Origin of the sequence: Marinicella litoralis (genome assembly GCF_002591915.1) — a bacterium.
Lineage (GTDB): Bacteria > Pseudomonadota > Gammaproteobacteria > Xanthomonadales > Marinicellaceae > Marinicella > Marinicella litoralis.
In genome coordinates this window covers 137,709-195,379 of record NZ_NIHB01000004.1, presented here as the reverse complement: position 1 = coordinate 195,379, position 57,671 = coordinate 137,709, and the positions used below count along the sequence as shown (strand labels likewise).

Annotated in this window: 53 protein-coding genes and 1 pseudogene (2 of these 54 cut by a window edge); 12 read left to right on the top strand and 42 right to left on the bottom strand. The window is 41.0% G+C overall.

Annotated elements, in window-relative coordinates; translation table 11 throughout:
- Nucleotides 1–181 carry the beginning of an acyl carrier protein phosphodiesterase gene (locus tag CCS90_RS12515; protein WP_099019910.1) on the bottom strand. The gene continues 434 nt to the left of window position 1, outside the view, so the window shows 181 of its 615 coding nt (coding positions 1–181); it begins with the start codon at nucleotides 179–181; its stop codon lies beyond the left edge, outside the window.
- Nucleotides 182–377: 196 nt separating this feature from the next.
- Between CCS90_RS12515 and CCS90_RS12510 the strand changes: the two genes are divergently transcribed.
- Both CCS90_RS12510 and CCS90_RS12505 read left to right on the top strand, forming a co-directional pair.
- A complete protein-coding gene (locus tag CCS90_RS12510) occupies nucleotides 378–1,154 on the top strand; it encodes a class I SAM-dependent methyltransferase (protein WP_099019909.1) in 777 nt (258 codons plus the stop codon).
- A 166-nt stretch (nucleotides 1,155–1,320) separates the two neighbouring features.
- Nucleotides 1,321–1,869, top strand: coding sequence for a Pycsar system effector family protein (locus tag CCS90_RS12505; RefSeq protein ID WP_133566508.1), 549 nt, complete (start codon nucleotides 1,321–1,323; stop codon nucleotides 1,867–1,869).
- A 13-nt stretch (nucleotides 1,870–1,882) separates the two neighbouring features.
- Here CCS90_RS12505 and CCS90_RS12500 read toward each other — a convergent pair whose 3' ends face one another.
- Together CCS90_RS12500 and CCS90_RS12495 are read right to left on the bottom strand one after the other, a co-directional pair.
- The gene (locus tag CCS90_RS12500; protein WP_211337043.1) at nucleotides 1,883–2,737 is read right to left on the bottom strand and encodes a cation diffusion facilitator family transporter; all 855 of its coding nucleotides are present in this window, start codon (nucleotides 2,735–2,737) and stop codon (nucleotides 1,883–1,885) included.
- Nucleotides 2,738–2,863: 126 nt separating this feature from the next.
- Entirely contained in the window at nucleotides 2,864–4,489 is a 1,626-nt protein-coding gene (locus CCS90_RS12495) for a metallopeptidase domain-containing protein (protein WP_099019906.1), read from the bottom strand.
- Nucleotides 4,490–4,742: 253 nt separating this feature from the next.
- Between CCS90_RS12495 and CCS90_RS12490 the strand changes: the two genes are divergently transcribed.
- From CCS90_RS12490 to CCS90_RS12475, 4 genes are all read left to right on the top strand, one after another.
- Nucleotides 4,743–5,996, top strand: coding sequence for an MFS transporter (locus CCS90_RS12490; protein ID WP_099019905.1), 1,254 nt, complete (start codon nucleotides 4,743–4,745; stop codon nucleotides 5,994–5,996).
- 291 nt (nucleotides 5,997–6,287) lie between these two features.
- The gene (locus CCS90_RS12485) at nucleotides 6,288–6,671 is read left to right on the top strand and encodes a GntR family transcriptional regulator (RefSeq protein ID WP_099019904.1); all 384 of its coding nucleotides are present in this window, start codon (nucleotides 6,288–6,290) and stop codon (nucleotides 6,669–6,671) included.
- Between the two features lies 1 nt (nucleotide 6,672).
- A complete protein-coding gene (locus CCS90_RS12480) occupies nucleotides 6,673–7,536 on the top strand; it encodes a hypothetical protein (RefSeq protein ID WP_133566509.1) in 864 nt (287 codons plus the stop codon).
- 34 nt (nucleotides 7,537–7,570) lie between these two features.
- Nucleotides 7,571–9,964, top strand: a complete 2,394-nt coding sequence (locus tag CCS90_RS12475; RefSeq protein WP_162846861.1) for a serine hydrolase domain-containing protein — start codon at nucleotides 7,571–7,573, stop codon at nucleotides 9,962–9,964.
- Between the two features lie 18 nt (nucleotides 9,965–9,982).
- Here CCS90_RS12475 and CCS90_RS12470 read toward each other — a convergent pair whose 3' ends face one another.
- The 4 genes from CCS90_RS12470 to CCS90_RS12455 form a co-directional block, all read right to left on the bottom strand.
- On the bottom strand, nucleotides 9,983–12,217 hold the full coding sequence (locus CCS90_RS12470; RefSeq protein WP_099019901.1) for a DUF1631 family protein: 2,235 nt from the start codon (nucleotides 12,215–12,217) through the stop codon (nucleotides 9,983–9,985).
- Nucleotides 12,218–12,374: 157 nt separating this feature from the next.
- The gene (locus CCS90_RS12465) at nucleotides 12,375–14,891 is read right to left on the bottom strand and encodes an ABC transporter permease (RefSeq protein WP_099019900.1); all 2,517 of its coding nucleotides are present in this window, start codon (nucleotides 14,889–14,891) and stop codon (nucleotides 12,375–12,377) included.
- 5 nt (nucleotides 14,892–14,896) lie between these two features.
- Nucleotides 14,897–15,562, bottom strand: coding sequence for an ABC transporter ATP-binding protein (locus CCS90_RS12460; RefSeq protein ID WP_099019940.1), 666 nt, complete (start codon nucleotides 15,560–15,562; stop codon nucleotides 14,897–14,899).
- Between the two features lie 34 nt (nucleotides 15,563–15,596).
- Complete coding sequence (locus tag CCS90_RS12455; protein WP_099019899.1) at nucleotides 15,597–16,310, bottom strand: arylesterase; 714 nt, start codon at nucleotides 16,308–16,310, stop codon at nucleotides 15,597–15,599.
- Between the two features lie 264 nt (nucleotides 16,311–16,574).
- On the opposite strand from CCS90_RS12455, the gene hemH reads away from it, so the two are divergent.
- On the top strand, nucleotides 16,575–17,660 hold the full coding sequence (gene hemH / locus CCS90_RS12450) for a ferrochelatase (RefSeq protein ID WP_099019898.1): 1,086 nt from the start codon (nucleotides 16,575–16,577) through the stop codon (nucleotides 17,658–17,660).
- A gap of 7 nt (nucleotides 17,661–17,667) precedes the next feature.
- On the opposite strand, the gene CCS90_RS12445 is transcribed toward hemH, so the two are convergent.
- A complete protein-coding gene (locus tag CCS90_RS12445) occupies nucleotides 17,668–18,180 on the bottom strand; it encodes a SixA phosphatase family protein (protein ID WP_099019897.1) in 513 nt (170 codons plus the stop codon).
- A 156-nt stretch (nucleotides 18,181–18,336) separates the two neighbouring features.
- On the opposite strand from CCS90_RS12445, the gene CCS90_RS12440 reads away from it, so the two are divergent.
- Both CCS90_RS12440 and CCS90_RS12435 read left to right on the top strand, forming a co-directional pair.
- Nucleotides 18,337–19,599 (top strand): IPT/TIG domain-containing protein, encoded by a 1,263-nt coding sequence (locus CCS90_RS12440; protein ID WP_099019896.1) that lies wholly within the window; start codon nucleotides 18,337–18,339, stop codon nucleotides 19,597–19,599.
- 61 nt (nucleotides 19,600–19,660) lie between these two features.
- Entirely contained in the window at nucleotides 19,661–20,212 is a 552-nt protein-coding gene (locus tag CCS90_RS12435; protein ID WP_133566512.1) for a hypothetical protein, read from the top strand.
- 9 nt (nucleotides 20,213–20,221) lie between these two features.
- Here CCS90_RS12435 and dnaE read toward each other — a convergent pair whose 3' ends face one another.
- The 23 genes and pseudogenes from dnaE to CCS90_RS12320 form a co-directional block, all read right to left on the bottom strand.
- On the bottom strand, nucleotides 20,222–23,677 hold the full coding sequence (dnaE, locus tag CCS90_RS12430) for a DNA polymerase III subunit alpha (RefSeq protein WP_099019894.1): 3,456 nt from the start codon (nucleotides 23,675–23,677) through the stop codon (nucleotides 20,222–20,224).
- Entirely contained in the window at nucleotides 23,677–24,246 is a 570-nt protein-coding gene (gene rnhB, locus CCS90_RS12425; RefSeq protein WP_099019893.1) for a ribonuclease HII, read from the bottom strand. The genes dnaE and rnhB overlap by 1 nt, the downstream gene beginning before the upstream one ends.
- Nucleotides 24,240–25,382 carry a lipid-A-disaccharide synthase gene (lpxB, locus tag CCS90_RS12420; protein WP_099019892.1) on the bottom strand — a complete coding sequence of 381 codons (1,143 nt, stop codon included), beginning with the start codon at nucleotides 25,380–25,382 and terminating at the stop codon, nucleotides 24,240–24,242. The genes rnhB and lpxB overlap by 7 nt, the downstream gene beginning before the upstream one ends.
- Entirely contained in the window at nucleotides 25,382–26,152 is a 771-nt protein-coding gene (gene lpxA, locus CCS90_RS12415; protein WP_099019891.1) for an acyl-ACP--UDP-N-acetylglucosamine O-acyltransferase, read from the bottom strand. Before lpxA ends, lpxB begins: the two co-directional genes overlap by 1 nt.
- Nucleotides 26,149–26,601 (bottom strand): 3-hydroxyacyl-ACP dehydratase FabZ, encoded by a 453-nt coding sequence (gene fabZ, locus CCS90_RS12410; RefSeq protein WP_099019890.1) that lies wholly within the window; start codon nucleotides 26,599–26,601, stop codon nucleotides 26,149–26,151. Before fabZ ends, lpxA begins: the two co-directional genes overlap by 4 nt.
- Nucleotides 26,594–27,607 carry a UDP-3-O-(3-hydroxymyristoyl)glucosamine N-acyltransferase gene (gene lpxD, locus CCS90_RS12405; protein WP_099019889.1) on the bottom strand — a complete coding sequence of 338 codons (1,014 nt, stop codon included), beginning with the start codon at nucleotides 27,605–27,607 and terminating at the stop codon, nucleotides 26,594–26,596. Before lpxD ends, fabZ begins: the two co-directional genes overlap by 8 nt.
- Before the next feature lie 12 nt (nucleotides 27,608–27,619).
- Nucleotides 27,620–28,129, bottom strand: coding sequence for an OmpH/Skp family outer membrane protein (locus CCS90_RS12400; protein WP_162846862.1), 510 nt, complete (start codon nucleotides 28,127–28,129; stop codon nucleotides 27,620–27,622).
- Nucleotides 28,130–28,141: 12 nt separating this feature from the next.
- Complete coding sequence (gene bamA / locus CCS90_RS12395; protein WP_099019887.1) at nucleotides 28,142–30,616, bottom strand: outer membrane protein assembly factor BamA; 2,475 nt, start codon at nucleotides 30,614–30,616, stop codon at nucleotides 28,142–28,144.
- 29 nt (nucleotides 30,617–30,645) lie between these two features.
- Nucleotides 30,646–32,013 carry an RIP metalloprotease RseP gene (gene rseP / locus CCS90_RS12390; protein WP_099019886.1) on the bottom strand — a complete coding sequence of 456 codons (1,368 nt, stop codon included), beginning with the start codon at nucleotides 32,011–32,013 and terminating at the stop codon, nucleotides 30,646–30,648.
- Nucleotides 32,010–33,194 (bottom strand): 1-deoxy-D-xylulose-5-phosphate reductoisomerase, encoded by a 1,185-nt coding sequence (gene dxr / locus CCS90_RS12385; protein ID WP_099019885.1) that lies wholly within the window; start codon nucleotides 33,192–33,194, stop codon nucleotides 32,010–32,012. The genes rseP and dxr overlap by 4 nt, the downstream gene beginning before the upstream one ends.
- Nucleotides 33,191–33,997 carry a phosphatidate cytidylyltransferase gene (locus CCS90_RS12380; protein WP_143751559.1) on the bottom strand — a complete coding sequence of 269 codons (807 nt, stop codon included), beginning with the start codon at nucleotides 33,995–33,997 and terminating at the stop codon, nucleotides 33,191–33,193. Before CCS90_RS12380 ends, dxr begins: the two co-directional genes overlap by 4 nt.
- The gene (uppS, locus tag CCS90_RS12375; protein ID WP_099019883.1) at nucleotides 33,978–34,691 is read right to left on the bottom strand and encodes a polyprenyl diphosphate synthase; all 714 of its coding nucleotides are present in this window, start codon (nucleotides 34,689–34,691) and stop codon (nucleotides 33,978–33,980) included. The genes CCS90_RS12380 and uppS overlap by 20 nt, the downstream gene beginning before the upstream one ends.
- 29 nt (nucleotides 34,692–34,720) lie before the next feature.
- Entirely contained in the window at nucleotides 34,721–35,278 is a 558-nt protein-coding gene (frr, locus tag CCS90_RS12370) for a ribosome recycling factor (RefSeq protein WP_099019882.1), read from the bottom strand.
- Nucleotides 35,279–35,295: 17 nt separating this feature from the next.
- Nucleotides 35,296–36,018 carry a UMP kinase gene (gene pyrH / locus CCS90_RS12365; protein WP_099019881.1) on the bottom strand — a complete coding sequence of 241 codons (723 nt, stop codon included), beginning with the start codon at nucleotides 36,016–36,018 and terminating at the stop codon, nucleotides 35,296–35,298.
- Nucleotides 36,008–36,889: a translation elongation factor Ts gene (gene tsf, locus CCS90_RS12360; protein ID WP_099019880.1), complete on the bottom strand. Its 882-nt coding sequence runs from the start codon at nucleotides 36,887–36,889 to the stop codon at nucleotides 36,008–36,010. Before tsf ends, pyrH begins: the two co-directional genes overlap by 11 nt.
- A 296-nt stretch (nucleotides 36,890–37,185) precedes the next feature.
- Nucleotides 37,186–37,965 (bottom strand): annotated as a pseudogene (gene rpsB / locus CCS90_RS12355) (30S ribosomal protein S2); the annotation flags it as partial.
- A gap of 147 nt (nucleotides 37,966–38,112) precedes the next feature.
- Nucleotides 38,113–38,274 carry a 50S ribosomal protein L33 gene (gene rpmG / locus CCS90_RS12350; protein WP_099019878.1) on the bottom strand — a complete coding sequence of 54 codons (162 nt, stop codon included), beginning with the start codon at nucleotides 38,272–38,274 and terminating at the stop codon, nucleotides 38,113–38,115.
- Between the two features lie 2 nt (nucleotides 38,275–38,276).
- On the bottom strand, nucleotides 38,277–38,513 hold the full coding sequence (gene rpmB, locus CCS90_RS12345; protein WP_099019877.1) for a 50S ribosomal protein L28: 237 nt from the start codon (nucleotides 38,511–38,513) through the stop codon (nucleotides 38,277–38,279).
- A 22-nt stretch (nucleotides 38,514–38,535) separates the two neighbouring features.
- A complete protein-coding gene (gene rplS, locus CCS90_RS12340) occupies nucleotides 38,536–38,892 on the bottom strand; it encodes a 50S ribosomal protein L19 (protein ID WP_099019876.1) in 357 nt (118 codons plus the stop codon).
- 51 nt (nucleotides 38,893–38,943) lie between these two features.
- Complete coding sequence (gene trmD, locus CCS90_RS12335; RefSeq protein WP_099019875.1) at nucleotides 38,944–39,636, bottom strand: tRNA (guanosine(37)-N1)-methyltransferase TrmD; 693 nt, start codon at nucleotides 39,634–39,636, stop codon at nucleotides 38,944–38,946.
- Nucleotides 39,637–40,137, bottom strand: a complete 501-nt coding sequence (gene rimM, locus CCS90_RS12330; protein ID WP_162846863.1) for a ribosome maturation factor RimM — start codon at nucleotides 40,135–40,137, stop codon at nucleotides 39,637–39,639.
- A 5-nt stretch (nucleotides 40,138–40,142) separates the two neighbouring features.
- Nucleotides 40,143–40,391 carry a 30S ribosomal protein S16 gene (gene rpsP / locus CCS90_RS12325; RefSeq protein WP_099019873.1) on the bottom strand — a complete coding sequence of 83 codons (249 nt, stop codon included), beginning with the start codon at nucleotides 40,389–40,391 and terminating at the stop codon, nucleotides 40,143–40,145.
- Nucleotides 40,392–40,670: 279 nt separating this feature from the next.
- Nucleotides 40,671–41,330 carry a response regulator gene (locus CCS90_RS12320; RefSeq protein ID WP_099019872.1) on the bottom strand — a complete coding sequence of 220 codons (660 nt, stop codon included), beginning with the start codon at nucleotides 41,328–41,330 and terminating at the stop codon, nucleotides 40,671–40,673.
- Between the two features lie 224 nt (nucleotides 41,331–41,554).
- Between CCS90_RS12320 and CCS90_RS12315 the strand changes: the two genes are divergently transcribed.
- The gene (locus CCS90_RS12315) at nucleotides 41,555–42,766 is read left to right on the top strand and encodes a patatin-like phospholipase family protein (protein ID WP_162846864.1); all 1,212 of its coding nucleotides are present in this window, start codon (nucleotides 41,555–41,557) and stop codon (nucleotides 42,764–42,766) included.
- Between the two features lie 59 nt (nucleotides 42,767–42,825).
- On the opposite strand, the gene CCS90_RS12310 is transcribed toward CCS90_RS12315, so the two are convergent.
- Nucleotides 42,826–43,404: a phasin family protein gene (locus CCS90_RS12310; RefSeq protein WP_099019870.1), complete on the bottom strand. Its 579-nt coding sequence runs from the start codon at nucleotides 43,402–43,404 to the stop codon at nucleotides 42,826–42,828.
- 215 nt (nucleotides 43,405–43,619) lie between these two features.
- On the opposite strand from CCS90_RS12310, the gene tkt reads away from it, so the two are divergent.
- Nucleotides 43,620–45,614: a transketolase gene (tkt, locus tag CCS90_RS12305; protein ID WP_099019939.1), complete on the top strand. Its 1,995-nt coding sequence runs from the start codon at nucleotides 43,620–43,622 to the stop codon at nucleotides 45,612–45,614.
- Nucleotides 45,615–45,687: 73 nt separating this feature from the next.
- Here tkt and CCS90_RS12300 read toward each other — a convergent pair whose 3' ends face one another.
- From CCS90_RS12300 to CCS90_RS12280, 5 genes are all read right to left on the bottom strand, one after another.
- Nucleotides 45,688–45,966 carry a hypothetical protein gene (locus tag CCS90_RS12300; protein ID WP_099019869.1) on the bottom strand — a complete coding sequence of 93 codons (279 nt, stop codon included), beginning with the start codon at nucleotides 45,964–45,966 and terminating at the stop codon, nucleotides 45,688–45,690.
- Entirely contained in the window at nucleotides 45,959–46,894 is a 936-nt protein-coding gene (ppk2, locus tag CCS90_RS12295; RefSeq protein ID WP_099019868.1) for a polyphosphate kinase 2, read from the bottom strand. The genes CCS90_RS12300 and ppk2 overlap by 8 nt, the downstream gene beginning before the upstream one ends.
- 272 nt (nucleotides 46,895–47,166) lie before the next feature.
- Entirely contained in the window at nucleotides 47,167–47,661 is a 495-nt protein-coding gene (locus tag CCS90_RS12290; RefSeq protein ID WP_162846865.1) for a glycine zipper 2TM domain-containing protein, read from the bottom strand.
- Nucleotides 47,662–47,952: 291 nt separating this feature from the next.
- Complete coding sequence (locus tag CCS90_RS12285) at nucleotides 47,953–49,101, bottom strand: EAL domain-containing protein (RefSeq protein ID WP_099019866.1); 1,149 nt, start codon at nucleotides 49,099–49,101, stop codon at nucleotides 47,953–47,955.
- Nucleotides 49,102–49,205: 104 nt separating this feature from the next.
- Entirely contained in the window at nucleotides 49,206–51,251 is a 2,046-nt protein-coding gene (locus CCS90_RS12280; RefSeq protein ID WP_099019865.1) for a sodium-translocating pyrophosphatase, read from the bottom strand.
- Nucleotides 51,252–51,448: 197 nt separating this feature from the next.
- On the opposite strand from CCS90_RS12280, the gene lgt reads away from it, so the two are divergent.
- Nucleotides 51,449–52,369 (top strand): prolipoprotein diacylglyceryl transferase, encoded by a 921-nt coding sequence (gene lgt / locus CCS90_RS12275; RefSeq protein ID WP_246027029.1) that lies wholly within the window; start codon nucleotides 51,449–51,451, stop codon nucleotides 52,367–52,369.
- On the opposite strand, the gene gspN is transcribed toward lgt, so the two are convergent.
- The 5 genes in view from gspN to CCS90_RS12250 are tightly spaced (at most 26 nt apart) and all read right to left on the bottom strand, a layout consistent with a single transcriptional unit that may run on beyond the window.
- Nucleotides 52,352–53,113, bottom strand: a complete 762-nt coding sequence (gene gspN / locus CCS90_RS12270; RefSeq protein ID WP_099019864.1) for a type II secretion system protein N — start codon at nucleotides 53,111–53,113, stop codon at nucleotides 52,352–52,354. The genes lgt and gspN overlap by 18 nt on opposite strands.
- Nucleotides 53,110–53,589 (bottom strand): type II secretion system protein M, encoded by a 480-nt coding sequence (locus tag CCS90_RS12265; protein WP_099019863.1) that lies wholly within the window; start codon nucleotides 53,587–53,589, stop codon nucleotides 53,110–53,112. Before CCS90_RS12265 ends, gspN begins: the two co-directional genes overlap by 4 nt.
- Entirely contained in the window at nucleotides 53,586–54,758 is a 1,173-nt protein-coding gene (gene gspL, locus CCS90_RS12260; RefSeq protein WP_099019862.1) for a type II secretion system protein GspL, read from the bottom strand. Before gspL ends, CCS90_RS12265 begins: the two co-directional genes overlap by 4 nt.
- Nucleotides 54,759–54,784: 26 nt before the next feature.
- Nucleotides 54,785–57,166: an efflux RND transporter permease subunit gene (locus CCS90_RS12255; RefSeq protein WP_099019861.1), complete on the bottom strand. Its 2,382-nt coding sequence runs from the start codon at nucleotides 57,164–57,166 to the stop codon at nucleotides 54,785–54,787.
- An 11-nt stretch (nucleotides 57,167–57,177) separates the two neighbouring features.
- Nucleotides 57,178–57,671, bottom strand: partial view of a WD40/YVTN/BNR-like repeat-containing protein gene (locus CCS90_RS12250; RefSeq protein WP_099019860.1) — the 3' portion only. Its footprint extends 439 nt past the window's final position; 494 of the gene's 933 nt are visible here — the last part of the coding sequence; its start codon lies off the right edge, out of view; it ends in the stop codon at nucleotides 57,178–57,180.

Below are 57,671 nucleotides of genomic sequence, written 5' to 3'. Positions count from 1 at the left end.
TCAATGTCAAAACCGGATGTTTATCAGTGAATTTATCAATTGCTTTGTGCATTTTCATGCCTTCAATCAATGATTGGCTGGCACCCTTCCATGCAGCACCTCTTAAAGGATCAGCCAGGACATTCCCCAGCTGGTATTCAATGTTGTTTTTAGAAAGTAATGTGTGGGCCAACCAATTCATTATTGCGGTGTCTGTTTCTTTTGTCTCAGCAATTATAATTCAATGTCTGCCATGATGCCTGGTTTTTACTGAGTCGTTCCAATGATCATTCATTCAAGCCAAATGTAATATCACAGTCGATGACTATCTGCACATTACCCACCATACAGAACTGTTATAATAACTACAGAGTTGAAAGCCTAAAACGAGGTTTAAAATGTATAAATCATGGATCCTGATTTCATTGATATTAATATTATCACCTGTTCAAGCACACAAGCCAGAAAACCACGCAAGTGACATCATCACACAAGCCCTGTCTGCCCCAGATCGCAGTGAAGCCGACAGACAACGCGACACAAGAAGCCGTCCAGATGTCACTTTGGCCTTGTTAAACATCGGTCATGGTGATGTCGTGTTTGACGTATTCGGTGGCGGTGGGTATTACTCAGAATTGATCGCACGAGTGGTTGGTGAAGGCGGCAAGGTCTATTTGCACAACAACCAAGCCTATCGAAATTTTGTCAATGACGCCTTGAGTCAACGCATGAGCCAAAACAACATGACTCAAATGATTCAACATGATCGTGAAGTCGATGACCTGGGTATCCAGGAAAATACGCTCAATGCGGCGCTCATCATCATGTCTTACCATGATTTATTTTATGACGATAAGGTCAATAATTGGCCACAAATTGATCATAACAACTTCATTCAACAAATACACCGCGGCTTAAAACCAGGAGGACGCTTTCTGATAGTTGACCACCAAGCCAACTCAGCACGTCAAGCCCAAGATACACATTCATTGCATCGCATTGAAAAAGACTTTGCGATTGATCAAATGGAAGCATTGGGCTTTAAACGGGTGGCTGAATCTGTTGCATTGGCCAACCCAGATGATGACAAAAGCCAGTCTGTTTTTGATCCTGAAGTACGTGGCAAAACCGATCGATTCATTGTGGTCTTTGAAAAACTGACTGACAAAAAATAAGGCTGTGATCAAGGGTTATTTTTTATAACCCTTAAATGCTCAATTGACTGATCGACCTCACCTTAAGAATATAAACAAAAAAACCTATATTTAGCACAAAAAGGCATAGCCTGTCTGAATAAACTCGGATAGAATGCGAACTTTTACGGCTTCAAAAATTACCGCCATGTCCGTCACCAAAATGACCCAGAAGGTGCAACAACACCCCTTGTTCAGTGAACAGAAAACCCAATTCATCTATGCGGCCTTGAAAGAAGCTCAAGACAACATACGCACCTATGACACCAAAGCACAAATTGTCGGTATTGGGTTTATTTTCACCATCGGAATGGTGATAAAGTTCAACACATGGTCGGGGATTTCAACGCAGTGGTATCACTTGGCGACCATCGCCACTTGGATATTGATTATATTACCGGCTACATTTTTTGGCTCAGTTCTGTACCCCACTCGACGAGTCGCACCTGAAGTATTGAAAGACCAAGATCAAGTCAAAGGTCTGTTTTACTTAAGCAATGGTAAAAGCATGTCTGAATTCATGAACCAATTAAATGGTATGAACATTGAACAAGAGTTGTCCTATGAATTACTCAAAGTCTCATACCTCAGAGACATGAAACGACGACGATTTTTACAAGCCATGTCTGTTGCTTCCGTCAGTTTGGTCACTTTATTTGTGTTGCAATTGATACCTTTTATGGGTTGGGTGGCATAAGCTTCTCATCAATTCAATCCACCTCATAAGGTTCTACATGTATGGAAACATCGGCCACTTTAAACGCGGCCACCAATATGTCTTCAACTTCATGTGCAATGTCATGCGACTCAGTGATGTTCAGGTGTGCATCAACCGCAATGATTAAGTCGACGGCCTTGATGTCACCAATCCAGCGAGAACGCACCTGTCGCACTTCCCTGACCCCAGCCACTTTCATTGACGCTTTACTTAACAACTCTGGGTCAATGGCAAATCCATCGACCAAAATGGGCACCACTTTTTGATAAAGACCAAACGCAAAATACAACACCAAACAAGCCACACCCACCGCACACAACTTGTCCAACCACAGGTAGCCCATGACTGAGAGTTGCCAACTGACAATCACCAAGATTGTGGTGATCACATCAACCAGGGTATGTTGTGCATCGGCAAGTAAAATATCGGAGTCCAGTTTCTTGGCCCAATGACGTTCCCATAAGGAAACGGATATATTCAGTAACAGCACCACCATCATCAATCCCAGACCCCAAGGTTCACTGATGATTTCCTGACTTTCGGCTCTGATGGTTTGAAGTATTAACTCCACCGCCAAAACAACCAACAAAGAGGCCAAGGCAAACACCCCCATGGTCTCAAATTTTCTGTGGCCATAAGGATGATCATCATCAGCAGGTTTAACCGCCACGCGCATCACCATCCAAATCACCACATTATTCAAAACATCAGTCAATGAATGAATCGCATCACCTAAAATTGCCAATGAATGGGTTGCCAAGCCCACAATCACTTTCAACACCAGAACCACAACGTTGTACAAACCTTCGATCAGGATGATCTGCTGTACTTTCTTATCTTTGTCCATATTCATTTTCACTTTGAATGGCTTAAAAGGTTTTGCTATGTCAAATAAGCACCCTATTCCAGTTCAGTTCAACATTAAGCAGAGATTCCATGCATTACTGGGATAACTATTTAAACGCGGGATATACTACAAATCGAATCCATTGCCAAAAATGATATCCAGAATATTGAAATCAACACTGATTTCAACATCAGCATACATCAAACCATTGACGTCTGTACTGATATCGTTCACGGTGATGATTAAATCCGTACCACTCAGCCAATAATTTGCAAAAGTATGCGATTCACCAATTCCAAGGTCAGCCTCTAATAAAGTGGTGTTGTAGCCAGTTGGCGAGTTGGTTGATACCACCATCAACCGATCTTTTCCAATACGCGTCCCACTGTTGATTCCGGCGTCTCGATTAAAATTGATGTTCAGACTGGAGGAATTCACATTACCATTTTCTGTATGAATTTTGAGTAATACATATTGATCTGCTGCCACTTGATCATAATCAGCCAAACCGATGACTTTACCTGACCAAGTACCCTGCCCAATTAGCCAATCATCCTCAAAGAAGGTCAGTTCTTTGTTATTGTACCAACCAAATTTTGAACTTTTTGCCGAGTTAAAACACATCAAGGGACCATCATCATTGGAATATGAATAACCCATCATGCCAGAAGTGTCGGCATACTCATTGCCACCAATGCCTGAATGTCCCATACCCAAGTTGTGCCCCAATTCATGCATTTGAGCACTGACATAGGTGGCCCAATTGTCGTTGTATACCGAAGATGAACCATTCACTGAAGCATAAGCAATCCAACTGCCATCTGTATTTGGTGGCAAAGCAAACATGATGTGATCGGCCTGGGAAAACAAGCTACCAAATAATTCATTGCCCGCAGTAACCACTGCGTTCCTCACAGTCCCACTGGAAATGCCTTGAACATCCATATCTATGGTCAATTGGACCACGCCATCAACAATGTGCTGACCTTGGGCTGCCAAGAAATTAAACTGGTCATAGGAACAAGCGCTGTATTGAGAGGCCAAATTAACGGCGTCTCCATCGGTGCCAAAAACAGAATCACCCAATGAAGTTGGCGTCGCTGTGGTACTGAAATCATTGGCGGTGACATGAATCACCAAAGCCGTTCTTTCAACCAAACCTTCAGTGACGGCCAACAAATTAGACATTTCGGCCACTGAAAAATCTTTCAATTTGGCATCTATAGCCACTTCATCCCAATCAACCTGCCAATTGGATTGGTCATTAATATTTATTTTGTCAGAGAACCATTGAAAATGACTGACCATTAATTTTGGATGTGCTGCCTGCTTAAGTTGTTGTCTTAGTTTCGACTTGGCATTCAACATTTGTGCCGTGTGCGTTGCTTTGATGCCAGTCATTCTTTCAAGGCCTTCCATTAATTTATTTTCAATGGCTTGATTGGCCAGAAAATACTGTTGTTTGATCGCTGCATTCAATCCTTTGACTTCATACGACAATCCTTGGTCATCTTCACAATGCAAACTGACTGCATGCTTTGAATCAACCTGCTGGCTTGCCACTTGATACAATGTACAGGCGAAAGTCTCCGCAGTGAACACCTCATTCTGTTGCGTTTGCAGCTTAGCGTGTACGGTCACATTAAACGACAAAATCAAGACTACCCACAATCGCTGACGGTAGATATAAAAATTCCTATCCAATGAATTATAAAATCTACCTGTTGTTTTTTGTCCAGTTCTGTTTGTCATGATGATCGCATCTAATATTTACTTACAGCCATTATAAACAGGCTTGCGGTGGAAAAAGCCAACTGGTTCATATTTTATGTTGCTAAATATACTGACTTTTTTAACCCATTGTCCAACAGGCGCGAATTGTAGACACCTATTTTATTAACATGAAATAAAAATCAATCTGCTTGATTGATGTTCGCTATTTTCACCCAGCAGAATTACAATCTGTTATTTCACCACGCATAACCATATTTAGGACGAAGCTTTCATGTACCAATTATTGATGATATTTATTGCATTGTTACTGATTTCTTTTTTGATCAATCGATTTTCTGGACTGCATAAAAACATCAGCATCTTGTTTTTAACCCAACCGCTGATTACAGCGGCGGCCCCAATGATGGTATTCATCGGCGGCATCATTTCAAAACAAATGGCTCCCAGTCCATCACTGGTTACATTGCCTTTGTCATTCATGATTGCTGGCACAGCAGTGGCCACCATTCCAGCAGCCTTTTTGGCCAAAAAACTTGGCCGGCGCAAAGCGACCATGTTGGGCTTTTGTTCTGGAATAGTTGGTGGTTTATTGGCTGTATTGGCCATAAAAACTGCACTTTTTTATCTTTTTGTTACTGCAGCTTTTGTGATGGGCTTCAGTGGTTCATTTGCGCAACAACTCAGGTTTGCAGCGATAGAAAGCTTGGCTGACCAGAAAGACATACCCAAAGCCGTTTCACTTTTGATGTTGACTGGAATTTTCGCTGCCTTGATAGGTCCTGAATTGGCCTTTGTCAGTAAAGACTGGATGGCTGCTTCACAAGATTATACCGGTACCTTTTTCGGTATCATGATATTGGCTGCAATTGCCATCACCATTGTTTCAAGGTTCAAAGCACCCGAATTAGCAGAAGATGTCATCAGCCAACCCACCCGCTCGATGACTGAAATTGCCAAACAACCCGTATTTATAGTGGCCATGGTCGCTGCGGCTCTGGGGTTTGGTTTAATGAGTTTTGTGATGACAGCCACCCCATTGAGTATGCACCAACTTCACAACCATTCATTGGAACACACCAAGTGGGTGATTCAATCACATGTAGCCGCCATGTACCTGCCTTCTCTGTTGACCATCTGGTTGGGCTCTAGAATCAAAACCAAATACTTTTTATTGGTGGGTACTTTGATGTTCATTGGCGTGGTGGTCATCGCCAGTCAAGGTCATGAGTTATTGCATTACTGGTGGGCACTGATTTTATTAGGCATTGGTTGGAATTTTTTATTCTATGCTGGCACCACATTATTGCCTTTGAGCTATCACAACCATGAACGTCACAAAGTCCAAGGCATCAACGATTTCAGCATCTTCACCTTTCAAGGCTTGTCTTCCTTGATGGCTGGCTGGGTGCTATTCAACTACCAATGGCAAGGCATCCTGTACACCTGCATTCCTTTCCTGGCCATCATGTTGGCCATCACCATGATGCGGTTCATCAATACTCATAAAGATGCCACAGCCCACTGATTGATGTTTCATTTAAGGGCAATTCACGGGGGTACATTGTGGACACCCGGTGGGGTACAAGCCCAATAAAAACCACCATTAAATACTTTTGACACCGTTTTCACCAAACTATATACATCTTAAAAAGCATCTATTTGTTAAGCCTTAACCTATTGTTTTCAATAGATAAATTAACAATAATTTTGCAATACCTGCGAAACAGCCTGAATAATTTCAGCAGAATTTTCTTGTAATTTAATATGAACCAGTTGTACCATTAGGACATACGGTACATATGGGACATTATAAACGATGGAAATTACAGTCGATATAGAAAGTGCAACACCGATGTTTTCACAACTGGTGATGCAAATCAAACAAGCAGTACAGCATGGCAAAGTCGCACCAGGCGATCCTTTACCATCGATCCGCCAGTTAGCCAATGATTTGGAAATGAACAACAAAACCGTGGCCAAGGCTTATCGTTTATTGGAACGTGATTCAGTGATTCAAACCAAAGGTTATAGGGGAACATTCATTCACCCTGATGCCATGGCCAACTGCACAGTTGACCTCAATGCCTGGGTCACCAAACAACTCAGAGAAACCATCGCCACCTTTAGAAAAGCGGGCGTCACAGATTCAGAAATTCGCATCGCTTTTGCTGATGTACTTAACCAGCCTCAAGGAGGATAACATGACAAACCTATCTATTTTTACCCTCGTTTTTATGACACAAATATTTTTACTGTCTGTGTTTTACCCAGGGAAACTTTTACAAAGAATGCGTACCATTCAAAAAAAGTACCCAGAATCTACCCATCCGAAACTGTACCCAAAATCGACCAATTACTACCAAAAAATGTCCAGCTTTTACGGCATTATCAATGGTTTGATTTTTATCTTAGGCTGGGTGATCGTCTATTATGTCCATGAAGGCAGCTTAGTCAGTGAAAAAGGAATCAACCAAATGCTTCCTTGGGTTTATTTCATGATCCAAATGATTCCGACTTGGTTGTTAGAAATTTTTGGTTTTAGACTGTCTAAACTGATGAAACAAGAAGACACCAGAAAGCAAAAATCTGCCACGTTGGCTCCAAGACGTTTAACTGAATACGTATCACCCCAATTATTAAGCGCCGTTATCATTACTTATTTTGTTTTTGTTGTGATTGCTTTTTATATCGAGGGCTGCAAATTTGAACTGGATGGAAAAGCCTTTCAGATGAGTGTTATTCTGTTGCTCTGTTATGCTTTTTTCTTTGGCATGATGAGCTGGTTAATTTATGGTAAAAAACCTGATCCCTATCAAAGTAAAACTGATCGAATAAAAACAATCACACTGGTTATAAAAACGTATTGTTACACCATGATGGCTTGCGCGTTTTTTATGGTCTTCGCCCTCGCCGTTAGTATCCACGGTCTTAAATCCATGATGCCTGTAGCGATGAGTTTGTTCTTACAATTCATCGTGGTCATTTCAATGGGGTACATGTTACACAACAACCGACTGGAAGACATAAATTTCGATGTGTACCGAGCAGATTCGGAAACCAGTTGAACCAACTACTCAGACAGACAAACAGGAAAAGAATATGAAAATCAAACCACCCATTCAAGCGATGCTGTTAATGATCACCCTGATTGTGATGTTGACCTTACCAGCCTATGCATTCACCGAACCAAATCATTTACAACAACAAATAGAACGCCTTTCTATCGAGCTGGAAGCCAAGCGCAATGAGTACCGCATCCCTGGGATGGCCATCGCTGTGGTCAAAGATGACAAAATCATCATAGCTCAAGGGTTTGGCGTCATGGACATTGAACAGAAAACACCGGTGACAGCCGAAACTGTGTTTTCTATAGGCTCCAGCTCAAAGGCATTCACTGCCACCATGGTAGGCATGTATGTAGATCAAAACAAACTGGCTTGGGATGATTTGGTGACAGCACAATTGCCAGATTATCAGTTTACAGTTGACGGTGACGTATTACCGATCACCTATCGTGACATGCTGTCACACCGCACTGGATATACCCGCAACGATTTATTGTGGGCCAATGGCAAAGCCAGCAAAGCGCTGATACTGAAAACAGCCGCAAAAGCTGAACCCGTCGATGCATTCAGAAAGAACTTTTATTACAACAATGTGATGTATTTAGCCGCCGGTGAAGCCATGGCAAAGTTGTCTGATTCATCATGGGATGCGCTATTAAATGACCTGATACTCCAACCTTTAGGGATGAATAACACAACTTCAATTCATGAAATTGCTGAGTCCAGTCCACACATCTCTTTGGGTTATCAATGGAATGAAGAAACAGAGCAACATGATTTGATGCCACGCAGAAATTTAAACAACGTGGCTCCGGCCGGTGGCATTTATTCCAACGTCAACGACATGGCTCAATGGATCAAATTCCAACTGAATCAAGGAAAAGTCAACCAACAACCCTTGATTTCACAACAACAACTCCAAGCAACCCATCAAGCACAAATTGATATTGCCAGCACGGTCGATTATGGCATGGGTTGGATGTTACGAAAGTGGCAAAACCGTCCAGTCATTGAACATGGTGGAAACATCGATGGTTATGGCGCACAAGTGGCTTTGTTGCCTGACGAAAAGTTGGGGTTTGTGTTGTTAACCAACCTCACAGCCACGCCCTTACAACAAGAGTCAATCAACATGGTTTGGCGTCACTTGGCAACCCAAGAAGAAATAAAAGAAACAAAAACAGATTATCAGGAATTCGTTGGTGAATACCATGCCAATTTTGGACCATTCAAAGATGCCATCTTTACCTTTTTAATCAAAGATAATGGCAGTCCTGCAGTCGATGTTCCTGGACAAACTGTTTATGAGTTGTTAGACCCTGATGAAACTGGGAAATGGTACTTTAAAGTGACCAACTCCATTTCTGTGTCATTCGATTTATCAAAACAAGGTAATGTGGCTGCCATGCGGATGCAACAAAATGGCATGAATTTCGAATTACCTCGCAAAGGTTATAACATAGAGCCGGAAGTTGATACAGGCACATTTAACCAGTACCTAGGTTCCTATGAGTCAAAAAAATTAAACGGTCACATAAAAGCACTCATCCAAAACCACCGATTAACCATGGATGTGCCTAACCAAATGGCATTTGAGCTCCAATTACCAGATGAAAACGGTTTTCGTGAATTCCGCATCAAATCTGATACCAGTGTCAAGTTTGTTAAAAATGAAGCTGGTGTGGTTACTGCAGTTCAGTTATATAAAAACAAAATTGAATTGGTTGAAACCGCACCTAAACTTGAGGACACAGTGGTTGAAGCACTGCCTTCTGTTAACCAGATTATGGAATTAAGACAGTCAAAATCACGCATCAAAGCTTTAAAAAAGAACGATGGATTTGAGTTAACCGGTGTGATTAATATCAAGAGCTCAGGTATTACGGGGCAGTTGAAAACACAGTTTGATGCCAAATCAAGTTATAAAAAATTGATGGATTTTGGTGTATTTGGCCAAATCATTACCGTGGTCAACAAAAAACATGGCAGCACCTACGGCATCAACCCATACACAAAATTAACCGGCAAATACCTAAAACAAGCCATGAGTGAAAGCCCATTGGCCAGTATAGATTGGCAAAATCACTACGATGAAATTAAAGTACTCGGACGTTCCGAAATCAACCAAATACCAGTTTATGCGGTGTTACTCAAACAAACAGACCTGCCTGTAACCACTGCATATGTAGATATAGAAAATGGGGATTTGGTTAAGATAAAAACCAAACTGTTAATCCCATCAGTGGGTGCTGTGGGTGTGCAAATCACTTATGCTGATTACCGCGAACAACACGGCTTAAGAATTCCTTTCAAGACCTCCATCAAAAATCCCATGATGGGGGAAATGGAAATCATTTACCACGAGTTTAAAAACAAACAAAAGTTTAAAAGATCAGTATTTGATACCCGCAATCCAGATAAAATTTAAACAACAATCTAACTGGCATCACTGAACTTCAGTGGTGCCAGTTTTTTCTTCCATTTTCTTGGCAATGCTTTGCATGGCGCGATCAATCAACGGTAATTGCTGTAAAGATCTACATGAACCATTGCGAAACTTTTCAGCCAATTCAACCCGAAATAAATCAAATTCACGTCCTCCTTTGCCATTGACGAACAACAGTTTTCCACTGATGGGACTGATCCATGAAATTTTAAGCCTTTTGGTTCCCTCTTCAGTTTGGAACTCCATCCAGTCTTCTACTTTAGCCTCGAGGGAAGCATGATGAAATTCATCTTCTGCCTGATTGGCATCTTCAGGCGCCACTGTAGGATCAACATCTGTTTTCATAAATGCCCCTACACTGGACTGTTTATTGAACTCTTTTGACAACATCAATATTTCTGCAGGATCAATATAAGCCAAATGCTTGTTGGTTTTTGATAAGCCATTGGTTTGTAACAACACTTTTCTGATTTCCTTGGATTTCTTTTTCAACTCCAATTCTTGTAAAGCCACCAACTCCAAGCCCTCTTGCATAATTTCACAAAGCTTGTCGATGATTAGTTTAGAGGCCTTTTTATCACTTTCAGGGTTGGTCGCTTTGACCAAGTCCACAACAAATTTTTGGTATTTTTTCAACAGCTTGGGTGATTCTTTGTGTCGCAATTCAGACAAGACCAAAACATTGGCCCACGGTTTCAGTAGCAATGACCTGACAGCATCTGGAACTTTTTGTCCTTTGAGTGCCTGTTTCAATACTTTGGCAGCTTCAACTTTGGCTTTATTCAAACGCTCTCTGCCTGACATTTTTTCCGAATGACGACGTTCAGCGATCAGGGTTCTTTTTTTGATTTGTTGTTCAAACTGCAGAAACCTCATGATGAGTTTTTCGTAGTTAATGCTCTTTTCATGGTTTTTCAGGATAAACCCAACAATCTCTTTGATTTTATTTAAAAACAAACCTTTTTCATCGGTTTCGATGGTCCACCCAATTGAGGATTGAGCCATGATATTCAACAGCTGTCTGGCATTGTTCTTTTTGTCAGAAAAGAAGGTTTCATCTTTTAACGCAATCTGTAAATAAGGTAATTGTAATTTTGAAAGTACCAATTGAATGGTTTCCGGTAAATTCCGGTCGTCAACCAGAAATTGAAACAATTCACCTATGAGGTCTATCGTCCTCATATCTGCTTGTTTGATCTTGGTTTTACCGGTCAATGCTTTAAGCGACTTCAGTTTACGGAGTAACTCATCTTTTAACTCAAGAGGACTGATGGTTTGTTTGGTTTCTAACTCTTGGTCAGTCAACAGTTCGGCTTTAATTTGATCCAATGCATTGGTTAACTGTGAGAACTCAATTATTTTTTCAGGGGTGTATTGCGCACCAGGTTCTTGCGCTTTGACCTGTTCAGGATCTTGGTGCAGAATTTCAGCTATTTTCTTATAGTTTTCGTCAGTCTCTGACAAAGCCTGCGCCAAATAATTGATGGAATTACTGACTTGATCACTTTGTCTGACATTGTGTTTCACCTCGAACTTAATTTCAGGGAGGACACCCTGCTTTTTCAGGTATTTATTAACCAACTTATAAACAGGCCCTAAACTTTCTACCATGTTTTTTTCAAACAATTTGATGATGATTAGTTTGATGTTGTTTTCGGATTTAAGCGCGCTTAAGGACAATGCAAAGGCATTGACGATGGCATCAGGACCAATCGGGTTGCTTTGATTATCAATTTCTCCACTGCTTACCATGTCAGAAAATCTTTCATTCAGTAAATACAATTCTTCATGGTAAATTTGACTGATTTTGCCTGTCACATTGGTGATTGCCAGTTTTTGATCTAAATCATCTTCTTTAATCAGTGTTAAGGTCTTTTTATCATGTTCGGTTTGTGCTGATAGTTCGACAAAGTACACAAAGTCATGGTTTTTGAACTTTTGAAATATGATATTGACGTTCTTGGCAAATTCTCGCATCAATTTTGCGTTGTTTTTACGCGTGTCACCAATGGCAGCAAAGTATTGATTCTGCTGAACGTTGTTTCTCGCCGCTTCTGCCAAATCAAAAAAGAAATCATTCAAGCCGTCATAAAATTTCTTCAATCTGGGATTAAGGTATTGCACAAATATCCTGTGGATTTCATGCAAATGCTTGGCAAAATTTTCACCAACATCAATACCTTCTGTCCTTGGTTTGTTTGTTTTATTTTTGTCACTACTTGACTGTTCAGTCATCTTTTGTTGCTTCTCAAATCAGTTGGGGAAAATTGGTTTCTCTGCCACACAAATGTACATATATCCTATTTTTATTTCTATAAAATAACAACAATTGATTTAAATTGATGGACATTAGTTTTTGCTACTATTTTTGAAAATGGCCACATTTATTGCTTTAAACCAATTGTCTGACCATGTTCATCACATTAGATTTAATCACAAACCTGCCATAAAGGTAACTGACCAACAACAAAATACCCATCAATACCACCAGCGACCATACGCTCACAACCCAAGGAAATACAAAGGGCAAAGCAAACCAATAAGTGGTGATACCATAGGAAACCAACAAGCCCAACAACCCACCGGATACAAATGCCAACATACCCAGCAACAGAAGTTCTATCACATTGATCGCATACAAATCTTTGGTCAACATCCCCATCAATCTAAAATAAGCACTCTCCTGTAACCTGTCTTGAGATGTGGAAACCAATGATGTGACCAAAATCATCACCCCAGCCACTACACTCAGACCGGTAAAGATTTGGACCAATTGTGTCAATTGATCGACAAAACCTTTCAACTGTTTAGCGATACTGGCTCCATTCAAAGTGGTAATGCCAGGAAACTGTTTTGCAATGGTGGTTTGTAATTGAGGAATCACCTCAGCATCAACTTTCGCAGTGGCAAATTGAATTTGCGGCGCGTTGGCCATGGCTTCAGGTTGAAACATAAAATAAAAGAACGGACTTGGCCCCCTTTGGTATCGGCTTCTGACACTGCTGATGTATGCTTTTACTGGTACGCCTTGAATATCAAATACCACTTCATCATTGAGAGAAACTTGCAGGTATTCAGCAAAACTGTCCAAGATTGAAATCGGCACAGCACCTGATGCGGTTTGACTTTCATCAATGGTATAAAGTCGATTACTGGTTTGGCTCTCGATCAATTGTTCCGTTGGCAATATTTCATTGCCATAACTGAGGTTAAAGATTCGACTGATGTTGTCATAATTACCCAATTGATCCTTTAAGGTTTCAGCCGGTACGCCTTTTACAGATTCAATTCGGGCTCGGATCACAGGATAATAAGTCACCGGTGATACGATCAATTCATCCAGTGTTTCATGTTGATCACTTTGGACATCCAAAATAAACATATTGGGCGAATCCTCTGGGTACGTACTGATCAGCTGCTGGTCTATGGTGTGGTTTAATGCAGCAATACTCCACATCACCATCACTGCCATCGACATGGTGGTAAAAAACAACATCGACTGGTTACCTTTGCGGAAAATATTTTGGATTGAAAGCTTGAACAACCAATGGTTAATCCACTGGCGGTTAATTGACATTTTTAACAATCGCAAAATCAATTGACTGAAGAACCAAAACACCACACTGATCAACAGCAAGCCGATAGAAACTTGCAAACCCAGCCACCATGAAGACAGTTCCAGTGACATCAGAAGGTACAAACAAGCACCCGACAAGATTAACCAATATTTGGAAAAATACCAGCCCGATGTGGTTTGTTTTTGTTGTTGTAAAACCGCGACTGGTTTAATCATTGATAATGATTGGATGGTGCTGTGAGTCATTAATAAAGTCAAGGCTGCTGCAATGACCAAAACCTTAATCACACTGAGCCAACTGATACTCAAGGTTACTTGGGCCGGTATGATGGCAGCAAAAGCATCGTAACCAAAATACAATACCCACTGACTGAGGCCATAGGCCAAGACAACTGCTGCCAAGGTCATGATTAAAAACAAACGATAATACGCGTTTTTCAGTTGTTTTATCGGTTCACCAATCGCTCGCCTGATGGCGTTGGTGTGCTGTTGTCGATTGACAAAGGCTTTGACCACACTCATTAATCCAACCCCAGAAAGTACAATCACAGCCACGACCAGCAATTTAAGGAACTTTAAAAAGTTGGTGGATAAGGTCGAAATACTGGTTTGTGCGTCATTGACTGAGGTGACATTGATTTTGCTGGCAGCAGTCAACTTATTCAATTGATTGAGGTAAACCACACTTTGCTCGTCCGATGATTTAATTTCAAGTCGATAGTTCACTCGACTGCGCTGTCCCATTAACCCAGTGGCTTCAAGATCATTATTAAGCATCATAACCCGGGCACCAAAACCAAAAGCAGTCAAAGGCCTATCAGGTTCTTCAAGAATTTCATCTGCAATCATTAACTGGCTTTCGCCCAGAGTCATTTGATCACCAATTTGCAAACCCAAACCAGTCAATACTTGTCGTTCAACCAAAACCTGACCTGGTTTCAATCCAGCCAAAGTTGAGCCATTGGCTAACTTCAACTCACCATAAAGTGGATAATTGACATCAACTGCCTTCACCCGCACCAGTAAAGAGGCATCACCGGCATAAGTCATCGCATTGAATTGACGATCCCTGACCACATTTTCAGTCGGTAAATCTGCGGCCCATTGATTGACTTCTGCTGGAAATTCTTGGCGAGAAGTGACCACAACATCACCGCCCACCATGGCTTTTTGATTGTCATTGATGTAATCATCAACAGCCGTTTGCAATGAATCCAAGGTCAGGTAAGCGCCCAACGATACCAGTAAACTGAAACAAAACAACAACGGGTATATATAGTGACCGAACCACTCTCTCCTTATGATTGCATGACTGAGCACATTGGCTTTCATTGTTTTCACACCAGCTGGCCATCAACGATGGTTATGGTTCTGTCTGCCAAGGCAGCCAACGCTGGGTCATGGGTTACAATGACCAATGCGGTGTTGAAAGCCTTTTGTAAGTCCAAAAGCAGCTTCATCACTTGATCGGCATTTTTTTCATCTAAATTACCTGTGGGTTCGTCTGCAAAAAGAATTTTAGGTTGAGCCACCAGAGCGCGAGCAATGGCCGTGCGTTGTTTTTCTCCACCTGACAATTGATGCGGAAAACTGTTTATGCGATGGCCCAGTTGAACCGCTTCGATCAGCTCATTGACCCGATTCTGATCCTGCTTTCTTGCAATGCTCAGAGGGAATTGAATGTTTTCTTGAACAGATAGGGTTGGGATCAAATGGAAGGATTGAAACACAAAACCTATATCAGTCTGTCTTTTAAGTGCTAAATCTTCTTCACTCATCTGTGTCAATTCATCCCCATTGAGTATGACTATCCCTGACGTTGGTTGGTCCAACCCAGCCAGAATACTGAGCAAGGTAGATTTGCCTGAACCTGACTTGCCCATAATGGCTACAAATTCTCCCTGTTTAACATGCAGTGAAATGTCTTCCAATACTTTGATTTCGCTGTCATCCAATGCAAATGATTTTATGATGTTGCTAGCCGTTAATACGTTTTCAGTCATATTTTTTATTCTAATGTTGGTTATTACAGGTTGTTCAATGCGCTTCAATGTTTGATAAAACCACAGGCAATACATTTTGATCAACGATTACTTCGTAACCTGCAGAGGTGGGGTGAATCATATCAGCTTGATTCAATTGTGGGTTTCCAGCGACTTGATCTAAAAAGAAAGGAATCATGCTCAATCCATGTTGTTTGGCCAATTTAGGATACATGTCTTTAAAACCAGTGACATATTCACGGCCTAAATTATCATAAATTTGCATCCCTGCCAAAATAACTTTTGAATCAGCTGCTTTGATTCTGTTGATAATTTCGCTGATGTTATCGCGGGTTAATGCCAGCGGCAAACCACGCATGGCATCATTGGCTCCAATGTTCAGGATGGTCAGTTGTGGTTTCAATTGTAACACCCAATCCAAGCGATTTTTTAATCCACTGCTGGTCTCACCACTCAATCCAGAGTTGACCACTTTGACGTAATCATAGCCTTTTGCCTTCAAGCGCTTTTCAAGGATGGCCGGATAATTGCCGTCCTGTTTAACGCCCAGTCCTTCAGTCAAAGAATCACCCAATGCCAAAATCACATAACTTTGACTTGTCTTCTGTTTATTCTTTAAATTGGCCTGTCCCTCACTGCCGTTTGTTGTTGTATGGCTGCTTTGCTCACTGCATGCTGTCAATCCATACAGCACCAACAGCCAAAGAAGTAACGGGGTGATTTTGAAGTTATAAATATGCTTTGTCATGCTTGGGATGTATGCTTTAAAAAAGATTCAACAATAGATAATAAGTCACGAAGTTTAAACACACAACAATCAAATTCATGTGAACATGCTGCGTCGCCAATTAATTGAGGTGGCAGAGCAGTGAATTTACGCTTTCAACACCCTTGCAAGTTTCAGCAATTGGCCGTGTTTGAACTTGTGACATACAGTAAAGCAAATCTTTCACCCAAATAACACTTGTAACCGCTAAAATAGCGAAAGGTTTATTAATGGAACAAAAGCGCAGTGAAATACAAAAATACCACAGCATATCAGCATGGTGATAAATTAAAAATTGGTGTTCTTTTAGTCAATTTAGGCACCCCAGATGCGCCCACCAAAAAAGCACTCAAAATCTATTTAAAAGAATTCCTTTCAGACCCACGAGTGGTGGAACCTACATTTCCTCGTTGGGTATGGTGGTTGATCCTCAACGGAATCATATTGAACATACGACCCAAAAGATCAGCAGCGGCGTATGCCAGCATTTGGAATGAAGCTGGTGCAGGTTCACCCTTGTTAGCGATCAGTAAACAACAACACCAAGCCATCAGTGCAGAATTGAATAACAACAACATTGAAATCGTGACAGAATTGGCCATGCGCTACGGCAACCCATCAATTAAATCTGGTTTGGAAAAACTCAAAGTACAAAATGTCGATCGTTTATTGGTATTACCACTGTATCCACAGTATTCCGCCTCCACCACAGCTTCCATTTTTGATGCGGTGAGTTCAGAATTACAATCTTGGCGATTGATACCCGAAACACGATTTATTAATCACTACCACGACCATGCTGGATATATAGATGCATTGGCTCACAGTGTGAAAAACCATTGGCAGGTACATGGCCAACCTGACCAATTATTGATGTCTTTTCACGGTGTTCCAAAGCGCTATCTGATCAATGGCGACCCCTACCATTGTGAATGCCACAAGACAGGTCGTTTATTGGCAGAAAAACTCGGGCTTAACAAAGACCAATACCGCGTCACTTTCCAATCCATTTTTGGTCGCGAAGAATGGCTCAAACCGTATACCATGGACACCCTAAAAGCCCTTCCAGCAGAAGGCAACAAACACGTACAGATCATTTGCCCCGGCTTTGCGTCTGATTGCCTTGAGACACTGGAAGAGATTGCGGTAGAAAACAAAGGTTATTTTATCGAAGCTGGCGGCCAAGAATTCAGTTACATTCCAGCCCTGAATGACCAACCAGATCACATTAAATTCCTGACAAAACTAGTTACTGAACATACTAAAACTTGGCTAAATCAAACACCAATAGACCACTGTGAAACCAAAAACTTATTCAAGAATATGAATTAAACACTGTTTATTTTTCAATTGTGCTTTGATTTCCACCACTTTGCATTGGCAGGCTTTTGAACTGGGTTAAAGTGATTTGTCCGGCTTCGATGACCAGCTGATAGATGTTGTCATATTCTGCCTCACTCATTTTAAAAGCCGGTTCGCCTGACAACAAGTGAACCAGCATGGGCGTGGTGTTGCTGTGCCCTACAATCAGTACATTGCCTTCTTGCGCTTTCAATTGATCGGCAAATGCTGTCAGTTCACGAGGGTCATATATAGTCACTGGCAACCCTAAATGGTCAGCCAGGGGCTTGGCTGTCAATTGAGTTCGCTGATAGTCAGTGGCATAGACTTGAGTGATGGCTGCTTCAGACAACATGTGGGCAATATTCAACGCCCTTTGTTGACCCTGTAAGGTCAAAACCGGATCCTTACTGCCATCATCTACTTTTTCGGCATGTCGGATCAGATAAAAACTCTTGGCCTGAACCACAGCGCAAAAAAACATCAATAACAGCCAACTCACTTTTTTCATGTTGTATCCAATTGTAATTTTTTTTGATTCTATCAACTAAATGGGTGAAACACACGTTGATAAAGTCATGCTTTTTGAAAATATTTAATATTTATAATAGAATAATCAAATAAAACTCTGGAGATAGTTGTGTCAAGAATTGGATTATATTTACTGATGTTCAGTCATCTTGTCTTTGCCGGCCCTCCGTCAGGGTACAGTGTTTCACCTCAAAATGGCAATACAATGGGCAACTATCCAATGGTGATTTCCGACATCCCTAATCCATCCTCGGTATCAGATGTAATGATTGGTAATCAAGCTTGTTCAAATGTATCTGTTTCTGGCCCCAACCAAATAACATGCCTGGTTCCAAGTGGAATGGGCAATCACACCGTCTTTGTAAGCAGTGACACGGCTCAAAGTTTCAATCATGTCACCGATGTCTTTAGCTATGATGCACCCAACATTCAAGTTGTCGCGCCCAATAGCATCGCTCAAACTGGCAGCGAAACTCTGAACATAACGGGGCAAAATTTTGGTACCTCAGGCACGGTTTTGATTGGTGGAGAGCTGTGCCAAGTTTTAAGCTATTCGCATCAATCAATCGACTGTGTCACTCCTGCAGGCAATGGGCAGAATTTGTCCTTGGTCGTGATGCAGGCCGATAACAAATCAGACACGCTGAATGACTCAATTTCCTACATTCAATGCTTACCGGGTACCTACAATGCCAATGGAAATTGTATCCCTTGTGATGCTGGTTTTTACCAAGATTTGACAGACCAACCCTCTTGCAAACCTTGTCCAACAGGTACCGCCAGCAATATAACGGGTGCAGCGCAATGCAACGCCTGTCTTGCTGGCACATACAACAGCCAATCAGGTCAGGCTCAATGCATTTTATGCCCACAGGGGCAATTTCAAAATCAACCAGGTCAGTCAAGTTGCCATTTATGTGCAGCTGGAACAGCCAACAGTATGGCAGGAGCCACAGCATGCACAGCCTGTAATCCCGGAGAATTTGCAGCCTCCAGCGGTCAAGAATTCTGTCTGTCATGTAATGAAGGCACCTATCAAGACATGACCGGTGGACTGAATTGCAAAGTGTGCGGCCCAGGCACTTATACCGATCAGACGGGACAGGACAGCTGTACTTTGTGCCCAGCAGGCAGGTATCAAAATGATGTGGGTCAAAATATTTGTTACGACTGTGCCGCCGGTTCCTATTCACCCTTCAGCGGAGCCAATGAATGTACCTTATGCCCCAGTGGTTCATTCCAAAGCATAGACGGTGCAACCCATTGTTTAAGCTGTCCAGACAGTGAAATTCAACCGACTGAAGGTCAAACTCAGTGTTTGGGACCAGGACAGTGTGATGCGGTGTATGGGCTATTCTTTGCTGAATTCGAAAATGGATTGGACCCAGTTTTAGATTAATTTATCGACATTAAAATACCAAGCTTCTGTTAAAATTAAAATTTCAACCAGAAACTTTATTGTGTTCAGAAAATCCGTTTCATTTTTTATTTTAGTGGCATTGTTCTGGGTGTTGCTGTGGGTTTATGTGCCAGACTCAAGTCCTGGAATTTTTTCCATTGGTGATGTGTTTCGCGGTTTTTTCCTGCTATTTTCCTTGATGTCTAGTGGATTTGCTTTGCTGATGCTGCTTATTCGATACAAAGGCATTGATATCGTCAGCAGCCTATTCCCTCATGGCGCTTTGGCCGTTTGGATCGGTCAACATGCGTTTGAATACAGCCAGCCCAAAGTGATGTTTTATTGTTGTTATCAAGGCAACGATGAATCAAAAGTGATGGTGCTTACTTGGGCGAAAAAATCTCAAGAGTTGGTCTTACAAAACAATCAGCCTCAGCCGTTGCAACTGGGCGTGGTGACGGAAAACCCAAGCCTGATTTGGCATAGCCAGACGGGCATAAAAAATGAGCATGTAATCAACATCATGCCAGACATCAAATTAATTGGACGCAATCTAGAGTATGACTTGCTTATGACTGACAACGACTTTGTATTAAGCCGCCGAAAAGTTTGAATGAATCCATTAATTTTTGGTTAAAACTTGTTGAATGGATGGTTTGGTCAAAGCCTCCAACAGCAGTGAATAGGAAGGTCTGATCTTGTAAGTTTCGGACAGTTTCAAATTGACTTTTTGTCCTGTTTTTTTATAGTGCACATACAACTGTGCCTTGCCTTTGCCATGTTTCTCCAATAATTGTTTGATGTCCTCAGACAAACGATCACTGTTCTTTTTACTGACAAAACAAATTCGATCACAGTACAGTGCCACCGCCTCTTCAACACTGTATAAATGACTTACCGAAGTCACAAAAACTTCATTGTCGGCCTTACCTTCTTTGCCTTTAAAGGTTTTCATTCCCGCAGTTCCTTCAATGAATATCATTGAATGGGTCTCTAACAAGGGCTGGTATTCATAAAACACTTGTTCACTTAAGTTAAATTCAAAAACCCCAGACTGATCAATGATGCTTACTTTCATTTTGCCTCTGAACCCAGGTCTGACAGAAGTCACCAACCCCAATACTCGAAACTCCTTGGTGGTGGCATTTTTGATGTTCATTTGATGAAATTTTGCCAATTTAAATGTCGTTACATGTGATAAACAACTGGCGGCAAAACGCAATGGGTGGTCGGTTAAAAAGGTGCCCGTTACCGACTTTTCAGCCAATAGTTTATCCAATTGGTCGTCCTCAGCAACTTCTGGTAACTGAATCGACTGATAGGACGTGTTGCCAGTAACACTGCCAAACAAATCAAACTGACCGGAATCCCGGTCTTTACTCATTTGATCAGCGGCTTTTACCACCCTGGCCATCCCATCCAATAATTGTCGACGATTGGCATTCAGTTGATCAAAAGCACCGGCTTTAATCAACGCTTCCAATGTTCGTTTATTGACTTTTCTCAAATTAACTCGGGTACACAAATCTTGAAAAGACTCGAAGCGACCGTCTTTTTCACGTGACAGTACAATTTCCTCTATCGCACCTTCACCGACCCCTTTGATGGCACCCATGCCATAAATAATGGCCCCATCTTTGGCTTTGAACTTATAGACTGATTCATTGACATCCGGTGCTTTGACTTCGATCTTAAAACTGCGTATATCGAACAGTTGATTAACCACTTTTTCTGTATTGTCCATATCTGCAGACAGTACGGCTGCCATAAAATGAACGGGATAATGCGCCTTTAAATAAGCAGTTTGATAGGAAACCAAGGCATAAGCGGCAGAATGCGATTTATTGAATCCATAGCCGGCAAATGTTTCGATTTGAGAAAATATTTCTGCGGCCAAATCACCGTCCACATCACGCGCAACAGCACCATCGATAAACACTTGTTTTTGTTGGGTCATGACTTCAACAATTTTCTTGCCCATGGCTTTACGCAAAATATCTGCGCCACCCAAGGTAAAACCCGACAAAACTTGGGCAATTTGCATCACTTGCTCTTGATACAAAATAACCCCATAAGTTGGCTCAAGGATATCAACCAAGCTGTCATGCATATAATTGGGGGTGTCTAAACCATGTTTACACTTAACATAGGTATCTACCATGCCCGAATCCAAGGGTCCTGGACGATACAAAGCCACCAATGCAATGATGTCTTCAAAACTGTCTGGCCGCAGACGACCAATCAATGATTGCATGCCGGAAGACTCGAGCTGGAACACCGAGGTCGTTTTGGCTGAGCGCAACAAGGCAAATGTTTTCTTGTCATCAAGTGGAATGGTATCAATATTAAGCTTTTCACCGGTTTCACTTTCAATCGATTGCAGTGCCCAATCGATGATAGTCAAGGTACGTAAACCCAAAAAGTCAAATTTAACCAGACCAATAGATTCAACGTCGTCTTTATCAAATTGAGAAACCACAGACTGTGAACTTTCCTCAACATAAACGGGACAAAAGTCACTGATTGCACTGGGTGCAATCACTACCCCTCCAGCATGTTTACCCACATTCCTCTTTAAACCTTCCAACTTCAAAGACAAATCAATCACTTCTTGGGCTTCATCGTCTTCTTCATACAACTGAGACAATTCAGGGGCTTTTTTTAACGATTCTGTTAGGGTGATACCTAAATCATTTGGAATGAGCTTAGCAATGCCGTCAACCACCGGATAAGGGTAACCCAATACACGTCCGGCATCTCTGATCACTGCTTTGGCCGTCATGGACCCATACGTAATGATTTGACTGACTTTTTCCTTGCCATATTTATCTGACACATATGCAATCACTTCATCTCGTCGATCCATACAAAAATCAACGTCAAAATCAGGCATCGAAATCCGTTCAGGGTTCAAAAACCGTTCGAACAGCAACTCATATTTTAAGGGGTCCAAGTTGGTGATCTTTAATACATAGGCCACCAGTGAACCGGCACCTGAACCACGTCCAGGACCAACTGGAATCAAATTGTCTTTGGACCATTTGATGAAATCAGAAACGATCAAAAAGTATCCAGGAAATCCCATGTCTAAAATGACTTTCACTTCATGATCCAGACGATCATGATAATCCTTTTCGCTGTAGTCGGGGTCTGGTCCATGGGTGGCCAAAAATTCATTTAAATTATTTCGACACAATTTCTCAAAATAGCTTTCAATGGTTTCACCTGCAGGAATTGGAAATTCCGGCAAATAATAATCTTTGAAATTAAAATCTAAATTACAACGCTGCGCAATGGCATAGCTGTTTTCAACCATGGTTGGAAACTGCTCAAACAATTCTGACATCTGTTCAGATGATTTAACATACTGTTCAACCGTATAATCTTTGGGTCGCTTAGGATCAGCCAGAACATTACCCCGATTGATGCAAATTCTGGCTTCATGTGCATTGAAATCATCTTCATCCAAAAACCTACATCGCCCCGATGCGACCATGGCAACTTCTTGGTGAGCTGCCATATAAATAACAGCCGAGTTGACTTGTTTTTCTTTGTTGCGTCCGATTTCAGCAATGGCCATGTAATAACGATCGCCAAACACTTGTTTCCATGAAACCATGGCAGCCGCTGCCAAATCTAATTTTTGATTGACAACATTAACCCCAATGTCACTGAACATACTGTCAGCCAAGACAATCAGGCCCTCATGGTGTTCCTTGATGAATTCTTGACTGATACAGGGCTGATGTTTGTTGTTTCTGTTGTATTGTGCGTGTGAGATGATTTGACTTAAATTCAAATAGCCAGCACGGTTTTGGCACAACAAGGTCAACTCAAAAACCAGTTCAGGATCATTTGGGTCTGTGACCCAAACATCGGCACCTATGATTGGTTTAATACCCGCTTTTCTTGCTGCATTAAAAAATTTAATGGTGGCAAACACATTGTTCATGTCTGTGATGGCCACTGCCGGCATATTGAGGTCTTTTATTTTGCTGATCAATTGTGGTATTTTGATGGTTGAATCAACAATCGCATACTCTGTGTGGAGGTTCAAATGGATAAAAGACTGTTGCATTATGAGTACAACTCCATTTGTAACAAGTTTTTAACCGGTGCAAATGTTTTTCTGTGGTGAACACAGGGACCCAATGAATTCAATGCAGCCAAATGTTGTTGGGTGCCATAGCCTTTGTGTTGTGCAAAACCATAATCTGGAAATTCCTTATCTAATTGAATCATCAAGTCATCTCGAGCTGTTTTGGCCAAAATAGAGGCTGCACTGATGGCTGCAATTTTTCCATCACCACCCACTATGGCCTCGGCTTGGATTTTGAAGTCGGGTGTTTTGTTACCATCAACCAATATTTTATGGGGTTCGATATGCAATGCACTGACTGCATTTTTCATGCCTAACATGGTGGCTTGAAATATATTAATTTGATCAATTTTATCCACTGAAATATGAACCACTGACCAGGCCAATGCCTGCGCTTTGATGTTATTCACCAATAGCCTGCGTTTCTTTTCTGACAGTTTTTTTGAATCATCTAAACCATCAATCGCTCCTGCCAGGATAACCGCAGAAACTGTAACAGGTCCAGCCAATGGTCCTCTGCCTGCTTCATCTACGCCTGCGATCAACATTTGTTTTCCATAAAAGCCATCACTGTCAAAGCCGCTTGGTTCGGTGATTCAGCCAATAAGCTTTGGTGAATTTGAGTGAATGTCTCGACCGTTTGTAAACTGTCTTGTTGATTGATTACTTTTAAACAAGCTTGTGAAAGGTTTTCAACCGTTAAATTATTCTGCATCACTTCTGGCACCAAAAAATCACCAAAAAGTACATTGGGTAAAGAGTAATATGGCAATTGCATCATTTTAAAAGTATTAACAATAAACCATGTCATTGCAGAAATTTGATAGGCCACTACCATGGGTGTCTTACATAACATGGCCTCTAATGCCACCGTTCCAGAACCCAACAAAGCAAAATCAGCAGACTTCAACAACGCTGTGGTATCAGACACCCACTCAATTTTAACGCCATGCTGTACCGCAATGGACTGTACCAGATCAATTTTACCTCGATTTACATTGCTGCTGTAAATAGTCCATTCACCAGACAACTGCATGTGCTTGATGGCATCACAAAAGATTGGCATCAGCTTATTAATTTCTCGGTTCCTGCTACCCGGTAATACTGCCAAGACTTTGGTTTCGCTGGCATTGATTTTTTCTTTGGCTGCGACTTTGTCAACCACCAATGGAATTGATTTAGCCAATGGGTGACCTACAAACTCAGCTTGTATCGAGGTGTTTTTGTACAAAGCAGGTTCAAAAGGAAACAAGGTCAAAAGACATTCGATATATTCTGCCATTTTATATACCCGCTTGGGTCGCCATGCCCAAACGGAAGGGCTGACATAATGTACAGTGGGGATACCCAGTTTTTTTAAGCTTTTGGCGATTGAAAAATTCAAATCTGGGGAATCCACACCAATAAACACATCTGGTTCGAATGTAACAATGTCCTTTACAATTTGTTTTTTTATTTTCAACAAACGTGGTAAATCTTTCAATACTTCCGCCAATCCCATGACTGAGAATACTTCATTGTCTTGAATCAAAACCGCTTGGGTCTGTTTGATTTTGTCACCACCAACCGCAATGATTTGTAGATCGGAATGTAACCGTTGTAAGTCACGAATTAAGTCAGCACCAATCATGTCACTGGAAGCTTCGCCAGCCACCAAAGCGATTTTGAACACTGGTTTGGGCATCAACGTATGATGCTGCGAGATGATTTCTGGATGAAATCAACCATCATTTTTACATCTTCCGATTCTGTGGCCATTTGTTCCAGCTCGTTCATCGCTTGTTCTAATTTAAGGTCTGATTTATACAATGTACGGTAAGCGGCTTTGATGGCCGCGATTCTTTCTTTGCTGAAGCCACGCCTTTTTAAGCCTTCAAAATTGATGGCACGTGGTTTGGCTGGGTTACCTTGGGCCATCACAAAGGGTGGTAAATCTTTTTGAAAACCTGAATCCATGGCTGAAAAAGCATGAGCGCCAACTCGACAAAATTGATGCAACTTGGTGAAGCCACCTAGGATGGCATAATCATCAACATGTACATGACCTGCCAGTGAACTACAATTGGCAAGTATGGTGTGATCACCCAACACACAATCATGGGCGATGTGTACGTATGCCATGATCCAATTGTCACTGCCTACTCTGGTTATGCCTTCATCATCTACAGTGCCGCGATTGATGGTTACGTATTCGCGGATGGTGTTGTTGTCACCAACGATCAATTGAGTTGGTTCATCAGCAAACTTTTTGTCTTGTGGGTCTTCACCAATTGAGGCAAATGGGTAAATGGTATTACCTGTGCCTATCTTGGTGTGATTAGCCACCACCACATGTGATTTCAAGACACAGTCATCACCAATTTCGGTGTGATTTTCAATGATGCAATAGGGCCCAATTTTAACATTTTTACCAATAACGGCATTGGGATCTATGATGGCTGTTGGATGAATCATTTACTTTTCTCTGCGCACAGCAATTCTGCTTTGGCCACTACTTTTCCTGCCACTGAGGCTTTACATTGATACAGGGTCATGTTCTTAATGACTTTCTTGATATGACATTCAAATTCGACTTGGTCACCGGGCACCACGATTTGAGTGAATTTGGCTTTGTCCACTTTGACCAAATAAAACAAAGCGTCATTGGCCAAGCCATCACGAGACAACTGAGTGAGTACACCAGCTGCTTGGGCCATGGCTTCAATCACCATCACACCAGGCATCACTGGGTGATTTGGAAAATGACCTTGAAACTGAGGTTCATTGAATGTCACATTTTTTATTGCTTTAATCCATTGGCCCGCTTCATAGTCCAAGACCTTGTCTACCAATAAAAAAGGATATCGATGGGGCAGCATCTCCATGATTTGTTCCACACCAATACTTTTATTTTGATCAGTCATTTAATTTTTTCTCCAATTGATTTACTTTACGGGCAATTTGATCCAATTGTCTGGCTCGTACTGCATTTTTACGCCACTGTTTGGTTGGTTGTAAAGGTGACACAGAACTATAAGAACCTGGTTCTTTGATGGAATTTGTTACCAATGCCATGGCTTGGATGGTGACCCCATCACAAATTTTAATGTGCCCAACAATACCGACACCACCACCAATCAAACAATTGCGTCCAATCTCAGTAGAGCCTGCAACAGCAGTACAGCCGGCAATCACCGTGTGATCTCCTATGATGACATTGTGACCAATTTGAATTTGATTGTCTAACCTGACATCTTGTCCCAAAACAGTATGTTCTATGGCACCACAATCAATGGTCGTATTGGCACCAACTTCACAATCATTACCAATCACCACCGCGCCAGTTTGTGGTATTTTAACCCAACCACTTTTGTCTCTTGCTAAACCAAACCCATCTGCACCTATGACCGCACCAGGATGCAAAATTACCCTGTCGCCGATGACACAACCTGGTTCAATCTTTACTCCAGATTTAATCACACAAGCCTCGCCAATCACTACGTCATCCGCAATCGATACATGAGATTCGATGGTTGTTCCTGCACCAACACATACAGATTGATGCAACACTGAAAAAGCACCAATCGATACATTTTCACCCACTTCAACACCCGCTTCAATAACAGCAGTTGGATGAATTTTAGCTACAGGCCTTTGTTGTTTTACAAACAGCTGAGCAACATAAGCAAAAGTAACGTATGGGTTGTCTGAAATCAAGGCATTGCCCTCATAGTCTGCTGCCATCTTTGCAGTCAGAATAACGGCACCCGCTTTTGTACCTGCGAGGAATTTGGTGTAACTTGGATTGGCCAAAAAACTGATTTCATTGCCTTTGGCATGTTCCAAAGTAGCCACTGCAGTTAATGCCACTTCTCCATTACCTTGATAAGTTAATTGTTGCGATGTCGCCAGTTCAGCTAAGGTTTTCATGGATTCATCACCTTATTGGCCTGATGAATAGTCTGACCTGAGTTGTAGTAAAATTTCATCTGTTATGTCAATTTTTTCGTTGGCATACAAAATGGCATTGATCAATATGGCATCATAGCCATTTTGTTCTGCATAAGTGGCTACCACTCGTTTGATTTTATTTTGCACTTCATCTACCAACTGAGAATTTCTGATGGTAATGGCATCTTTCAAATCTTCCTTGGCACGTCGAACTTGTCGATCTAATATCCTGGCCCTTTCTTGTAATTCCGCCAATTTATCCGGAGTCATGAAATTGCCTTCTTTGCTGATGCTGTCTTCCAACAATTTTAAGTCACTGGCTTGTTGTGAAATTTTATTATTTTGATCTTCAAACTCCGCAGTTAAGGTTCTGTTGGCATCTAAAATCTGCGGAGAATTGTTAATCAATGCATTCATATCAACATAACCAATTTTACCTTCAGCATGAGCCACTCCAGCCAACAAAATAAGGCCAAAGAAAAAGGGGAAAATTGGTTTCATTGAATACATTATTTAGAATGTATTCCCAAATGTAAACTGCAAGCGCTCTGTTCTGTCCAGTTTATCTTTATTAAATGGGTATGCATATGAAATAACGATGGGTCCGACCGGTGCTTGCCACTTCAAGGCAAACCCAGTTGCCATGCGCAATTCACGTGCTTCAAACGAATCGACATCATCAAATACGTTGCCCACATCAAAGAACCATGCCAATCGAGCGGCATTGCTGCTGTCTTTAGCAAACGGTGTAGGGAAAACAATTTCTGCCGATCCAACTACCTTGAATGCACCACCAATTGGATCGCCTGATCTTGATGTGGTTGGTAATCCAAGCTCTGACTGTAATACACCGCCTACTGATGATTTAGGTCCAAGGGTGTTGTCATCATAGCCTCTGACTGAACTCACACCGCCGGCGAAAAAGTTTTCAAAAAATGGTAAACCGTTCGTGTTGCCATAACCATCTCCATAGCCAAGTTCTCCCCTGAGTGACAAGGTCAATTTATCAGTCAATGGAAACAAGATGTTTTCTTTGACATTGATTTTATAAAACTCAGCGGTACTGCTTGGTAATGAAGCTTCAAACCCAATTGAATGATAAGCGCCTCGTGTCGGGTTGAAATACCTGTTTCTGCTGTCTCTGGCCCACCTGGCTTGTGCTTTGAATAAACTAAATGCCCTGCGATATTGAAGTGGTACTTGAATGGTTTCACCATCTTCACCAGTTGCCGGAGGAATGATTTCATCAGGGAAACATTGTTCTGTTAATCGGGGTAAATCCTCATCATTTTCTGGTCTAAGGACACGATTGAAACAGCTGTATGCATAACCACCTAGGGACAACAAGTCATCGACAATGGCTTGAGCAGTAAAGCTTTCATTGGCACGCAAAGAAATCCGTTCATAAGCTAAATTGGTGTAAATGCGATCGTATTCAGTGATTGGGAAACTGGCTTGCACACCCAAACTACCGTTGGTTGAGTTGTATTGCGCGATGTTCGCATCACCTTGATTGATGTTGGTGAAATTCATGGTGTAACCCAGAGAGATTCCATCATCAGTAAAATATGGGTTTTCATACAACAAATTCAATCGTTTATAAAAATCAGATGTATTCACCGCAACTGATAAGGTGTTTCCTGTTCCTAATAAGTTCTGTAATGAAACACTGGTAGAAAAATTCAAGCCACTGACTTGAGAGAAACCTAAGCCAAAGGTGAATTGGCCTGAGTTGCGTTCTTTCACCGTGACATTGACATCAATCTGATCATCAGTCCCTGGCACTTGTTCGGTTTCAATGTTGACTTCTTCAAAATAAGGTTTTTGTTGCAGTCGCAGTTTAGAACGGTCAATCAGCACTTGTGAAAACCAGGCACCTTCAAACTGACGCATTTCACGACGCAGCACTTCATCTTTGGTTTTGGTGTTTCCAATGAAGTTAATTCTTCTTACATAAACTTTTTTACCAGGTAGCACAAAAAAGGTTACATCAACTGTTTTGTCATCTTCATTGGGCTGGGTAATGGGTTGAATTTCGGCAAAAGCATAACCACGATTGGCCAAAACAGCTTTCAATGTGGTGTTGGTCATTTCAATTTTATTTTGGGAAAAAATACTGCCTTCTGAAGTGATCAAGTACTTTTCCATGATGCTTTTATCAAAAATCAAATTACCAGTCAGTTCCTGTTTGCCAAATTTGTACTGATCACCTTCTTGAATATTTGCGGTCAAATAAATGTCTTTTTTATCATTACTGATGGTTACCTGAACAGATTCCACTTCGGCATTGACATACCCGCGATCCAAATAATAAGACTTTAGTTTTTCCAAATCACCATTGAGTTTTTCTTTTGAATATTGATCATCTTGAGAATACCATGACAACCAGTTGGATGTGTCGGATTCAAAAGCATCGATCAATTCCTCGTCAGAAAAAACGGTGTTACCAACAATTTTAATGTGTTTAATTTTAGCTGATTTTCCTTCATCAATATTGATGTTTACCATCACTCGATTGCGATCCAATTCTTTGACATTGGTATCAATTTTTACATTGTATTTTCCGCGTGAGAAAAATTGTGTCACCAACTCATTTTTAACCTTATCAAGTTCCAACTGGTCAAACACCTCACCTTCTGACAGGCCAATGCTGTTCAAACCCTGCATCAATTCCTCAGTTTTGATGCTTTTGTTACCACTGATTCTGATGGTAGCGATGGCAGGACGCTCATCCACTTTTACAATCAATACATCATTTTCACGTAACATTTTCACATCGTGAAAATAACCGGTAGAAAACACGCTTTGGATGCCATTGCGAATGGTATCAGCATCCACCACATCTCCCCTTTCTATGGGCAAATATGAAAATATGGTGCCATGGGAGATTCTGTCAGCGCCTAGAATTCGGATGTCGCTCACAGTGAATGGATCAAATGCTTTTACATTAAAAGATAAAAGCACCAAAAGTAAAATTAGATTTCGCATATATTATTGATTATTGTTTTTTCTGTATTTTAAGACACTGACCTTAAAATGTCGTTATAAAAAGCTAAAGACATCAAAGAAATTAAAAGAAACATCCCAATAAATTGGGCTCTTAACTCAAATTGTTGACTTAGCGGCGAACCTTTTATTTTTTCAAACATTAAAAACAACATTTGCCCACCATCCAACATCGGCACTGGAAGTAAGTTAATAATGCCCAAACTGAGACTTACCAAAGCCAAAAAAGACAAGTACCAAGAAAATCCCCTTGAGGCTGAATCATTGGCAACTTGAGCAATGGTAATGGGTCCAGATAAGTTTTTTAATGAAGCCTTGCCTGAAACCAATTTCCACATCATTTCCAGTGATTTACTGGTGATTTTATTGATTTGATGAAAAGCTTGAGGAATGGATTCCAAGGGCCCATAGGACAATGAAAAGAACAGACTTCTGTAGTATTCAATTTCATTCTCTGCAGGCAATTGTGCTGTGATACCCAATACCATGCGACTGTCGTCATTCGGATCAGGGATTAAACCTGGCACTTCGATTGTTATATTTTGTTGATTTCTTACCACATCAAGCTTGATGGGTCCGCTCTTGATGGCAGCAATTATTTCAGTCACCTGGTACCAATCCTTCACTGCTTGGTCATTTATTTTTGTGATCAGGTCTTTGGTCATCAATCCAGCTTTGGCTGCCGGCATGGATTCATCCAATTCCCCCATGATTGCAGGCATGGGCACACGATAAGCCTGTAATCCAATGTAATCTATCAATTCTTCCTCAGCCACACTGGCTGGTATTTGTGACAGAGCCAAAGTTCTGTTTATCCGGGTATTGGATGCGGTTGATACTTCAACCACGATATCTTTGCGATCAATGCCTGATGTGATTAGGTGTAATGATACATCTGACCAAGTCCTGATTTCCTCACCATCAATATTTTTTATTTGGTCCTTATTTTGGAACCCTGCACTTTGCATTAATTTGGTTGGATCTGAAATCGTCGGTCTGATTTCATTTTTACCAACCACAAACATCAGCCAATATAAGGCAAATGCCAATATAAAATTGAATGCGGGTCCGGCAAACATGATTAAAAACTTTTGCCAGATGGGTTTCTGGTTATAAGTAGCCTCCAAGTCATCTGGATGCACTTCACAATCTCTGGTATCCAATAATTTAACGTAACCACCCAAGGGAATTGGTGCTATGGCAATTTCAGTACCTTGCTTATCAAACCTTGACCATATGGGTTTTCCAAAACCGACACAAAACCGCAGTACTTTAACTTTGAATAATCGAGCCATCCAAAAATGACCCAACTCATGAAAAGTAACCAAAACACCCAATGTAATGATTAACCAAAATATGCTGCCTAGGAATGTCGTCATGATTGATGATTTGTTTTTTGTTTAATGAGTGTGTTTGTTTGAGTTCTTACTTGTTGATCCAATTGTAACAATTGTTCCATGGACTCAACGGCTTCGATGTCAATTTGATTCAACATTCTATCATTGTATTCTGCGATTTGGTTGAAACCAATTCTGCGATTCAAAAACGCATCCACAGTCACTTCGTTGGCCGCATTCAATATAGCAGGTGCAATACCGCCAAGTGAAATGGCATCTCTGGCCAATTGTAAGCATTTAAACTTTTGACAATCAGCGGCAACAAATGTCAAAGAGCCAATTTCCAATAAATTCAAAAAATTGGCGTCATTTTTCAAACGTTTGTCTACACCCAATCCATATGAAATAGGAATTTGCATGTCTGGATTGCCCATTTGAGCAAGTACCGACCCATCGATAAAGTTCACCATAGAATGGATAATGCTTTGTGGATGAACCAATACATTGATGTCATTGTTAGGCATGTTAAATAACCAATGGGCTTCAATGATTTCTAATCCTTTGTTCATTAAAGTTGCAGAATCGACTGATATTTTGGCGCCCATATCCCACTTGGGATGAGCCACCGCTTGTTCTGGTGTGATGTGTAAAAATTCATTTTCTGGTTTTTGCCAAAATGGACCGCCAGAAGCCGTTAATGTAATGCTGTTAACATCCGCGGGTCTGACACCCACTTGGTATTGTTGACCCAAACATTGATATATGGCATTGTGCTCTGAATCCAATGGTATGATTTTAGCACCAGATTTAGCTGCCAATGACATCACCAAATGGCCTGCAGATACAATGGCTTCTTTATTGGCTAATAACAGTGTTTTACCAGCAGCAACGGCAGCCAAAACAGAAGGCATCCCGGCATTTCCGACAATGCCAGCCACCACCAAATCAACAACCGATTCAGACACCAGTTGATCTAAACAAGCTGTGCCATAGACGACTTTGGTTTGGCAATTTTCTAATTCAGACTTGACACTGACATAGGCAACTTCATCCGTGATCACAACATATTCAGGAAGGAATTCTAGTGTCAGCTTAACTATTTTTTTAACATTGGTGTGAGCGGACAAGCTGTGGATTTTAAATTGATCAAGGTGTTTGCGAATAACGGCCAAGGTTGAATCACCAATTGACCCTGTGGCACCCAATACAGAAACTTGTTTCATAAATAGTTAAGCAAAATGAAATACAGCGGAGCTGCTGCAATCAAACTGTCAAAACGGTCGATGAAGCCACCATGCCCCGGTAAGAGGTTCGAACTGTCTTTAATTTTGGCCTGCCTTTTACCTAAACTGGCTGCCAAATCACCCACCACTGAGAACAAGGCAATCGGAACCATAATCATAACGGCATGGGTCCATTCAATGGCTAAAAACTGGCTAACAACAATAGCATACACAGCCACCAAAATTTGTGCTCCAATCACACCTTCCCAAGTTTTACCTGGGCTGATATTAACCGCTAATTTATGCTTGCCAAAGGTTTTACCACTGATGTACGCACCAATGTCAGCTACCCATATCAATAGAAACAACGACAATGTCCACCAATTCCCTTGCTCCAAATTAAACAATTGAATCATACTGAGCGAGAAAAGCAGAATAGCCAGAGCACCCAAAACACCTTTGATTAATAATTGAATCGTCGTATTTTGATAACCCCATTGGTGTTTAAGCAACCACAACAAAGCCAATACCCAAATAACGACGTAGAGCCAAAACCAAGCTTTTACATCCAAGGTCAACTGATGCCACAAAAACAAGGTCAATACGGTAATGACAATGCCATTGATTAATGCCAGAGGTGCTTTAATTTTATTGATTTTCAACCATTCAAAGGTTGCTGCGGTTTGAATGACGCCAACCAATAATAAAAACCAATACAGGTTGCCATAAATGACTATGGCCAATAAAAGGGGGCCTAATAATAAAGCCGTTATAATTCTTTGCTTAAGCATTGATTTGTTCACTGGTTTTCCCAAACCGGCGTTCTCTTTGGTTGAACTCACAAATCACTTGTTCTAACTGTTTGGCTCCAAAATCCGGCCACAATGTATCAGTAAAAAATATTTCAGCATAAGCGATTTGCCACAATAAAAAATTTGAGATGCGGTGCTCTCCACCAGTCCTGATTAAAACATCAACAGCAGGGGCATTGCCTAACGACAGGTATGCGTTGAATTGATTTTCATCAATGGCATTGACATCAAGCTCGCCACTACACACTTTTTGAGTCATGGATTTTGCGGCATTCAATATATCCCACTTACCACCGTAGTTAACAGCGATATTTAAGTTTAATTGAGTGGTGCTGGGTTTTAACTGGCTAACTTCTTGCATCTTAGCCTGTAATTTATCGGAAAACCGAGAAAGGTCTCCAATAAAATTTTGCTGCACGCCTTGTTCCAGTAATTCAGGCGTTTCTTTTTTCAATGAACGCATGAACAATTCCATCAAGCGCTGAACTTCTTTTTCAGGTCTGGACCAATTTTCACTACTGAATGCAAACAGGGTCAAGTTGGGAACACCCATTTTTACACAGGCTTCAATCACTGCACGAACTGATTTAACACCAGCTTGATGTCCAAATGTCCTTGGACGTTTACGATGGGTAGCCCATCGCCCGTTTCCATCCATGATTATGGCGATGTGCTTTAAATTCATTGGGTTGATTTATACCTGTAATTTCAGAATTAGATTTCCATCAACTCTTTTTCCTTGTCTGCAATCACATCATCCACTTGCTTAACATATTTGTCGATAACATCTTGAACTCGTTTTTCAGAACCACGTAAATCATCTTCTGTGATTTCTTTTTCATTCAACAAGTTCTTAAGATGGGTATTGGCATCACGTCTGATGTTACGCAATGCAATTTTGCTGTTTTCAGCAATTTGACCTACCAATCTGACCAAATCTTTTCGACGTTCTTCAGTCAATGGTGGCAAAGGTATACGAATGACTATGCCCGCACTGACGGGGTTCAGTCCAAGGTTTGAAGACATGATGGCTTTTTCAATGGGTTCTATCATGGTTTTTTCCCAAGGAGTGACTGTCAAAGTCCTTGAGTCTTGAACTGCCACATTAGCCACTTGATTCAATGCCGATGATGAACCATAGTAATCGACCATAATGCCGTCGAGTAAACTGGCGTTTGCACGGCCTGTTCTCACACCCTTTAATTCATTATGTAAAGCCTCTAAGGTTTTACCCATTCTTTGACTGGCTTCATTAATAATTTCTTCTATCATCTTTTTCCTCTTTCTGGCTAAGCGGTAACAATCGTGCCAATGTTACTGCCTTTTACAATTTGCATCAAAGCACCATCGGTATTCATATTGAATATTCGAATCGGCATTTTCCTGTCACGACAAAGCACAACAGCAGAAGTATCCATCACAGCTAATTTTTTCTCAATGACTTCATCATAGGTCAAATGCTCATACTTAAAGGCTGTAGGATCTTTCACTGGATCGGCTGAATAAATACCGTCCACTTTAGTGGCCTTAAGCACAATGTCGGCATTGATTTCAATGGCCCGTAGACTGGCTGCTGAATCAGTGGTAAAAAACGGATTACCGATGCCGGCAGCAAAAACAGTGATGTTTCCTTTTTGCAAATGTCTGATGGCTCGGCGTCTGATGTAATCTTCACAGACCTCATGGATACCAATGGCAGACATGACCCTGACTTTTACACCTTGTTTTTCCAGTGCATTTTGCAAAGCCAAAGAATTCATCACAGTGGCCAACATGCCCATGTGATCACCGGTTACTCGATCTATCCCTGACTTACTTAAACCGGCCCCACGGAAAATATTTCCACCGCCTATGACGATACCAATTTCGATACCCAACTGATGAACTTGGGCAATTTCTTTTGAGATTCGATTGATGACCTGAGGATCAATTCCATAATCCTCAGAACCCATCAATGCTTCACCGCTGAGTTTCAGCAGTATTCTTTTGTATTTAATCGAATCAGTTACCACGTGCTTGCGCCATTACTTCCTCAACAAAGTTATCGACTTTCTTCTCGATACCTTCACCAACTTCAAAACGCACAAATTCTACCACATTTGCGTTTTTGGCACTCAGTAATTTTTCTACACTGGTGTCTGGGTCTTTAACAAATTGCTGGCCTTTTAAGGTAATTTCAGCCAAATATTTTCTGATTCTACCACCCACCATTTTTTCAATGATTTCAGCTGGCTTACCAGAATCTTGTGCTTGAGCAATTAAAATTTCTTTTTCTTTCTCTAATTGAGCAGCAGGTACTTGTTCCTCTGAAACATATTCAGGATTGGCAGCTGCAACATGCATGGCCAAATCTTTAACCAATTCATCATCACCACCCGTGATAGAAACCACAACACCGATGTTTTTACCATGGGCATATGAACCGACCATGCCACCTTCTTTGGCTTCAACCAACTGGACACGTCTTACTTGAATGTTTTCACCAATTTTAGCCACTAAATCTGTTCTGATAAGCTCTAAAGATTTGCCATCGACTTCAGCAGACATTACGGTTTCTACGTCATTGGCCTTGGCGTTCAAAGCTGCCGCTAACACTTGATCAGTGAATGCCAAGAAGTTTTCATCTTTAGCCACAAAATCAGTTTCACAATTGACTTCAACCAAAACTGCAGTTTGGTTATCACTTGATGTTGCTATTTTGATGATTCCATCTGCAGCAACTCGACCAGATTTTTTAGCCGCTTTGGCAGCACCTGATTTTCTTAAGTTTTCAATTGCCACTTCTAAATTACCATCGGTTTCCACCAATGCTTTTTTACATTCCATCATACCGGCACCGGTGATTTCACGTAACTCTTTAACCATTGAAGCTGTAATGCTCATAATTTTTCCTCGTTCAATATGTGAAAATAGCCCGGCCCTTTTTCAAGGACCAGACTTTTGGTTTATTACATCTAAGTGAAGATTTACTCTTCAGCTTTTTTTACCACTTTCTTTTTAGTGGTTTTTTTCTTGGTTGTTTTTTTCTTGGTTACTTTCTTTGTGGTTTTGGCTTCGGCTTTAACTTCTTTGGTTTCAGCTTTTGCTTTTTTCGGTGCAGCTTTGGTTTCTTTCACTTCAGCAACCACTTCTTCCTTGATTGCTTCTGCAGTTTTTTCAACCTTATCTGCAACAGGTGCAGCTGCCACTTCTTTCTTAACCACTTTTTCTTCAGCAACTTTTTCTGTTTTCGCAGGTTTTGCTTCAGCAGGCTTTTCTTCTTTAACGTTAATTTGCATGGCCGCTTTACCTTCTAAAATAGAATCAGCTGCTGCACCTGCATACAATCTGATGGCTTTCATGGCATCATCATTTGCAGGAATAACGTAATCAACATGATTAAAATTATTATTGGTATCAACCACAGCTACCACAGGGATACCTAATTTTTTCGCTTCATTGATGGCAATCGCTTCATAACGTGTGTCTAGAATAAACAAAGCATCAGGCAAACCTTTCATGTCTTTGATTCCGCCCAAAGTCTTTTCTAACTTGGTTCTTTCACGTTCCATTTCTAACTGCTCTTTCTTAACGAAACGTTCGATGCGACCATCTTGTTGCATTGCTTCGATGTCTTTCAATCGATTGATAGAAGCCCTAACAGTTTTAAAATTGGTCAGCATTCCACCCAACCAACGATGTGAAACAAAAGGCATGCCACATCTAACAGCTTCTTCTTTAACGGCTTTGCTGGCAGCTCTTTTGGTACCAACAAACATCACTTTGCCGCGTCTTGATGCGATTTTGCCCATGAAGTTCATGGCATCATTCATCATTTCTTCAGTTTTACGCAAGTCAATGATGTGAATTTTGTTTCTGGCACCAAAGATATAAGGGGCCATTTTAGGATTCCAGTATCTGGTATTGTGCCCGAAGTGTGCACCAGCTTCCAGCAGCTGTTTGACAGTAATTTTTGCCATTATAGTTTTCCTTTATTTAGGGTTGTTTCAAAACCAACACCAATCCCAACAACTTATATAAGCACCCAGTTGAGAATTGTGATGTTGATTGACATTTTCTGTGGCTGTTCAAACGAATCAACAACCACAGCACATTTAAACCAAGACTTACTTGATTTTCTTTTCGTTATAAATCACATGTTTTCTGACAACGGGATCGTATTTTTTGATTTCCATTTTGTCAGGTGTGTTTTTTTTGTTTTTATCGGTTGTGTAGTAGTGACCTGTACCGGCACTTGAAACCAATTTTATTTTATCTCTTGCACTCATGATTACACCTTCTCGCCGCGATGACGCATTTCAGCCAATACAGCATCGATGCCTTTTTTATCAATGATTCTCATGCCTTTGGCTGAGACTCTTAAACGAACCCATTTGTTCTCTGTTTCAACCCAAAATTTATGGTGTTGAAGGTTAGGCAGAAATCTTCTGCGGGTTTTGTTCATAGCGTGTGAAACATTATTTCCAAACACTGTTTTCTTTCCAGTAACCTGGCAAACTCTTGACATAATTCTTCTCTCTATTCAGTGATTACTTCTTAATATCCAGTTTCTCAGTAATACGAGCAGCCTTACCTTCTCTACCACGTAAGTAGTACAATTTGGCTCTTCGAACTTTACCACGGCGTTTAACAACAACGTTGTCAATCATCGGGCTGTGTGTTTGAAACACACGTTCTACGCCTTCACCGTATGAAATTTTTCTTACTGTAAATGCTGAATTCAATCCACGATTTTTAATCGCAATAACCACACCTTCGTAGTTTTGAACTCGCTCTCTGGTACCGTCGATAACTTTCACACCAACAACAACAGTGTCGCCTGGGTTGAAGTCTGGTAAATCACTGCGTAATTGTGCAGTTTCTATTTGTTTAATAATGTCACTCATGATTTATTTCTCTTTAATCATTCATTTCTTTCTGGGTACATAAGTAGCGTATCAGCTCTCAGAGGTGCCTTCCAATAACTCGGGCCTTCTCATTTTTGTTAGTTTTAGTGATTGATCATCACGCCATTTTCTAATGTCTTCATGATGACCGCTTAACAAAACCGAAGGGACGCCCGATTGTCCCAATAAATCCGAACGGGTGTATTGGGGGTAACCCAACCTTCCGTTCATAAAAGAATCAGATGCTGCTGACTCTTCTGACCCCAGAACACCTTCAATTTGGCGCCCCAAAGCATCAATAGCCACACATGCGGCCATTTCCCCACCACTGATGACATAGTCACCAATAGATATTTCTAAATCTACGTGCTCTTCAATGAAGCGTTGGTCCACTCCTTCATATCGTCCACATATCAATGTTATGTTTTCTTGCTTAGCCCATTCATTACAATGTGACTGAAGCATTTTCTCACCCTGAGGTGATAAAAATATCACTTGCCCCAAGTTACTGCCAAGTCTTTTGATGTGGTCCAAGGTTTTAATCAATGGATCGTACATCATGACCATACCTGCACCACCACCAAATGGCTTGTCATCAACTCGACGATGTTTGTTGTCCGCAAAATCTCTGGGGTTAAAACAATTCAACACCAAAAGACCTTGTTCAATGGCTTTGCCTATGACACCATAACTGAGTGTCTGTTTGACCATGTCTGGAAACAAAGTGATGACATTAATCTCCACTTAATCACCTTCAATTTGCCAATCCACCGTCATGGTATTGTTCACCAAATCAACCTGTATCACTGTGCCACCTAAGATATAAGGTATCAAATGCTCCGTTCCTTCCGCATCCTTTAAGACAATGACATCATTGGCACCAGTTTCAAACATTGAATCCAACACGCCCAGCACTCGGCCATCAAGGTCACTGACCTCAAGACCAATCAATTGCATCCAGTAATATTCATTCTCTGGCAACTGGCCAAGTTCTTTCGCTGAAATTTCAACTTCCAAACCAATGTATTTTTGAGAACATTCACGATTGTCCATTCCTTTGAAATAGGCAACCATGGTTTTACCATGTTTTTTTGCTTTGATTCCTTTGATCAACTCACCACCCACATACCAATGTGCATAGTTGGCGATATTTTCCATGGGTTGGGTGTAAGAAAACACTTTCAACCATCCCTTAACGCCATAATGACCGGTGATCTTACCAACTGTGATCAGATCTTCAGCCACAGCTTTTAAGCTGATTTTTGTACTTGTTTCATTAAGCTACCAACGCGCTCAGACACCTGTGCACCTTGACCAACCCAATGATTAATTCTTTCTACGTTTAAATTCAACTTAACTTCTTGACCTCTGGCCATTGGGTTGAAAAAACCTAAACGTTCTAATGCTTTACCATCACCTGCATAACGTGAATCCGTAGCAACTACCTTATAGAAAGGCGAACGCTTGGCGCCATGCCTAACTAGCTTAACTTTAACCATAATTTTCCTCTAAAAACTCAGGGCACTAAAAAAGACGGGCAATTTTATAGGAAAACACTTGCAGATAACAGCTATATTTTGGGTTTTTTGTGAAATATTAAGCCAATTGATTGAATTAATCTGTATCCGTATGATGAATGGGCCTGTCTGCAGTGTTTTTATGCCGGCTTGTGCTTATTCAGCGGCGACTTTATACCATAATATATAGAATAACAAGCGCAGTGGTAGTTCTTTCACACTTCAAGCATATCCACTGTTTAATCCTGGTTTAAATTATAATTAATTTAATACGCCAATCTCATCTGCTTCTAAGATGCCATGCCTGATCGCCATGTGAGTTAACTTAACTTCATTCTGCAGCTCAAGCTTCTCTAATATGCGGTACTTATATGTTGCAACGGTTTTGTCATTCAATCCAAGTATCACACCAATTTCTTTGGCTTTTTTACCACGAACCAACAACATCATCACTTCCAATTCTCTGCCGGTTAAAATATCAAAAGGCGAATCTTTTTTACCACCAGGAAGCATTGACAATGCCATTTGCTGAGCTATGTCAGCCCCAACATATTTTTGCCCACCGTATACTTTTTTAATCGCTTCTTCTAATTCCAATGCGGCACAACCCTTGGTCAAGTAACCATTGGCACCTGCATCAAGCATTTGTTTGGGGTATGGGTTCTCGGCATGAATGGTTAATATGATGATTCGAACATATTTATCCATCTCTGTGATTTTTCTGGTGGCTTCCAATCCACTCATTCTTGGCATGTTAACATCCATCAGTACCACATCGGGCTTAAGCGATTGGACCTGCTCAATCGCCTGATAACCGTCGTTAGATTCGCCAACAATTTTAATTCCTGGCATCTTCTCTATCACCATCCTGATCCCTATTCTGACAATATCATGATCATCAACCAACAAAACTTTAATCATTTACAACTCCCTCAAATTCAAACTCATCTAGATTGACACCAGCAAAATCCTTTACCTGCATCATTATCAAATATAAATATAACACAAAAATACATGACAATAATTCACATAATTAACTTTTGAATTAATATGTTCATTGCCCTGCATTTATTTTAGCCAGTCAGATGAGTCAGATAGCGCATTCGAATGATAGCCAAATGGTTCTTTATAGATATAATACCGACATGATTACTATAAAACCCGCAAAAACACCGACAAAAAGCAATCAAAAATTTGGTCTGGCGCTGGCTGGCGGCGGCCCACTGGGAGGCTTCTATGAATTAGGCGCCCTGTGTGCCATTCAGGATTGCATAGAACCTTTAGAAATGACCGAGCTTGATGTCTATGTTGGCGTCAGCGCAGGTGCCTTCATTGCTGCTGGGCTGGCCAATGGCATAAATTTGCAAAAAATGTCAAAGATATTTGCTTTCAGTAAAAGAACTGAAACACCCTTCAATCCAGATCATTTTCTGCAGCCTGCATACAAAGACTATGTACAAAACTTGGCCCGAACGCCTGGGCTGTTAACCAAAACACTACTGAAATGGATTAAAAACCCCCTGAAAACCAGCGTGGTAGACCTGTTGGAAATGGCCGGCACGGCGCTGCCTGCTGGTGTATTCAATAATGAAAAGCTTGAAAATTTTCTTAAAACCATCATCAATGAACACGGTCAAAGCAATGATTTCAGACAATTAAAAAAACAACTTTACATCGTAGCTTGTGAGTTAAACAGTGGAAAAATCGCTGGATTCAGCAATGACAGCAACAACCAAGTCCCAATATCTAAAGCCGTACAAGCCTCTTCGGCATTGCCGGGCTTATATTCTCCCGTTAATATTGATGGGAAATACTATGTTGACGGTGCTTTGCGACGAACGATGAATGCATCAGCGGCCTTAAAACAAGACACCCAATTGTTATTTGCCGTTAACCCCATAGTGCCATTCGAACGCACATTAAACATCAATGAAAAAGGGTTGACCGATGGCGGCCTGCCTTTGGTACTGTCACAAACTTTCAGGTCAATCGTACAATCTCGATTGAAATCAGGATTAGATAAATACGAAAGCCTTTACCCCAAAGCTGACATCATTCTGGCTGAACCGGACGCCAATGACGAGACCTTATTCAATTCGAATTTATTCAGTTACTCAAAAAGAGACCAATTGTGCGAGTACGCTTATCAATCAACCAGAAAACACATTCAACAACAGGTGAATGAATTGGAGCCCGTGTTAGCCAGACATGGTTTGTACATCAACCAAACTAATTTAAAACAACAAGATCGATCAATCCGTTGTTTTATCAACCAGAAAATCAATGCATCGCATTGGTCGGAAGAATTGAATCATTCTTTGGATGCTTTAGAACGCAGCATCAGAGCAGCCACTTAATTTACCAAAAAAAACCACCTTTCGGTGGTTTTTTTAAACAAACATCAGTCATTCAAAACTTATTTTTTAGTCACTTTCTTTTTCGTGGCTGTTGCTTTTTTGGTGACTTTTTTCTTAACGGCTTTGGCTGTCGAAGCTGTTTTCTTGGTTACTTTTTTAGCTGTTTTCTTTGCAGTAGTGGCTGCTTTTTTAACTTCTTTGCTTGCAGTGTTACCAGAGTCTTTAGCCAACTTTGAGACTTCTTTGGTTAAGCTGTCAATGCGTTTAATCAAATCGCCTAACTCATTACTGGTAGGAACGCCTAAGCTTTTTAAAGATTTTTCAACCCTTTTCTCAAACACATCTTCTAATTTATCCCAGCTTTCAGTCGCTCGCTTTTTAGCGGTACTGACTGTTGAACTGACAGTAGACTTGACATCTTTAACGGCTTTTTGAGGCACTGATTTAAATAACTTTTCAAAATCTTTACCTTCATCAATTAACTTGTCATATATTTTTTTGCCTTCAGATTGCGCTTTGGCAAATGCACCCAAACCGGCCAACCAAATTTCATTGGCAGAACCCACTAATGTTTCAGCCAATTTAGCTGGTTTATTTTCAGTAGTAGCAGATTTTTTTAAAGTTTTTTTCTTAGCCATAATTTCCTCGAATTTATTTTACCTTGTTCATTATCAACAATATTATAGAGCATTCACACTAAAGATTAATTTTATTCAATATATTCAATAACAATCTATACCGACTTTCAGGAAAAACATCATTATTCATTGTTTAAAGCGGTAATAATCCATAAAATACAATCCCCGTAAGGATGCCATTTGGCCATTCAAAACCAACCACGACGATTTATACCATGACAGATAGAAAAAAACTGGCCAATGCCATACGATTCCTCGCAATGGACGCTGTTCAAGAAGCCAATTCAGGACACCCAGGGGCACCAATGGGAATGGCAGACATCGCAGAAGTGCTGTTCAATGATTTTTTACAACACAACCCCAAAAACCCACAGTGGTTTAATCGAGATCGCTTTGTGATGTCCAATGGTCATGGTTCTATGTTGCCATATTCTGCATTACACCTATCTGGCTATGATTTAGCTATTGACGATTTAAAAAAATTCAGACAACTTCATTCTAAAACACCTGGACATCCTGAATACGGTTACACACCTGGTATTGAAACCACAACAGGTCCTTTGGGACAAGGAATAGCCAATGCAGTTGGCATGGCTTTATCCGAAAAATTATTGGCCACACAGTTCAATCAAACCGGACATGATGTCATCGATCACCACACCTATGTTTTCTTAGGCGACGGCTGCCTGATGGAAGGCATTTCACATGAAGCCTGTTCATTGGCAGGAACCTTAAAACTAGGTAAATTGATTGCTATTTATGATGACAACAACATCTCAATTGATGGAGAAGTGGGTGGCTGGTTTACTGATAACACGCCACAAAGGTTCAAGGCCTATGGTTGGCATGTTGTCGAAAATGTCAATGGACATGACAGCCAAGCAGTTAAAGCAGCCATTGCAGAGGCTCAAGCCAACTCAGATAAACCCACGCTGATTTGTGCCAAAACAAACATTGGTGACGGCGCTCCAAACAAAGCCGGCTCACATGATTGCCACGGTGCTCCTTTGGGTGCTGAAGAAATCAAAGCCACTCGCCAAGCATTGGACTGGCCCTATGCACCGTTTGAGATTCCCGAAGAAGTATATGCAGCATGGGATGCCACTCAATCGGGTGCAGACAAAGAAGCACAGTGGAATGATAAATTTGCAGCATACTCATCAGCTCATCCTGAATTGGCAGCTGAATTGACCAGACGCATGAAAGGACAATTGCCTGATAACTGGCAACAACAAGTCCAAAAATACATCAAACAAACAGCCAGTGATGCGCCGCAAATGGCCACACGTCAAGCCTCGAAATTATCTTTAGAAGGATTGGGGCCATTGTTGCCTGAGTTTTTTGGTGGTTCAGCCGACTTAACACCTTCCAACAATACTTTTTGGTCGGGTTCAAAATCAATCAATGATGGGGATTTTAGCGGTAACTACATGTCCTATGGTGTGCGTGAATTTGCCATGAGCGCCATCACCAACGGCATGGCCTTACACGGTGGTTTCATTCCATACAGTGCGACATTTTTGATGTTTTCAGAATACGCACGTAATGCCCTTCGCATGGCAGCATTGATGAAAATAAGAAATATATTTGTCTATACACATGATTCGATTGGTGTGGGAGAGGATGGACCCACTCACCAACCCGTGGAACAAACACCTACTTTAAGGATGATACCCAACATGAATGTCTGGCGTCCTTGTGATGCCGTTGAATCGGTGATTGCATGGCAATGCGCTGTAGAAAAAACAGATGGTCCATCGTGCTTGTTATTCACCAGACAAAAAGTCCAACACCAGGAACGAAGCGCTGATCAGATACAAAAAATTTACCATGGCGGATATGTATTGATTGATTGTGAAAAACATCCTGAAATCATTGTCATTGCGACAGGGTCTGAAGTTGGTATTGCTGCAGAGGCCACCAAAATACTGAATGAACAAGGTCATCAAGTTCGATTGGTTTCAATGCCCTGTGCTGAAACATTTGATCAACAAACAGATGCTTATAAACAATCTGTTTTACCAGCCTCATGCACCAAGCGGATTGCGGTAGAGGCCGCTCATGGAGATTATTGGTATAAATACGTTGGCTTGGAAGGCAAGGTTATTTCTCAAAATACTTTTGGAGAATCAGCGCCAGGTAATGTGTTGTTTGAACATTTTGGATTCACAACAGAACAAATTGTGAAGACTGCCACTGAATTACTGTAACGAACAAACCTCGGCTGATAGAAGCTTCACAGCCGAGGTTTTTTTTAACCAAAAAGTTTACAAGCACAGAAAATCATTCAGATTGATCCATGCCCATATTTTCTCTGGCTTGTGCAATCGCAATACTTTTTCGAGCGGCTTTTTTGGCTGCTTTTTTGGCTGCTTTCATCAATTCTTGCTTAATTTCCTGTCCTTCTGCATGACTCATGGTTGCAGATTTCTTTTCAACCATTTCAATTTTTTGTTCAATTTTATCGAACAACGATTCTATGTCGGCCGCTCGCTTTTCAACCTGATCTAAAATTTGCTCACAACGCTGAACAGCCTTTTGTGCCTCTATTAAATCAGTCATTACTGGCCACCTTCAATGCCGCATAAGGATACATTTTGTTTACTGATCCAACGATGTTTTCATCATAATGAGAAACAATCGATTCATTTTTTCCGGTGTAATCCAATTGGTTCAAAAAATACCTCATACAATTTATTCTGGCCCGCTTCTTGTCATCAGACTTAATCACGGTCCATGGTGTCAACGGATTATCGGTATGAAAAAACATGTCTTTTTTGGCTTTGGTGTAATCATCCCACTTATCCAATGATTCCACATCCACTGGACTCAACTTCCAATGCTTCAATGGATCATTTTTGCGGCTGTGAAACCGCCTAAGTTGCTCCTGTCTGGTGACTGAAAACCAGAACTTAAACAAGATAATACCTGAATTGACTAACATTTGTTCAAATGGAAAAACTTGACGCATAAACTCTAAATACTCCCCTTCTTCACAAAATCCCATCACCCGTTCAACACCCGCTCGGTTATACCAAGAGCGGTCAAAGAATACCATTTCTCCTTTGGTTGGTAATTGGGATATGTATCGCTGAAAGTACCATTGTCCTCGCTCCCTTTCGGTTGGCTTTTCCAATGCCACAACATGGGCCGCCCTGGGATTTAAGTGTTCCATATACCTTTTAATCGTCCCACCTTTACCTGCAGCATCCCTGCCTTCAAACAAGCAAACAATCCTTTGGCCCGTTTCTTTAACCCAGCTTTGAACCTTTAAGAGTTCTGTTTGTAGCAAATGTTTTTCAGTCTCATAATCGATCAATTCAATTTTTTTATCATACGGGTACTCACCAGCCAAGTGGGAGAGTTTCATTAAATCGGCGCCTTTGATGTTCTTTTTTTGCTTCATCACATAACGATGATCTGTGTATTTAACCAATAATGATTTGGCTTCTTCAGCATTCATATTTTCTGTTTTTTTAATTTTTGTCATGTGATTTTCTTAATATAGTTTTAATTTCAAGTCAGCAGCACCCTTATCGGCCATTGACAGGGCCATGAAATTAATCAATCATCGCTACAGTTATTTTCCTGAGCCATCAAGGGTATTTTACAACGCCCTCAGTGACAAATAAGTGGTTTTTAAAAAATAAAGTGTATATGTTGATATCGATCAATTTATTCATTGCCCCAAGCCTATTTACCAATCAATAAACAAAAAAAAGGTGCATTGAGCACCTTTTTAACTATTGGATTAAGCCCGTTTCAATCTACCACGTCTATATTAACGCGTAATTTCACACGATCACCTGGATGATTTTGCATCTGTGTTTGATACAATTCACCATTGTATTCATAAGTCACATCATAACCAACCATCTGCTCTTCATTGTGATAAATGGTTTCGATGTAACATGTACGACTTTGGCTGCGGTGATGATCTGCTTTATTGGCACCAATACTGGCTCCAATCAAAACACCCAAGGCTGTCGAGGCATCTCTGCCATGTCCCCTACCAAATTTATTACCTATGGCTCCGCCTATGATTCCGCCTAATATGGTTTTACCCGTATGGTTGCTTCTTTGCTTGTGATTAACCCTTCTGTTGTCACAAACCTTTCGATCCTCTGGAATAGTGACATTTTGATATATAGGATCAACTTGTATCACCTTGCCAAAATTAATTTGATTGTTATAGCGTGAGGCAGATGCCACAACGGGTAAAGTCATAATCAATGCTGTCATTAATGTTTTTTTCATCATGTGCTCCAATTTGGATGGTATGATGGAATTTTAGGCAGTTTTGAATGAATAGAATCTGAATAAAAAATAATCGTTCAGTTTCAGTTTACATAAGGAAATGGTTGAATCTAAAAGGTTGGCCGAGTCTTAAAACTCGGCCAACAAAGACGATGTTGTTTGAAACAACATCATCCATGGTCGCTACAAGGACTTTGACCATATCCCAAAACAGTAGCGACTTCTTACCCACACTATTATTGTAAGCAATAAAAAATGAAATGAGAAGTTCTTTTATTAATAATACGTAGATTAAAACTTCAGATGAAGAACATCACTGACCGACATGGGCTTACCAAACAAATACCCTTGACCATAATCAAAACCCAATTCTTGTAAGACTTTCAATTCCTGATCATATTCAACGCCTTCAGCCACCAATTGGGTATGTAATCTTTTTGCCATTTTGGCCACTGACTCTAATACAGTTAAGTACCTGTCGTTTTCAAACATATTCCTGACAAACAACTGGTCCACTTTCAACACATCAAAGTTCAATTGAACCAACTGCTCCATTCCTGAGTGACCTGTTCCAAAATCATCTGCACAAACCGGAAATCCAATGTCCTGGCATTTTTTCAGCCACTTTTTGGCCAATTTGAAATCGACCACCATGGTTTCAGTGATTTCCAACTTCAGTCGTTTTGGACTGATGCCATGTCGATTGATTTTATCTACCACACGTTTTAAAAATAGATTGTCATCCAGTTGTTTAGAAGATACATTGATGTTGATAAAAACATGTTCGGGCAATTCACTTAACAGCTCAATCGCCCTAGAAAACACCAAGTCTCCCACTTCAATGATCAAGTCAGTTTCTTCTGCCAAAGCAATAAATTCAACCGGTGATATGAAGCCACGTTCGGGGTGTGTCCATCGACTTAACGCTTCGAATCCTGCTATTCGATTATTTTGGATGTCTTGAATCGGTTGAAACACCGTTTGAATGTCACCATTGTTTATGGCACTTCTTAATTCACTTTCAAGCTTAAATTTTGACAAACCCGCTTGTTCCACCACTGATGCCACTTGATCCAATAAACTGCTGTTTTTAGCTGACATATTTTGTGACGGTAACATGGCTCGGAATCGTTTCAGTAAAACCCCCACCAAAGCTTTTACGATTGGATCACTTTCTGACAAACGATTGGTGATTTGTTCTGTTTTTACTTCCAGTAGTGTTAAGGCTGTCAATGCCTTGGCAGAAGTTGATCGTGGCGATTGATCAAGCACACCCATTTCACCAAATAATTCCCCTTCACTCAAGATGTCTATAATGGTCTCGCTGGACTCAACATAAATCTCGACCTGGCCTTCTTCTATAATGTAAGCACAGTCAGAACTGTCGCCACCATGAAAAATGACGTCTCCTTTTTGGTATTGCTTGATGTGGTAACTCATACACTCATGTCCTTAACCAACTGAAATAATTTTAACTCATGTGCTTTTTTTAAGCGATAAAAAAAGCCCCTTTCGGGGCTTTAGTTTATCCATACAATTAAGTATTAAGCAAATATACCATAGGGCATTTTTGCCAACAAAGGTGCAATAACCAAGGACACAATGGCCATCACATTGATTAATATATTCATGGCAGGTCCAGAAGTGTCCTTGAATGGATCACCTACCGTATCTCCAACCACAACGGCCGTATGAACATCTGAGCCTTTGCCACCTAAATTGCCCTTTTCAACATATTTTTTAGCATTGTCCCAAGCGCCACCGGCATTCGCCATGGTTAAGGCCAATAGCACACAGGTAATCAAAGCGCCACCAAGCATGCCTCCGAGCGCAGCAGCACCCAAACCAAAACCCACAACAACGGGAGCAGCCACAGCCAAAGCACCAGGCCCCATCATCCGTCTTAAAGCAGCCTTGGTTGCAATATCCACACATTTTTTACTGTCTGGACTGGCGGTACCTTCCATCAAACCTGGAATTTCTTTGAACTGTCTGCGAATTTCCTTGATCATGTCAAAGGCTGCATCACCGACTGCTCTCATGGTCATGGCTGATACGATGAATGGGAAAATACCACCCAAGAACATACCCATTAAAACTTTTGGATTACCGATGTCCAATGAAAAGCCGTCTACTTGATTAGAAATCACTTGGATAAATGCCGCAATGATCGCCAATGCTGCTAAACCAGCCGCCCCAATGGCAAACCCTTTACCAATGGCTGCAGTGGTGTTACCTACTTCGTCTAAACCATCTGTTATTGCTCTGGTTTCAGCGCCAAGGTTGGCCATTTCAGCTATACCACCCGCATTATCGGCTACTGGTCCGTAGGCATCAATGGCCATGGTGATACCAACAGTGGCCAACATACCCACAGCTGCAATACCAACACCATAAACCCCAGCACCTTCTGGCAATAAAATCGAAGTACCTAAAATGATGCCTGCCAAGGTAATGACAGGAACCACCACTGATTCCATACCAACTGCCAAACCAGCAATCATAACTGTCGCAGGACCGGTCTCACCACCTTTGGCGATGTCTCTGACTGGCTTGCCACCCGTATAATACTCTGTCACCAAACCGATGATCATGCCACCCACTGCACCCAACAGCACGCATTGCCAGACTTGCGTGGAAATACCCAATGCATGAATGGTGAAATAAGCCGCAATGATAAACAGAACAGTCGCACCCATGGTGCCAAATCGCAAGGCAACATCTGGTTTTTTCGATGAAAACATATTAACCAAAAATATACCTAAAACCGAACACAGCAGACCAGTTGAAGACAGCGCCAAAGGCAAAAACATCAAATCTTGTTGTCGCTCAGCTATTTGAGAATACAAACCAACAGACATGGTGGATGCTATCGCAATACAGGCAATCATTGAGCCACAATATGATTCGAAAATATCAGAGCCCATTCCGGCCACATCACCGACATTGTCACCAACATTATCGGCAATCACACCAGGGTTGCGTGGATCATCCTCTGGAATGCCAGCTTCAATCTTCCCTACCAAGTCAGCACCAACGTCTGCACTTTTGGTAAAAATACCACCACCCACTCGTGAAAACAATGCAACCACTGAGGCACCCATACCAAATCCATGGATTGATTCAACGGTATGAGGATCTGCTCCAAACATCATGTACAAAGCACCCAGGCCAAGTAGACCCATGGCTGCTACTGTTAAACCCATGATTGATCCGCCATAAAAGGCCACAGACAAAGCTTTGGCTGCACCATGCTCGTTGGCAGCTACGGTGGTTCTTACATTGGCTTTGGTGGCCGCGAACATGCCAAAATACCCTGCAATACCAGAACAAAATGCCCCCAATACAAAGGCAAAAGGCGTGTGCCAATCACCAAAGCCTAAATACAATCCGATGACGATGACCACCACAAAAATCAGTAACAAAGTATATTCACGACGCATAAATACCATGGCGCCTTCGTGAATTTGTTGGGCAATCTCTTTAACCTTGCCTTCACCGGCTGGCATTTTATTGACCACCATAAAAATAATCAGTGCCATGAGCAGCCCTAAACCGCCCACAACCAATGGGATTAACTCTTGATTCATAAAATTTCCTCTTTTTTAATAATTATTATCGTGCAAGACTTGTCGTCAGACAACCTCCATTTATCATATCATATTGGCACTCAGGATTGAGACTGGAAATTCAACAAATCCCCATAGCTATCAAGGCACAACGGGATTAAATAATTTCAATATATAAATTCACAATTGCTTATAATACCTCTTTAAAAATTCTTTCCATGATTAAACCCAATAACATGTTTGAACAGCACCCAGTAATTGATTTTGACCCAGTGTTTCTGGCCATTGGACCGTTTGACCTGCCCTGGCTAGGGACCGTCGGACCGCTCTCAATTCACTGGTATGGTGTGACCTATTTAATTGGTTTTGCCTGTTATTTTCTCTTGGGTAAATACCGCTTAAAAAAATACCCCTCTTCTTGGAACCAAGAACAATTATCAGACTTTTTATTCTATGGCGCCATTGGAATCATTGCGGGTGGAAGACTGGGTTGGATTCTGTTTTATAATGATACTTCACTGATCACTGACCCAACATTACCCTTTAGAATTTGGGAAGGCGGCATGTCATTTCATGGTGGATTAATGGGTGTCTTAATTGCCATGTTCTATTTTAAAAACAAAAGCAATAAATCATTTTATGAAATCAGTGATTTTATTGCTCCACTGGTACCAACAGGCATTTTGTCGGTACGCATTGGTAACTTTCTCAATGGTGAACTTTGGGGCCGCATAACGGATAAACCATGGGGAATGATTTTCCCGGATTCACTGCCCTTTCATTTACAAGCCAACAACATGTCTGAAGGCGCATGGCAAACCATGTACCAAGAAGGTCAATTAAATGTATTTGCCAGACACCCTTCCACCTTATATGAAGCATTTGGTGAAGGGTTTTTGACTTTTATTGTTGTTTGGACGGTGGCCCATTTTGCCAAAACCAGAGGCACCGTTACCGCGACTTTCCTGTTGTGTTATGGATCAGCCCGCTTTGTGGTCGAATTTTTCAGAGAACCTGATGTGAACCGTGGATTTATTGCCTTTGATTGGATGACCATGGGTCATTTATTGACCTTACCTATTCTCGGCTTTGGACTTTGGATATTGACCCAAAATAGACCTTCAATAAAAACCAGCTAAATTCAATTTTCGACCGCCGCCCCGCCGAGCTTGACCCACTGAATTGAAAATGGCATCCAATTCAAAATTGCCTGCTTTGGGAATAATGTCCAAGTTCAATTGCCACCTGTGAGGGTGTAAAAACAAGGCACCTGAAACATGAATGACCTGAGAATCACTGCTGAATTGTCCAACAATCATGCCTTCAGTTTGCGTTTCAAAAACCACTTTAACCAAGCCTAAATCTTTGAGTACGGGTTGAGTCAGTTTAAAGTCTTTTAAAGTCACATCACCATCTAATCTGGCCAGGCCTGAATTTTGATTGTACTGGATATTGTTTAAATTCAATTCAGCATAACCAGTCAATTGTCCATACTTTAGATTCAGGAATTGTTTAAAAAATTGCCAATCAATATAGCCACGCACTGACTCCGCCCACAACAAATCCTTTTCTAGCTTTTTAACATTAAATGTCAGGTCGTAAAAGTCTTTAGCTACTTTGAGTTGGCCTCCAATACTTTTGTGCGACTTGGGATACAACAACCATTCTGCACGGCCCAATGGCATGGTCATGTATTTCATTTCTTCAGCACTGCCTTTGACAAGGCTACCATTGATACCCGTTAGTTTAATGTGTTTAACCTGTGAACTTACATGCTTGTAGTATAAGCTCAATGGGGTGACTGCCAATGCAATGACCGCAATGACCAACAAGACAAAAACCCACTTAATTAAAGTTCCAAAACGACTACCTGCACTTCTCATGGTGACACCAACCTCATTCTTATGTTTGTATAACCCAGTGACCTGTCCGTAACATTCACATCAATCTGATCTACTTTAATTCCATGACTCAAATGGATACGCTGTAACCAATCTATCACTTGGTCAAAGGGCGCATTGCTTAACCAAACTGTCAAAGTTTTAGAGTCTATGGGTTCAGTCCTGTTAACCAACTCTTGTAAACCCAACTGACTCAGCTGTAGATCTACCCAGGATGAAAAAGTCATGTTTTGCGGGATAGATATTATATTCCTTAACTGGGAAGCTGACAGTTGCCCTAAACCTTGCATTTCAATTAATTGGTCATTGAGCCTGTTCCTGATTTCTACTTGACTGTCAATTTTTTGATTAATGGGTAAATAAATCAATGTCCAAAACAATGCCAGCATCACTGTAATAGATCCAACAATTATTAACCTTCGTTCACTGTGGGTTAAATTTGTATACCACTGTTTCATCTTGGCACCACTGTTATTATGGAATTATACAAATTATCCTCACTCAATTCGTTCACACCAATTTGTACCCTATAATCATTGGCTGATAATTGGAGTTGTTGATGAAAGTCGTTGACCGTGGTTATATTAGGTGCTGATACTTGAATTTCCATTTGTTGGTTTACCAATCTGATTCCATTAACTTGAATTGATTTAATTGATTGCGCAACCGAACCAATAGACTGCACAATGTCTTGTAGAATGGATTGATTGTCAGACGATTGATTGTTTTGTAATTGCATTCGTGATTTTATGGCTGCATAGGGATCAATCAGTTCAGAAGGAGCTGCATCAGTAAATGCGCGGCTAAAGATTTGTTGTTGTTGTTGTTTGAGCCCATCAATTTGACTGCTTAATTGTGACATTTGATACAACTGAATACCTAACCAGCTGAATACCACTACCAAGCCAAGTACAACAACTTTTTGCCACGAGTCTGTTTGTTTGTGCTCATTGCCTTCTTTGATTTCTTCTAAGTATAAATCTATTGCGTGGTGAGTAAGTAAATGTTCTTTGCATTTAACTTCATCTAAACTGTTATCGACTGCTAAGTCATTCAATTCAAAATCACCCGGATGATTGGTTAATATGTGCTTGATGTCGCCTTTAAAAATTGGAATCAATTGGTTGACTTGTTGATGAGAGACCCGCATCACCTCATCCGAACCAAATCTGAGCAGCGCATATGTTTCTTCAAACCACAGAACGATGGCATTCGTCGGTTTTGGTAACCAGTCAAATTCTGAATATATGGCTGTGACATGAAGCTGATGATCTCTGATCGCAGCTCCAATGTTATTCAACTGAGGCTTTTCAATTGCAATCACATCTTGCTGGCCATCAGCAGTTTGTCGAAAAGCAAAATAATTGTCTTCTACTTCATTGCTGAGTTCTTCTTCAATGGCAAATGGAATAGACTTTTCGAGTACATCTGAACTTTTTGAAGGTATGTTGGTTTTTGTGAGATACAACCAATTTCCAGGCAACAACAAAGTCAATGGCTTTGCTTTCAGTGCAACATCGGACCATTGTGTGACGACATGTTTTTGACAAGATGATTGCGCATCAAAACTCAACAAACTGATGGGTTTGCCATCGTTTCCGATGCGCAATATATATTGATCGGACATAAATTAAGGTCTATTCAAACCTGATATTATATACCTTTTCTGTACTTAGGCATCAGCCAATAAGCCAAAGCGGGTAATAACAACAAAGCGCCTATCATATTTAAAATAAACATGAATGCCAATAAGATTCCCATGTCAGCTTGGAACTGTAAATCACTGAATATCCATGTACCCACACCGATGCCAAGAGTCAATGCTGTGAACAACACTGCTTTACCCGTTAACCGGAGTGTTTCCTGATAAGCATCATACAATCCCAGACCTGATTTGAATAAGGTCTGCATTCTACTGAAGATATAAATGCCATAATCAACCCCAATACCAACGCCCAAGGCCACCACTGGTAGGGTATTGACTTTCAATCCAATGCCTAAATAAGCCATCAATGCATAAGCCAACAGTGAAACCAATGCCAACGGTAAGACGATACTGATGGTTCCGGTGATTGATCTAAAAGTAATCAAGCAGAGTAAGATTATGGCACCATAGACCATGATCAACATGGGCATTTGTGCGCCTTTAACCACATCATTGGTAGAGGCCATTACACCAGCATTACCAGTAGCCAACCTGAATTTAACCTCACCTTCAACCAGTTCGCCAGTATCATCCATGGCGGGTTGATTGTCTTTTTGATAGGCTTTGACCGCAGCAATGACCGTATTGATGGTCGTGGCTTTGTGGTCTTCAGTAAATATGGTAATTGGCATCACACTACAATCTTGATTCAACAAGCCTGTATCGGTTTCAATTCCAGATAAGGATTGCCTCATCACATAATTGTTTCGCGACAATTCACGCCATTTGATATTACCTTCGTTCCAACCTGCGGTGATGATTTTTGCAAATTGGGGCAAGGTAATTACTTTTTGCACACCTTCAACATTGGTCATGTGCCAAGCAAATCGATCGATGTTATGCATCGCTTTAAAACTTTCAGTACAAGCATTCGGTGAAGTTTCGGCAATGATATTAATCATGTCGACACCCAATGAAAATTCTGAACTGATGGTTATCGCATCTTGATTATAACGAGATTCAGGTCGTAGCTCTGGAACACCTGCCTGTGAGTCGCCAATTTGCATTTCTTGGCTCTTGAAGTATCCAAAAGTAAACAAGGCAATGGTCACTACGATAGCCACCGAAGCCAATGGGTTTTTGGCGAAACCCGCAATACCCTTCCAAATACCACCAGATTGTTTCTTTTCCGTGAACTTTTGACAGAATCCAGCTGAATTTGACATTTTTAAACCAGATAACAACAAAGGCAAAAGTATCAAATTGGTGATGATAATCAAAGCAACACCTACTGTTGCAGTAATCGCTAGCTCTTGAATGATTTCAATGTTGATGAAATAGATGGTTGCAAATCCAATGGTGTCAGACAACAAGGCTATAACACCTGGAGACAACAAAGCACAAAAAGCACCTTGAGCAGCTGACTCAGAGCTCTTATTGTCTTTGGGCTGTTTGACATATTGATCAGTCCACCCAGAAATCATTTGTACGCCATGACTGACCCCAATCGCAAACACCAGAAACGGGGTTAAAATATTCATCGGATCTATGCCCATCCCCATTAATTTTAATGAGCCCATCTGCCAAATGACAGCCACCAATGAACATAAAATTGGAAATAAAGTTAACTTCCAATTTTTCGAATACCAGAATAAAAGTACGGCTGTGATAAAAATAGCCAAGGCAAAGAAATACAATACAGACTTAGCACCTTCAGCCACATCACCAATGATTTTGGCAAAACCAATGATGTGTACGGTTTGCCCATCTGATTCAAATTCAGTTCGAATTGCTTCTAATTGTGCGGCTATTTTTTGGTAGTCAACTTTTTCCCCGGTCTGAGGATCACGCTCCTGCAAATCAGCCCAAACCATGGCACCATTAAAGTCCTCTGCCACCAGTCGACCCAACACACCTGCTTTGACAATATTTCCTCGAACCCTTTCAAACATGTCTTGTGTCGGTCTGAAATCAGCAGGTATGACATTACCACCAGCGAATCCATCTTCAACCACTTCTACAAACCTGACATTCGGGGTAAAAATTGATTTGACACTGGCCCTATTGACGCCAGGAATAAAAATGACAGCATCCGTGACTTTTTCTAGTTTTGCAAAAAACTGTTCATTGAACATGTCACCACTTTCATCAATCAGCGAAACCAGTATTCTGTTGGCTCCTCGAAATTTCTCATGCTCCATGAATGTTTTCATGTATTCATGATCCAATGGCAGTTGTTTTTCGAATCCAGCATCCACTTTGAGTTGGCTGGCAAAAAATGCCATGACAAAGGTCATTACCAACAGCAAAAATAAAATAATCTTTTTATTGGCAAACAATATAGCTTCACAAGCTGATGCAAATTTACCTTTTTCTTCATTTGTAGTCATAATTGATTCCTTTATTTTTCAATGGGTAAGTTAATGTAACCAGTTTCACCAACCAAAACGGCATCGTTACCATTCACCACAACATCTGAATAATCATCTCCTGTGTCTTCAGCTTCCATTATTTTCAAACTTCCTTTTTGATAAATCAATCGAGTTCCATTGGCGCCAACTATTAACACACTGTCCTCTGATATCTTGGATGAGCCAAACAAGTTATTCAAAATGTCTGTATACACTTCTTCCCATGTTTCCCCATGGTCCTTAGAAGTTAAAATATTGCCCCTTAGTCCAAACAACACGATTTCATCAGATAAACTGACAACGCCAAACATAGATCCCATGTAGGGTAATTCGATTGCTTGCCAACTTTCTCCTTGATCCTCACTCTTAAAGGCATAGCCAGCTTCTGCAGCTATATAATAATTGCCATCATAGCCCTTGGTGATGTCATTCAAGTGATAATCGAGTTCATCATCAATCAAACTGTCATCCCATGTCTCACCAC

Coding starts and splice junctions, on each gene's coding strand:
- CCS90_RS12510 (WP_099019909.1), top strand. CDS start 378: ATGTATAAATCATGGATCCTGATTTCATTGATATTAATATTATCACCT.
- CCS90_RS12505 (WP_133566508.1), top strand. CDS start 1,321: ATGTCCGTCACCAAAATGACCCAGAAGGTGCAACAACACCCCTTGTTC.
- CCS90_RS12500 (WP_211337043.1), bottom strand. CDS start 2,737: ATGGACAAAGATAAGAAAGTACAGCAGATCATCCTGATCGAAGGTTTG.
- CCS90_RS12495 (WP_099019906.1), bottom strand. CDS start 4,489: ATGACAAACAGAACTGGACAAAAAACAACAGGTAGATTTTATAATTCA.
- CCS90_RS12490 (WP_099019905.1), top strand. CDS start 4,743: ATGTACCAATTATTGATGATATTTATTGCATTGTTACTGATTTCTTTT.
- CCS90_RS12485 (WP_099019904.1), top strand. CDS start 6,288: ATGGAAATTACAGTCGATATAGAAAGTGCAACACCGATGTTTTCACAA.
- CCS90_RS12480 (WP_133566509.1), top strand. CDS start 6,673: ATGACAAACCTATCTATTTTTACCCTCGTTTTTATGACACAAATATTT.
- CCS90_RS12475 (WP_162846861.1), top strand. CDS start 7,571: ATGAAAATCAAACCACCCATTCAAGCGATGCTGTTAATGATCACCCTG.
- CCS90_RS12470 (WP_099019901.1), bottom strand. CDS start 12,217: ATGACTGAACAGTCAAGTAGTGACAAAAATAAAACAAACAAACCAAGG.
- CCS90_RS12465 (WP_099019900.1), bottom strand. CDS start 14,891: ATGAAAGCCAATGTGCTCAGTCATGCAATCATAAGGAGAGAGTGGTTC.
- CCS90_RS12460 (WP_099019940.1), bottom strand. CDS start 15,562: ATGACTGAAAACGTATTAACGGCTAGCAACATCATAAAATCATTTGCA.
- CCS90_RS12455 (WP_099019899.1), bottom strand. CDS start 16,310: ATGACAAAGCATATTTATAACTTCAAAATCACCCCGTTACTTCTTTGG.
- CCS90_RS12445 (WP_099019897.1), bottom strand. CDS start 18,180: ATGAAAAAAGTGAGTTGGCTGTTATTGATGTTTTTTTGCGCTGTGGTT.
- CCS90_RS12440 (WP_099019896.1), top strand. CDS start 18,337: ATGTTCAGTCATCTTGTCTTTGCCGGCCCTCCGTCAGGGTACAGTGTT.
- dnaE (WP_099019894.1), bottom strand. CDS start 23,677: ATGCAACAGTCTTTTATCCATTTGAACCTCCACACAGAGTATGCGATT.
- rnhB (WP_099019893.1), bottom strand. CDS start 24,246: ATGTTGATCGCAGGCGTAGATGAAGCAGGCAGAGGACCATTGGCTGGA.
- lpxB (WP_099019892.1), bottom strand. CDS start 25,382: ATGCCCAAACCAGTGTTCAAAATCGCTTTGGTGGCTGGCGAAGCTTCC.
- lpxA (WP_099019891.1), bottom strand. CDS start 26,152: ATGATTCATCCAACAGCCATCATAGATCCCAATGCCGTTATTGGTAAA.
- fabZ (WP_099019890.1), bottom strand. CDS start 26,601: ATGACTGATCAAAATAAAAGTATTGGTGTGGAACAAATCATGGAGATG.
- lpxD (WP_099019889.1), bottom strand. CDS start 27,607: ATGAAAACCTTAGCTGAACTGGCGACATCGCAACAATTAACTTATCAA.
- CCS90_RS12400 (WP_162846862.1), bottom strand. CDS start 28,129: ATGAAACCAATTTTCCCCTTTTTCTTTGGCCTTATTTTGTTGGCTGGA.
- bamA (WP_099019887.1), bottom strand. CDS start 30,616: ATGCGAAATCTAATTTTACTTTTGGTGCTTTTATCTTTTAATGTAAAA.
- rseP (WP_099019886.1), bottom strand. CDS start 32,013: ATGACGACATTCCTAGGCAGCATATTTTGGTTAATCATTACATTGGGT.
- dxr (WP_099019885.1), bottom strand. CDS start 33,194: ATGAAACAAGTTTCTGTATTGGGTGCCACAGGGTCAATTGGTGATTCA.
- uppS (WP_099019883.1), bottom strand. CDS start 34,691: ATGAATTTAAAGCACATCGCCATAATCATGGATGGAAACGGGCGATGG.
- frr (WP_099019882.1), bottom strand. CDS start 35,278: ATGATAGAAGAAATTATTAATGAAGCCAGTCAAAGAATGGGTAAAACC.
- tsf (WP_099019880.1), bottom strand. CDS start 36,889: ATGAGCATTACAGCTTCAATGGTTAAAGAGTTACGTGAAATCACCGGT.
- rpmG (WP_099019878.1), bottom strand. CDS start 38,274: ATGAGTGCAAGAGATAAAATAAAATTGGTTTCAAGTGCCGGTACAGGT.
- rpmB (WP_099019877.1), bottom strand. CDS start 38,513: ATGTCAAGAGTTTGCCAGGTTACTGGAAAGAAAACAGTGTTTGGAAAT.
- rplS (WP_099019876.1), bottom strand. CDS start 38,892: ATGAGTGACATTATTAAACAAATAGAAACTGCACAATTACGCAGTGAT.
- rpsP (WP_099019873.1), bottom strand. CDS start 40,391: ATGGTTAAAGTTAAGCTAGTTAGGCATGGCGCCAAGCGTTCGCCTTTC.
- CCS90_RS12320 (WP_099019872.1), bottom strand. CDS start 41,330: ATGATTAAAGTTTTGTTGGTTGATGATCATGATATTGTCAGAATAGGG.
- CCS90_RS12315 (WP_162846864.1), top strand. CDS start 41,555: ATGATTACTATAAAACCCGCAAAAACACCGACAAAAAGCAATCAAAAA.
- CCS90_RS12310 (WP_099019870.1), bottom strand. CDS start 43,404: ATGGCTAAGAAAAAAACTTTAAAAAAATCTGCTACTACTGAAAATAAA.
- tkt (WP_099019939.1), top strand. CDS start 43,620: ATGACAGATAGAAAAAAACTGGCCAATGCCATACGATTCCTCGCAATG.
- CCS90_RS12300 (WP_099019869.1), bottom strand. CDS start 45,966: ATGACTGATTTAATAGAGGCACAAAAGGCTGTTCAGCGTTGTGAGCAA.
- ppk2 (WP_099019868.1), bottom strand. CDS start 46,894: ATGACAAAAATTAAAAAAACAGAAAATATGAATGCTGAAGAAGCCAAA.
- CCS90_RS12290 (WP_162846865.1), bottom strand. CDS start 47,661: ATGAAAAAAACATTAATGACAGCATTGATTATGACTTTACCCGTTGTG.
- CCS90_RS12285 (WP_099019866.1), bottom strand. CDS start 49,101: ATGAGTTACCACATCAAGCAATACCAAAAAGGAGACGTCATTTTTCAT.
- CCS90_RS12280 (WP_099019865.1), bottom strand. CDS start 51,251: ATGAATCAAGAGTTAATCCCATTGGTTGTGGGCGGTTTAGGGCTGCTC.
- lgt (WP_246027029.1), top strand. CDS start 51,449: ATGATTAAACCCAATAACATGTTTGAACAGCACCCAGTAATTGATTTT.
- gspN (WP_099019864.1), bottom strand. CDS start 53,113: ATGAGAAGTGCAGGTAGTCGTTTTGGAACTTTAATTAAGTGGGTTTTT.
- CCS90_RS12265 (WP_099019863.1), bottom strand. CDS start 53,589: ATGAAACAGTGGTATACAAATTTAACCCACAGTGAACGAAGGTTAATA.
- gspL (WP_099019862.1), bottom strand. CDS start 54,758: ATGTCCGATCAATATATATTGCGCATCGGAAACGATGGCAAACCCATC.
- CCS90_RS12255 (WP_099019861.1), bottom strand. CDS start 57,166: ATGACTACAAATGAAGAAAAAGGTAAATTTGCATCAGCTTGTGAAGCT.